54 protein-coding genes (1 of these 54 running past the window's edge) are annotated in these 46,201 nt (G+C 38.9%); 14 read left to right on the forward strand and 40 right to left on the reverse strand.

Going from position 1 to position 46,201, the window contains the following annotated elements:
• A protein-coding gene (locus SOS22_RS08060; protein ID WP_320596884.1) for an acyl-CoA dehydratase activase crosses the window boundary here: on the forward strand, positions 1-1,193 show its 3' portion. Its footprint begins 454 nt before the window's first position; 1,193 of the gene's 1,647 nt are visible here — the last part of the coding sequence; the start codon falls outside the window, past its left edge; it ends in the stop codon at positions 1,191-1,193.
• 49 nt (positions 1,194-1,242) lie between these two features.
• Here SOS22_RS08060 and SOS22_RS08065 read toward each other — a convergent pair whose 3' ends face one another.
• The 4 genes from SOS22_RS08065 to SOS22_RS08080 form a co-directional block, all read right to left on the reverse strand.
• Positions 1,243-1,920, reverse strand: a complete 678-nt coding sequence (locus SOS22_RS08065; protein ID WP_320325304.1) for a transaldolase family protein — start codon at positions 1,918-1,920, stop codon at positions 1,243-1,245.
• 61 nt (positions 1,921-1,981) lie between these two features.
• Positions 1,982-2,542: a 5-formyltetrahydrofolate cyclo-ligase gene (locus tag SOS22_RS08070; protein ID WP_320596885.1), complete on the reverse strand. Its 561-nt coding sequence runs from the start codon at positions 2,540-2,542 to the stop codon at positions 1,982-1,984.
• Positions 2,535-2,801, reverse strand: a complete 267-nt coding sequence (locus SOS22_RS08075) for a hypothetical protein (protein WP_320325306.1) — start codon at positions 2,799-2,801, stop codon at positions 2,535-2,537. The genes SOS22_RS08070 and SOS22_RS08075 overlap by 8 nt, the downstream gene beginning before the upstream one ends.
• 8 nt (positions 2,802-2,809) lie before the next feature.
• Positions 2,810-3,454 (reverse strand): HAD family hydrolase, encoded by a 645-nt coding sequence (locus tag SOS22_RS08080; protein ID WP_320325307.1) that lies wholly within the window; start codon positions 3,452-3,454, stop codon positions 2,810-2,812.
• Between the two features lie 122 nt (positions 3,455-3,576).
• Here SOS22_RS08080 and SOS22_RS08085 point away from each other — a divergent pair, with 122 nt between their 5' ends.
• Entirely contained in the window at positions 3,577-4,137 is a 561-nt protein-coding gene (locus SOS22_RS08085) for a 3'-5' exonuclease (protein ID WP_320596886.1), read from the forward strand.
• A 37-nt stretch (positions 4,138-4,174) separates the two neighbouring features.
• Here SOS22_RS08085 and SOS22_RS08090 read toward each other — a convergent pair whose 3' ends face one another.
• From SOS22_RS08090 to SOS22_RS08100, 3 genes are all read right to left on the reverse strand, one after another.
• A complete protein-coding gene (locus SOS22_RS08090; protein WP_320325309.1) occupies positions 4,175-4,444 on the reverse strand; it encodes a hypothetical protein in 270 nt (89 codons plus the stop codon).
• Between the two features lie 144 nt (positions 4,445-4,588).
• The gene (locus tag SOS22_RS08095; protein WP_320325310.1) at positions 4,589-5,068 is read right to left on the reverse strand and encodes an S-ribosylhomocysteine lyase; all 480 of its coding nucleotides are present in this window, start codon (positions 5,066-5,068) and stop codon (positions 4,589-4,591) included.
• A 41-nt stretch (positions 5,069-5,109) separates the two neighbouring features.
• Positions 5,110-6,771, reverse strand: a complete 1,662-nt coding sequence (locus tag SOS22_RS08100) for a diphosphate--fructose-6-phosphate 1-phosphotransferase (protein ID WP_320596887.1) — start codon at positions 6,769-6,771, stop codon at positions 5,110-5,112.
• A 227-nt stretch (positions 6,772-6,998) separates the two neighbouring features.
• Here SOS22_RS08100 and SOS22_RS08105 point away from each other — a divergent pair, with 227 nt between their 5' ends.
• The gene (locus SOS22_RS08105) at positions 6,999-8,084 is read left to right on the forward strand and encodes a SpaA isopeptide-forming pilin-related protein (protein WP_320596888.1); all 1,086 of its coding nucleotides are present in this window, start codon (positions 6,999-7,001) and stop codon (positions 8,082-8,084) included.
• 39 nt (positions 8,085-8,123) lie between these two features.
• Here SOS22_RS08105 and feoB read toward each other — a convergent pair whose 3' ends face one another.
• The gene (feoB, locus tag SOS22_RS08110; RefSeq protein WP_320596889.1) at positions 8,124-10,475 is read right to left on the reverse strand and encodes a ferrous iron transport protein B; all 2,352 of its coding nucleotides are present in this window, start codon (positions 10,473-10,475) and stop codon (positions 8,124-8,126) included.
• Positions 10,462-11,178: a hypothetical protein gene (locus tag SOS22_RS08115; protein WP_320325314.1), complete on the reverse strand. Its 717-nt coding sequence runs from the start codon at positions 11,176-11,178 to the stop codon at positions 10,462-10,464. The genes feoB and SOS22_RS08115 overlap by 14 nt, the downstream gene beginning before the upstream one ends.
• Positions 11,179-11,240: 62 nt before the next feature.
• On the opposite strand from SOS22_RS08115, the gene SOS22_RS08120 reads away from it, so the two are divergent.
• Genes SOS22_RS08120 through SOS22_RS08130 form a run of 3 tightly spaced genes read left to right on the forward strand, consistent with a single transcriptional unit; the run spans position 11,241 to position 13,750 of the window.
• A complete protein-coding gene (locus SOS22_RS08120; protein ID WP_320596890.1) occupies positions 11,241-11,390 on the forward strand; it encodes an FAD-dependent oxidoreductase in 150 nt (49 codons plus the stop codon).
• Positions 11,387-12,415: an aminoacetone oxidase family FAD-binding enzyme gene (locus SOS22_RS08125; RefSeq protein ID WP_320596891.1), complete on the forward strand. Its 1,029-nt coding sequence runs from the start codon at positions 11,387-11,389 to the stop codon at positions 12,413-12,415. The genes SOS22_RS08120 and SOS22_RS08125 overlap by 4 nt, the downstream gene beginning before the upstream one ends.
• Positions 12,416-12,472: 57 nt before the next feature.
• Positions 12,473-13,750 carry an O-acetylhomoserine aminocarboxypropyltransferase/cysteine synthase family protein gene (locus SOS22_RS08130; RefSeq protein WP_320325316.1) on the forward strand — a complete coding sequence of 426 codons (1,278 nt, stop codon included), beginning with the start codon at positions 12,473-12,475 and terminating at the stop codon, positions 13,748-13,750.
• Between the two features lie 65 nt (positions 13,751-13,815).
• Here the strand turns inward: SOS22_RS08130 and SOS22_RS08135 are convergent, their stop codons facing one another.
• From SOS22_RS08135 to SOS22_RS08150, 4 genes are read right to left on the reverse strand one after another with little or no spacing between them, the layout of a single operon-like run.
• Positions 13,816-14,997, reverse strand: a complete 1,182-nt coding sequence (locus tag SOS22_RS08135; protein ID WP_320325317.1) for a CobW family GTP-binding protein — start codon at positions 14,995-14,997, stop codon at positions 13,816-13,818.
• A gap of 11 nt (positions 14,998-15,008) precedes the next feature.
• On the reverse strand, positions 15,009-15,533 hold the full coding sequence (locus SOS22_RS08140; RefSeq protein ID WP_320596892.1) for an SOS response-associated peptidase: 525 nt from the start codon (positions 15,531-15,533) through the stop codon (positions 15,009-15,011).
• On the reverse strand, positions 15,512-16,165 hold the full coding sequence (locus SOS22_RS08145) for a B3/4 domain-containing protein (RefSeq protein ID WP_320596893.1): 654 nt from the start codon (positions 16,163-16,165) through the stop codon (positions 15,512-15,514). The genes SOS22_RS08140 and SOS22_RS08145 overlap by 22 nt, the downstream gene beginning before the upstream one ends.
• Complete coding sequence (locus SOS22_RS08150) at positions 16,162-16,842, reverse strand: Crp/Fnr family transcriptional regulator (protein WP_320325320.1); 681 nt, start codon at positions 16,840-16,842, stop codon at positions 16,162-16,164. The genes SOS22_RS08145 and SOS22_RS08150 overlap by 4 nt, the downstream gene beginning before the upstream one ends.
• A gap of 122 nt (positions 16,843-16,964) precedes the next feature.
• Here SOS22_RS08150 and asrA point away from each other — a divergent pair, with 122 nt between their 5' ends.
• The 4 genes from asrA to SOS22_RS08170 are packed head-to-tail and all read left to right on the forward strand — an operon-like array spanning position 16,965 to position 20,459.
• Positions 16,965-17,984, forward strand: coding sequence for an anaerobic sulfite reductase subunit AsrA (asrA, locus tag SOS22_RS08155; RefSeq protein WP_320325321.1), 1,020 nt, complete (start codon positions 16,965-16,967; stop codon positions 17,982-17,984).
• The gene (asrB, locus tag SOS22_RS08160) at positions 17,977-18,765 is read left to right on the forward strand and encodes an anaerobic sulfite reductase subunit AsrB (protein ID WP_320325322.1); all 789 of its coding nucleotides are present in this window, start codon (positions 17,977-17,979) and stop codon (positions 18,763-18,765) included. The genes asrA and asrB overlap by 8 nt, the downstream gene beginning before the upstream one ends.
• A gap of 8 nt (positions 18,766-18,773) precedes the next feature.
• A complete protein-coding gene (gene asrC / locus SOS22_RS08165; RefSeq protein WP_320596894.1) occupies positions 18,774-19,784 on the forward strand; it encodes a sulfite reductase subunit C in 1,011 nt (336 codons plus the stop codon).
• Positions 19,785-19,823: 39 nt separating this feature from the next.
• Positions 19,824-20,459, forward strand: coding sequence for a Crp/Fnr family transcriptional regulator (locus SOS22_RS08170; protein ID WP_320325324.1), 636 nt, complete (start codon positions 19,824-19,826; stop codon positions 20,457-20,459).
• Here the strand turns inward: SOS22_RS08170 and SOS22_RS08175 are convergent, their stop codons facing one another.
• Together SOS22_RS08175 and SOS22_RS08180 are read right to left on the reverse strand one after the other, a co-directional pair.
• Positions 20,460-21,734, reverse strand: coding sequence for a hypothetical protein (locus tag SOS22_RS08175; RefSeq protein ID WP_320325325.1), 1,275 nt, complete (start codon positions 21,732-21,734; stop codon positions 20,460-20,462).
• A 64-nt stretch (positions 21,735-21,798) separates the two neighbouring features.
• A complete protein-coding gene (locus tag SOS22_RS08180; protein WP_320325326.1) occupies positions 21,799-22,368 on the reverse strand; it encodes a xanthine phosphoribosyltransferase in 570 nt (189 codons plus the stop codon).
• A gap of 97 nt (positions 22,369-22,465) precedes the next feature.
• On the opposite strand from SOS22_RS08180, the gene SOS22_RS08185 reads away from it, so the two are divergent.
• Positions 22,466-23,512 (forward strand): hypothetical protein, encoded by a 1,047-nt coding sequence (locus SOS22_RS08185; protein WP_320596895.1) that lies wholly within the window; start codon positions 22,466-22,468, stop codon positions 23,510-23,512.
• Between the two features lie 100 nt (positions 23,513-23,612).
• Here SOS22_RS08185 and SOS22_RS08190 read toward each other — a convergent pair whose 3' ends face one another.
• The 12 genes from SOS22_RS08190 to SOS22_RS08245 form a co-directional block, all read right to left on the reverse strand.
• A complete protein-coding gene (locus tag SOS22_RS08190) occupies positions 23,613-24,728 on the reverse strand; it encodes an iron-containing alcohol dehydrogenase (RefSeq protein ID WP_320596896.1) in 1,116 nt (371 codons plus the stop codon).
• Positions 24,728-26,260, reverse strand: a complete 1,533-nt coding sequence (locus tag SOS22_RS08195; RefSeq protein WP_320596897.1) for an APC family permease — start codon at positions 26,258-26,260, stop codon at positions 24,728-24,730. Before SOS22_RS08195 ends, SOS22_RS08190 begins: the two co-directional genes overlap by 1 nt.
• A 1-nt stretch (position 26,261) precedes the next feature.
• The gene (locus SOS22_RS08200; RefSeq protein ID WP_320325330.1) at positions 26,262-26,876 is read right to left on the reverse strand and encodes an AAA family ATPase; all 615 of its coding nucleotides are present in this window, start codon (positions 26,874-26,876) and stop codon (positions 26,262-26,264) included.
• A gap of 45 nt (positions 26,877-26,921) precedes the next feature.
• Positions 26,922-28,151: an aspartate aminotransferase family protein gene (locus SOS22_RS08205; protein WP_320325331.1), complete on the reverse strand. Its 1,230-nt coding sequence runs from the start codon at positions 28,149-28,151 to the stop codon at positions 26,922-26,924.
• Positions 28,152-28,397: 246 nt separating this feature from the next.
• A complete protein-coding gene (locus SOS22_RS08210; RefSeq protein WP_320325332.1) occupies positions 28,398-28,952 on the reverse strand; it encodes a helix-turn-helix domain-containing protein in 555 nt (184 codons plus the stop codon).
• Positions 28,933-30,288: an aspartate aminotransferase family protein gene (locus SOS22_RS08215; RefSeq protein ID WP_320596898.1), complete on the reverse strand. Its 1,356-nt coding sequence runs from the start codon at positions 30,286-30,288 to the stop codon at positions 28,933-28,935. The genes SOS22_RS08210 and SOS22_RS08215 overlap by 20 nt, the downstream gene beginning before the upstream one ends.
• 106 nt (positions 30,289-30,394) lie before the next feature.
• Positions 30,395-31,294, reverse strand: coding sequence for a hypothetical protein (locus SOS22_RS08220; protein ID WP_320596899.1), 900 nt, complete (start codon positions 31,292-31,294; stop codon positions 30,395-30,397).
• A complete protein-coding gene (locus SOS22_RS08225; RefSeq protein WP_320325335.1) occupies positions 31,294-31,791 on the reverse strand; it encodes a phosphohydrolase in 498 nt (165 codons plus the stop codon). Before SOS22_RS08225 ends, SOS22_RS08220 begins: the two co-directional genes overlap by 1 nt.
• Positions 31,792-31,842: 51 nt before the next feature.
• Complete coding sequence (locus SOS22_RS08230) at positions 31,843-32,286, reverse strand: Rrf2 family transcriptional regulator (protein WP_320596900.1); 444 nt, start codon at positions 32,284-32,286, stop codon at positions 31,843-31,845.
• Between the two features lie 13 nt (positions 32,287-32,299).
• Positions 32,300-33,061, reverse strand: coding sequence for an ABC transporter ATP-binding protein (locus SOS22_RS08235; RefSeq protein ID WP_320325337.1), 762 nt, complete (start codon positions 33,059-33,061; stop codon positions 32,300-32,302).
• Positions 33,058-34,563 (reverse strand): glycine betaine ABC transporter substrate-binding protein, encoded by a 1,506-nt coding sequence (locus SOS22_RS08240; RefSeq protein WP_320596901.1) that lies wholly within the window; start codon positions 34,561-34,563, stop codon positions 33,058-33,060. Before SOS22_RS08240 ends, SOS22_RS08235 begins: the two co-directional genes overlap by 4 nt.
• 2 nt (positions 34,564-34,565) lie before the next feature.
• Positions 34,566-35,174, reverse strand: coding sequence for a 4Fe-4S binding protein (locus SOS22_RS08245; RefSeq protein WP_320325339.1), 609 nt, complete (start codon positions 35,172-35,174; stop codon positions 34,566-34,568).
• 126 nt (positions 35,175-35,300) lie between these two features.
• Between SOS22_RS08245 and SOS22_RS08250 the strand changes: the two genes are divergently transcribed.
• A complete protein-coding gene (locus SOS22_RS08250) occupies positions 35,301-35,738 on the forward strand; it encodes a hypothetical protein (protein WP_320325340.1) in 438 nt (145 codons plus the stop codon).
• On the opposite strand, the gene SOS22_RS08255 is transcribed toward SOS22_RS08250, so the two are convergent.
• From SOS22_RS08255 to SOS22_RS08295, 9 genes are read right to left on the reverse strand one after another with little or no spacing between them, the layout of a single operon-like run.
• Positions 35,727-36,842: a diaminopropionate ammonia-lyase gene (locus SOS22_RS08255; protein WP_320596902.1), complete on the reverse strand. Its 1,116-nt coding sequence runs from the start codon at positions 36,840-36,842 to the stop codon at positions 35,727-35,729. The two genes, SOS22_RS08250 and SOS22_RS08255, sit on opposite strands and share 12 nt — an antisense overlap.
• Before the next feature lies 1 nt (position 36,843).
• A complete protein-coding gene (locus SOS22_RS08260; RefSeq protein WP_320325342.1) occupies positions 36,844-37,617 on the reverse strand; it encodes a DUF2971 domain-containing protein in 774 nt (257 codons plus the stop codon).
• Positions 37,618-37,645: 28 nt separating this feature from the next.
• Positions 37,646-38,209 (reverse strand): hypothetical protein, encoded by a 564-nt coding sequence (locus tag SOS22_RS08265; RefSeq protein ID WP_320325343.1) that lies wholly within the window; start codon positions 38,207-38,209, stop codon positions 37,646-37,648.
• Positions 38,210-38,226: 17 nt separating this feature from the next.
• Positions 38,227-38,976, reverse strand: coding sequence for a 2,3-diphosphoglycerate-dependent phosphoglycerate mutase (gpmA, locus tag SOS22_RS08270; RefSeq protein ID WP_414144428.1), 750 nt, complete (start codon positions 38,974-38,976; stop codon positions 38,227-38,229).
• 39 nt (positions 38,977-39,015) lie between these two features.
• The gene (locus SOS22_RS08275; RefSeq protein ID WP_320596904.1) at positions 39,016-39,507 is read right to left on the reverse strand and encodes a GNAT family N-acetyltransferase; all 492 of its coding nucleotides are present in this window, start codon (positions 39,505-39,507) and stop codon (positions 39,016-39,018) included.
• The gene (locus tag SOS22_RS08280; RefSeq protein WP_320596905.1) at positions 39,504-39,893 is read right to left on the reverse strand and encodes a flavodoxin family protein; all 390 of its coding nucleotides are present in this window, start codon (positions 39,891-39,893) and stop codon (positions 39,504-39,506) included. Before SOS22_RS08280 ends, SOS22_RS08275 begins: the two co-directional genes overlap by 4 nt.
• Before the next feature lie 14 nt (positions 39,894-39,907).
• Positions 39,908-41,020 carry a cation diffusion facilitator family transporter gene (locus SOS22_RS08285; RefSeq protein WP_320596906.1) on the reverse strand — a complete coding sequence of 371 codons (1,113 nt, stop codon included), beginning with the start codon at positions 41,018-41,020 and terminating at the stop codon, positions 39,908-39,910.
• Positions 41,007-41,441: a MarR family transcriptional regulator gene (locus SOS22_RS08290; protein ID WP_320596907.1), complete on the reverse strand. Its 435-nt coding sequence runs from the start codon at positions 41,439-41,441 to the stop codon at positions 41,007-41,009. Before SOS22_RS08290 ends, SOS22_RS08285 begins: the two co-directional genes overlap by 14 nt.
• The gene (locus SOS22_RS08295) at positions 41,442-41,987 is read right to left on the reverse strand and encodes a glutathione peroxidase (RefSeq protein WP_320325349.1); all 546 of its coding nucleotides are present in this window, start codon (positions 41,985-41,987) and stop codon (positions 41,442-41,444) included.
• A 192-nt stretch (positions 41,988-42,179) separates the two neighbouring features.
• Between SOS22_RS08295 and SOS22_RS08300 the strand changes: the two genes are divergently transcribed.
• A complete protein-coding gene (locus tag SOS22_RS08300) occupies positions 42,180-42,680 on the forward strand; it encodes a hypothetical protein (protein ID WP_320596908.1) in 501 nt (166 codons plus the stop codon).
• A 24-nt stretch (positions 42,681-42,704) separates the two neighbouring features.
• Here the strand turns inward: SOS22_RS08300 and SOS22_RS08305 are convergent, their stop codons facing one another.
• Entirely contained in the window at positions 42,705-43,295 is a 591-nt protein-coding gene (locus SOS22_RS08305) for an HD domain-containing protein (protein WP_320325351.1), read from the reverse strand.
• A gap of 103 nt (positions 43,296-43,398) precedes the next feature.
• On the opposite strand from SOS22_RS08305, the gene SOS22_RS08310 reads away from it, so the two are divergent.
• Entirely contained in the window at positions 43,399-44,667 is a 1,269-nt protein-coding gene (locus SOS22_RS08310; protein ID WP_320596909.1) for a methionine gamma-lyase family protein, read from the forward strand.
• A 14-nt stretch (positions 44,668-44,681) separates the two neighbouring features.
• Here SOS22_RS08310 and SOS22_RS08315 read toward each other — a convergent pair whose 3' ends face one another.
• From SOS22_RS08315 to SOS22_RS08325, 3 genes are all read right to left on the reverse strand, one after another.
• Entirely contained in the window at positions 44,682-45,428 is a 747-nt protein-coding gene (locus SOS22_RS08315) for an SDR family NAD(P)-dependent oxidoreductase (RefSeq protein ID WP_320325353.1), read from the reverse strand.
• 20 nt (positions 45,429-45,448) lie between these two features.
• Positions 45,449-46,006, reverse strand: a complete 558-nt coding sequence (gene efp / locus SOS22_RS08320) for an elongation factor P (protein ID WP_320325354.1) — start codon at positions 46,004-46,006, stop codon at positions 45,449-45,451.
• Positions 46,007-46,078: 72 nt separating this feature from the next.
• On the reverse strand, positions 46,079-46,192 hold the full coding sequence (locus SOS22_RS08325; protein ID WP_320596911.1) for a peptide deformylase: 114 nt from the start codon (positions 46,190-46,192) through the stop codon (positions 46,079-46,081).
• Positions 46,193-46,201: the final 9 nt, after the last annotated feature.

Genomic DNA, 46,201 nt, shown 5'->3' on the forward strand with positions numbered 1-46,201 from the left:
GTGGTCATTTGCTGCTCGAAAAAATCAAAGATACATTTCCCAACGTGAATGTCATGGATGATACTTGCAGTGGTAATCGATATGTAGAAAAAGAAGAAGTCGATGCCGATCACTTTATCCATGTGTATGCCAATCATGTTCTTAATCAAAGAAAGCCTTGTATGCGCATGCTTCATACGGAAAATCGAAACAAAGACGAACATCCTATCGGTACTATTTACCATACCATGAAATTCTGTGACTATTATGGATTCGAATATATGAATATGAAAGAAGATGTGAATATGCCTTTATTAAAAATTGAAACCGATGCCACACCACAAAGTAGTGGGCAATTAAAAACGCGTTTGGATGCATTTGCTGAAACCTTAGGCGTGAAAAAACAACAAAGCCGAAAAGTTCATACGGATCAGCCCATCTATATTGCAGGCATCGATTCTGGATCCACCAGTACCGATGCGATCATCATGGATGAAAATGCCAAGATCATTGGTCGATCGATCGTAGCAACGGGAATTGGGGCCACCCAAAGTGCAGATAAAGCCTTACAAATTGCTTTAGAAGATGCGCATCTTTCCAAAGATCAATTAACGAATGTGGTCACAACGGGATATGGTCGAGAAAATATTGGTAATCATGCCGATTCGGTCACCGAAATCACATGCCACGCTAAAGGAGCTCATTATTTACATCCAGAAACCAAGACGATCATTGATATTGGTGGCCAAGATTCAAAAGTCATTCGAATCGATGCGCAAGGAAATGTTGAAAACTTTGTCATGAATGATAAGTGTGCAGCAGGAACTGGACGTTTCTTAGATGCCCAGGCACGGGCTTTAAATATGTCATTGGCAGAATTATCCGAAACTGGTCTTCATTGGAAAAATGATATTACGATTTCCAGTATGTGTACGGTTTTTGCAGAAAGTGAAGTCATTTCCTTAGTGGCAGACAATGTCGCCATCAGTGATATCATTCATGGACTGAATAAATCCGTTGCTTCCAAAACCGCATCGCTTGTCCATCGAATCAAAGGGGAGCCAGAATTTATCATGACAGGTGGTGTCGCTCAAAATGCCGGTGTTGTCCAATGCTTAGAACAAGCCCTAGATGCAAAGATCTATATTGATGATCGCGCTCAATTATGTGGGGCCATCGGTGCTGCTCTCATTGGTTTAGAAGAAATCAGATAGAAAAAGATCAGAGAAAATGGATTCTCTGATCTTTTTTATAGAATTTGAATTAGTCTAGATCTGTCATGGCTTTTTTGCCAGTTAACTTTTCAAAATCACGGACAAAATCTTGAACGGCTCCATCTATGGCCAAATTTTTTACAAACGAATCAATGACGCTTGGTGCTGCCGTCGCACTGCCTACGCCATATTGCGCCAATTCCATAACTTGTTGAGAATTTTTGAAAGAAGCCGCCAATACTTCGCAATCAAATGCACTATTATCTAAAATATCTTGGATCTCTTTGACCACTTCGACCCCATCATATCCCATATTGTCAATACGATTGACATAAGGGGCTACATAACTGGCTCCTGCTTTGGCAGCTAAATACGCTTGCATAGGTGTATAAACAACGGTTCCACAAGTTGGGATCCCTTCTTTTGTCAATTGTTTAATGGCTTTGAACCCCTCTGGAATTGAAGGGATTTTTACTACGGTATTTTTTCCTAACAAATCAACGATCATATGTGCATCCGCCACAATACCATCTGCATCCAACGCAACCGCTTGCGCAAAAAGAATATCGTCTTCCCCAATAAATTCACGAATCTCTTTTAATGTTTTTCGTGGATCCTGATCAACCTTGGAAAGAATCGAAGGATTTGTGGTCACTCCATCAACAGGATAATATTCATATAAACGTTTAATTTCATCCAAATGTGCATCATCAATAAATAATTTCATGTGTATGTCCTCCATCTGTCATAGATATAATATCACTTCATTATCATTATGCAATACCTTTTTATTGTTTTTTATTATTTATTCCTATTTCAGACACAATAATATCCATGACCACATCCTGTTCATTCACCGGGATGGCTTCCGTCATTAATTGATGAAAACAAATCATCATTTTTATCATGGATTGATGTTCTAAATAACGATCATAGTAGCCGCCACCAAATCCCAAACGCTGCCCCTTTTCATTACAGGTACAACACGGCACGATCGCAAGATCAATTTGCTTGGCAGGTATAGGGTCGATCGTATCGATAGGCTCTAAGATCCCCCATGTTCTTGGTTTGACATCCTCCCAACTCTGAATAGGATAGGCATGCATGATCCCTCCCGACTCACAACGAGGAACCACTACGGTTTTTCCATCTTGCCATGCTTGTTCGATCAAAGGATGCGTATTGACCTCACCATCCATGCTCACAAAAGTAAAAAGAGTTTGGGCTTTTTTATAGGCATCCGATTGCAGGATCAACGATAGAATTTTTTGACTCGCTTCTTTTTGATAGCCTTCGCTTAATTTTTTTCGCTTTTCATAGATGCTTTTGCGCAATTCTTTTTTATTCATAACGTGGATCTGGTTCATCTCCTTGTTTTTCGATATGATCTTCGATCATGCGCAACAAACCCATTTTGATATCCATCAAAGCTTGTTGCTGGGCTGCATCAGCCTGTTCATCCATCACAATAGACAAAATCAATTGACTCACGACCGATGGCTTTTCCTGATCGAATGATGCTTTGGTATATCCATGCAAATCAAGAAATAAATCCACCATTTCCTGGGTAAAACATCCTTGTAGTAATTCTGTATTTGTATATCCCATGATACCTCCTATAGTATATCGAATAGTTCATGAATCGATTCGATGCGGGGAATATCCAACGAACAAGGCCAATCCTTACGAATGACCCAAATGGTTGGAATCCCTAAACGATGTGCCCCAATGATATCGGTAGAGAAAGTATCGCCAACAAAAACCACCTCATTGGTTTCTAATCCTAGTTGTTTGCAAGCTTCCAGATACACTTCTGGAGCTGGCTTTTTACATCCCATTTCACCACTTGTGACAATGGCATCGAAATAACCTTCCAAATGTGCTCTTTGTACCTTATCACGTTGCGCTTCATTGGTACCATTGGTACAAAGTGCCAATTGATATTTTTGATGCAACTTAGCCAGATCCTCTTCGATTCCCTCAAAAGTAATCGTGTGTTTGCTTTGATGGTCATTCCACCAACGATTTAGATCCGAAATAGGTAATGGCAAATGATATTTTTTCTTCAAATTTTCCAAAATAAAACTTTTACGATAATTGCCTTTCATATCCCACAACATCAAATCTTGTAAGACAGTTTCGCGTTGATAGGGATCCGCAAACGTACAATACGTATCTAATAATTCTTCAAATGTTTGATATGTATATAAACAACGATTGCCAATCGTATCATCAAAATCAAATAATATTCCCTTGATCATAGTTCACCTCAAACTTATTTAATCATTTCAATGAAAATAGCGCAAATTTCATTTTACAATACCTAATTCTAACTGGTTTTCCTACTCTTGAAAAGTCAGGATCTTTATTTATACTAAATAGTATGATGGATACATATGTTGCGTTTGATGTTGAAACGCCAAATACACGAAATGATCGAATGAGTGCCATTGGCATTGCCCTGATCAAGAAAAATCAAATTGTCGATACCTTTTATACTTTGATCGATCCCGAAACATATTTTAATTCTTTTCATATGGAATTGACTCATATTGGCCCACAAACGGTGAAGAATGCCCCGAATTTTAAACAAATATGGCCCACTCTAGAAACCTATTTGGATCAAGGAATCCTTCTTGCTCACAATGCAACATTTGATTTACACGTCTTATTGGCATGTCTAAAAACCTATCATATTCCTTGGAAATCCTATATTGATTATGCCGACACGGTCCGCATTGGCAAGGCTTGTTATCCAGAACTCGATAATCATCGTTTGAATACAATGTGTGATGCATTGAATATTCCTTTAGAACATCACAATGCGCTCAGTGATGCCAAAGCCTGTGCTTCTTTATTTACCGACTTTTATGAACGAATCAATACGGATCTTTATATCCGTACCTTTGATGTGGCACACAACAAAACATTAAAACCCTATTAAAAAAGACGGCATTGCCGTCTTTTGTCATTATTGGGTATTATCCCTGGATGGATCGACTTGTAGGATGGGTATTCTGCGATACATGGTTGAAGTCCAAACTACGTAAGTGATCGATCAAGTCGCCAACAGTTTGGTTGGAGGATGTTGTCGGAATGGCCATAACTTCATCGATGGAATTACATTTATACGTTTTATCTGGTGCTATCACTGTTAAGTCCTTAAACACCGTATATTCATTTCCATTATCGTCTTCCAATACCCAGGCACTATTTTGTTTCAATCCATCAAAAAACAAGTCTCGAAACATAAATCTCACCTTCTAAATTATTTGGCTCTGCCATCCTCTACAGAGCCATGTTTGTATCATCTGTGATTATCATATCACAGAATTGCAAAATTTCCACTCTTTTACATAAAATTTTATTTTTTTTCATGAAGGTGAAACTTTTTTCTATTGTGGATATATTAAATGTGTTTCATCAATCCCTTTTAATGTATTTTCTAAAAATCGTTTCGCAACAATTTTTGTCAACGGCAAATTCATATCCAAATAATTTCCACAATCGCGCGGTGCTGCTCCCGGTACATCTCCTTCATATTCAGCCATGAAAGTAAACATTTCCGTAACAAGACCCACTACATCTTTGGATTCTAGATCACCAATCAAGATCATATAAAAACCAGTTCGACACCCCATCGGTCCAAAGTAGATGACTTTCTCTTTCCACACAGGATGATTTCGTAAAAACGTTGCACCTAAATGTTCCATCGTATGGATTTCCGCTGTGTTGATCACCGGCTCACGATTTGGAGCTGTCATACGAATATCAAAGGTAGTCACCATTTCTTGTCCTACATGATCTTTTCTAGATACATAAATGCCTGGTAATAATTTTAAATGATTGACGGTAAAACTTGCGATTTTTTCCATATTGTCTCCTTTAAAAAAGGGCATCGATGATGCCCTTGGAATTATTCACCTTTTTCTAAAGCTAAGGTACGTGTTGTCAAATCACAAACATCGCTTGGTCCATAGTACTGGATTGCACCTGGATATGTATAAGCCGTTTCAACAGCCCATGCATCACGATGCGCCGCAAAGTAAGTGAATGGCTTACCATCTAATTCAACTAAAGCCTTACGAATAACTGGTTTGTCTTTACCATTACGACGTTCCATATTCATCATCTTCGTGATTGGCATACCACCAGCAACCCATTCTTCAGCTGGTTTTGATAAATTAGAAATCTTTGATAAATAACCATTATATCCATATTGGATCAACATGCAAGCATTATATCCCAATGAATAGCAATAGTCTGCATCAAAGTTTGATGGGAAAGCACAACGACCTTCATATCCAAAGAAATGATGTTGGGTCTTGAAGCTTCCATTGTATGTTCCTGCTTTTCTTCTTTCTTCCAATTTGTCTTTGACTAATTCCGCAAACAATTGTTCCGATTCAATCAATGATACTTGTACGTTACCATGCGGATCACGTTCCAAGAATAATTGTTTTTGAATGCCTTCTGGAAGAATATCAAATACACCAAACGATTCGGCTGTTAAACCATTCTTGATAAATTCATATTTTTCAGTCCAAGTTCCTAAAGCATTGAACGCATCTGCTTTGTCACCAGCTAATAATTCATTAATTTCAGCAATCAAAACTGAGAATTCAGGAACGAATTCAACAATACCTTCTGGAATGATCGCCACACCAAAATTATCACCATTTGCCGCACGAGCCGCTACAGAATCCGCAATCTGATCAGCAATTTGAGAAAGTGACATCTTCTTAGCCGCTACTTCTTCACCAATTAAACAAATATTTGGTTGCGTTTCCAATGCGCATTCCAAAGCAACATGAGAAGCCGAACGACCCATGACTTTGATGAAGTGCCAATATTTCTTGGCTGAATTCGCATCACGTTCGATGTTTCCAATTAATTCACTATATGTCTTTGTAGCTGTATCAAATCCAAAAGAACATTCGATATCTTCGTTTTTCAAGTCACCATCAATCGTTTTCGGACAACCAACAACTTGAACACCGGTATTATGGGCCGCAAAGTATTCCGCCAATACGGCAGCGTTTGTATTTGAATCATCGCCACCAATCATAACGATTGCATTGATTCCATGTTTCTTACAAACTTCAGCAGCTTGTGCAAATTGTTCTTCCGTTTCTAATTTTGTACGACCAGAACCAATGATATCAAATCCACCCGTATTACGGAATTGATCGATGTATTCATCATCAAATACGATATATTTGTCATCCGTCAATCCACTAGGACCACCCTTAAATCCATACAATACATTTTCTTTATTGGTTGCTTTCAAGGCATCATATAAACCACAAACAACATTATGTCCACCAGGTGCTTGACCACCCGATAAGATGACACCAACAACCTGTTTCTTTACAGGTGCTGTATTTGTACCCTTTTCAAAAGTGATTTCTTTTTTACCATACGTGTTTGGGAATAAAGCAGCAATCTTGTCTTGATCAGCTACACTTTGCGTAGGATTTCCTTCTTTCACTGAAATCTCAGCAATTCCATTACGAAGCATACCTGGTAGTTTAGGTTGATACTTCAATCGTTCCATTTGAAGTGGTGAAATTTTCATAGTATATCTCCTTTTTTATTTCGCCATTATTCTATCATATTCCCTAACATTTGTGCACAAGAGGATTTGTTTTTCCTATATTCATTATGAACTATTCTAAATAGATAAATGAAATATATATTTAATGAATGTAAACATAATTATTATAAATATTTTGCTCTTACTTAAAAAAACCATTACACTTTTATATGTATACATACAGTGTAATAGGAAGGAGAGAGAGAAAAATGAAGATAAGCAACAAATGGAAAATTTGGCTATTTCTTGTTTGTAGTATTGTTCTATTCAAAGGATATACGTACACGATCCAAGCGGCTGAAGCTTCCCCCGATGATTCCTATACAGAAACCACTGGTGTGAACATTCAAAAGCAGGATGAAAACAACCAACCCATACAGGGTGCCCAACTACAAATCATCGATCAAAACAATCAAGTGAAAGAAACATGGACAACCGATGGAACGTATCATGAAACCAGTTTGGAACCTGGCACTTATACGCTCCATGAACAACAAGCACCAACTGGTTATGAAACCAGTAAGGATATTGTCTTTACGGTCACAAAACCGACAACCGATAATCAAAGCGATTTGATTGGTTATCACTATTGGGGCCTTCATACTGATTATTCATATCGCGTTCGAACCAAAGATCACTCACCGGAAGATGGAAAAATCGTTTATTGTCTGAATGAACACCGTACGTATCCATCCAACAATACATATAACGAAAACGATGGCATAGGCGCAGATCTTAAACGATCCGTGGCAATTGATATCACCGATATACAGGCTTTTCAAACCAATATAAAAAGAGTTTTGTATTATGGTTACGGCTCCGATGTACTAGGACTCCAAGCACAATACAAAATGACAAGTAATGCTTTCCGAAAAGTCACCCAAGCTGCGATTTGGTATTATTCCGATGGACAACTCGTCAATATCCCGGATACACCTGGATCACATGGTAGCTATATGATCTATCATTTATTAGTAGAAAGTGATCTTCCTGTACCAAATAACATCCAGTTGAAACTCTATCATCCAGATGATCCACATTATCAAAATCTAGTTGGTTTTGTCCTTTATGAACCTTTGACCATTACAATGATAGATAAAACAAAGACGGTTCCCGTTACCCCAGAAGTACCTCCTACACCAACCAGATCGTACCCTTCACACCCAAAAGTAACCGATGTACGATCGACCCATGGTGTACAAACGGGCGTATCTCGATCGGTTGGATCTTATTTATTTGTATCCATGATCGCATTGTTTGGTTTTGTAGCCATCCTAAAAAAACAAATACGATAAAAGAAAGAGAATCTTGCATGAAAATAAGATTCTCCTTTTTTAAAACAATAAACCAATATGATAAACAAGGAAGGCCATGATCCATGCGATCACACATTGAAAGAGCACCATATTTACCGCACTTTTGGTTCCGGATTCATTTTTGACCGTCGCAATCGAAGCAATGCATGGTGTATACAACAAACAAAAGACCAAGAAAGACAAGGCCGCTAAACCCGAAATGGATCGTTGGATCAACTGGGTGGAGCCATACAAGACCGTCAACATCGAGACAACGCTTTCTTTTGCTAAGAAACCGGAAATCAAAGCTGTGACCATGCGCCAATTACCAAAACCTAACGGCACAAATACAGGGGCGATCAATCCAGCCACAGCCGCTAAAATGCTCTGACTCGAATCTTCGACCATATGTAAAGAAAAGTTGAAATTCTGCAAGAACCAAACAACGATCGTACCCACAAAAATCACAGTAAAGGCTCTTTGAAGGAAATCCTTCGCTTTATCCCACATCAACATCAATACGCTTTTAGCGCCTGGCATACGATAATTTGGAAATTCCATCACAAACGGAACCGCTTCCCCTTGAAAAACATGATTCTTTGTGAAAAAAGCAATCAATATGGCCATCACGATTCCCAATACATACAATCCAACCATGACCAAAGCGCCATAAGTTGGAAAGAATAAATGTACAAACAAGGCATAGATGGGCATCTTAGCCGAACAAGACATAAAAGGAATCAACATCTGCGTCATCTTTCGATCTCGATCGGATGGCAAGGTACGAACCGAAAGAATAGCGGGTACACTACAACCAAAACCAATCAACATAGGAACGATGCTTCGTCCGGAAAGACCAAAGTTTCGTAAGATCTTATCCATCACAAAAGCAACACGAGCCATATAGCCACTATCTTCCAATAAAGATAAAAAGAAATATAAGACCACAATGATGGGCACAAAACTGATGACCGTGCCTACACCGTTACAAATCGCATCCACGATCAATGAATGTACGGGAGCAGAAACCTGATTGATCGTTAACCAATGATCGATCCCTTGCGTGAGATAACCAATACCTGCTGCTAAGAGATTTTGAAAAAACAAACCAATCACATTGAATGTCAACCAAAATACCAATCCCATCACACCAATAAAAGCTGGAATTGCCGTCCACTTTCCAGTAAAGAATCGATCCAATACCGTCGAGCGTTGATGTTCCTTGCTTTCGCTTGGCGTAATGACCGTTTCTTGACAAAGTTTATCAATAAACGCAAACCGCATATCGGCCATGGCCGCTCCGCGATCCATACCGCGCTCTCTTTCCATTTGCACGATGATCTTTTCGATGATCTCTTTTTCATTTTCTGTCAAATCTAGCGCTTCTTCAACACGCTGATCATTTTCAATTAACTTACTGGCTGCAAAGCGTATAGGAATGCCTGCATGCTGGGCATGATCTTCAATCAAAGACATGATTCCATGAATAGCACGATGAACCGCCCCATCGTGATCGTTTGGATCACAAAAATCTTTACGAGCTGGTTTTTCATCGTGTCGAGCAATATGAATGGCATGATCGATCAATTCTTCAATTCCTTGATTTTTAGCAGCTGAAATCGGAACGACCGGTATTTGCAGCCACCGCTCCATTTCATTGATGCGAATGGCACCACCATTCCCAGTCATTTCATCCATCATATTGAGAGCTAAGATCACCGGAATATCCAATTCCAATAACTGCATGGTCAAATATAAATTTCGTTCAATATTGGTCGCATCGACAATATTGATGATAGCGGTTGGCTTTTGTTCCAACACAAAACGACGTGAAACAATTTCTTCATTGGTATAAGGAGATAAAGAATAAATGCCGGGAAGATCGACTACTTCCGTATCTGGATGTCCTTTGATCGCACCACTCTTTCTTTCAACTGTGACACCAGGAAAATTACCCACATGTTGATTGGAACCGGTCAATTGATTGAATAAAGTGGTTTTCCCACAATTTTGATTTCCCACTAACGCAAAGGTCAATTTTCCCTTATTTACTTCATGCCCTTTATGCTCCACCTTATAATCATGTGTATCATATTGTTCACCCAAACGAGGATGAGGAATATCCTTTTCCACTTTTTGTTGGCGATACACACTGAGCTTTGCCGGACGAGGATCTTTGATCTCGATATTTTCTGCATCCGCCAAACGAATGGTTAACGTATATGTAGAGATGCGCAACTCCATTGGATCGCCCATGGGCGCAAATTTAACCAAAGATACATCCACCCCAGGAATCAATCCCATATCTAAAAAATGTTGACGTAAGGCCCCTTGGCCACCAACATTCATAATGGTCGCCATTTGACCGATTGATAACTCAGTTAGTTTCATGGAAATCTCCCTTCGCTATTCGTTGTTTGAGCGCACCATAGAAATTTGGATAGGTCGCATGTACAAAAAAGGAATTCTTCACCCAATTTTTCAACAATAAACGAAACATTTTCTCAATGTCTGAATTATAATGGGTAATATCTGCTTCCGTTAATTGATCGTATACACCACGTAAACGAAATTCATCCAATAAATGAAACAAACCCCAAAGCAATTGTGTAAAACACTCTTGCTCCAGCAACAAAGGATTGCTGGCCAATTCGATCAATTCCATTTTTTCAGCTTGGATCAACTGCTCGATTTGTTCAAACACTTCCTTGTTGATTTGGATCTGGATGGATTCTTCATCGATGCGTTTTAATTGTTCCGGTATCTTTTTTTCATCTTCACACAATAAATCATTCGGTGATATATCCATCGTTGCAACTTTACTGATTTCCTCAAACAACTGGGATCCCAAACCCGTAAAAAACGTACTCGTCAACATCCGTGTTTTCTGTGCAGATTCAGCTTTTTGTCGATCATCCATGATTTGCCCAACCACAATGGTCGTTATCGCAAAACTAATGGGCACAAAAGCCAGATCTTGTAAGATATAGAATCCCGTCGTGTGTAAGTCATGAAATACCAAAATTTGAATACCATAAATCAAAATCGATAATAAAACTAGGCTCACCACAATTCCTATCGTTCTTTTCTTCATTTCCTTCCCTCATTTCTGCTTTTCATATTGTACTACATTCCCAAAATCAGTACACTAAAATCATGGCGACTGTACTTATCATTGGAGGCGGACCAGCCGGCATGATGGCTGCCTATGCCGCCCAGAAAAATCATCATACCGTTCATCTATTTGAAAAAAATGAACAACTCGGAAAAAACTCTTATGCACTGGACATGGACGATGCAACGTGACCAATCGTTCAGCTGATTTTCTGTCCCACATTGTTTCCAATCCAAAGTTTTTATATAGTGCCCTTCACACGTTTTCCAATCAAGATATGATGCGATTTTTAGAACAGCATCATTGTCCATGGATAGAAGAATATCAAGGACGAATCTTTCCAAAAAGCCAAAAGGCACGATCCATTCTTGATGTCATGACAAGTGTACTTTCTACCGTTTCGATTCATTATAACGAACCCGTCCGTCATTTGATCGTAGAAAAAGATACCTGCATAGGCATTGCAACAACGAAACAAAACTACTACGGCGATTGCGTCATTCTGGCAACCGGAGGACTCACTTTTCGCCAAACCGGATCCACGGGTGACGGCTTTCGCATGGCCCAAGAAATTGGTATTCCCATCATTCCTTGTCGTGGCGGTCTAGTCAGCTTAGAAACCAAAGAACACTATGATCTACAAGGTATTTCGTTACCTGTTTCTTTTGCGATTGCCCAAAAGAAGAGAACCTATAAAGATACTGGAGAAATTCTTTTTACCCATTTTGGTTTAAGTGGCCCTGCGATCATCAATGCTTCCAGTTCGATCCAATTCCCCGCTACCCTAACGATGCAACTGCTACCTAACCGAGAAGCTCATGAAATTGATCATCTATTAACCAATCGTGCAAGGAATAAAGATGTTTTGTCTGCCATTGATTTTCTTCCAAAACGACTCGGTAAAGTCATTTGTATGCAAGCGAAGATCGATCCGAAAAAAAAGATGCATGATCTCACAAAGAAAGAACGACATCACCTTGTGGAACAAATTCAATCTTTCTCATTTACACTGATCCAACCAAGGCCCATCAACCAAGCCATGATCACGCAGGGTGGCATTTCGACAAAAGCCATCGATGCGAAGACCATGACTAGTAAAACCATCAAACATTTGAAATTTGCGGGTGAAGTGATCGATGTGGATGGGCAAACAGGTGGCTACAATCTACAAATTGCTTGGACAACCGGTTTTGTTGCCGGATCCACCATTGACTAAGTCTTTATTTCTTTCTTTTCATACGCTACAATGATTTTTAATAGGGAGATTTTCAAGATGAAAAAAGAAACAAAATGCATTCAATCTGGATATCAACCAAAAAATGGTGAATCCAGAATGATCCCCATCATTCAAAGTACCACTTTTAAATACGATACCAGTGAAGACATGGGAAAATTATTTGATCTACAAGCAGAGGGCTATTTCTATACACGCCTTCAAAATCCAACCAACGATATGGTAGCCGCAAAGATCTGTGATCTGGAAGGTGGATCTGCCGCTATGTTGACTTCCAGTGGCCAAGCCGCCACTTTCCTGGCTGTATTCAATATTGCGACGGCCGGTGATCATGTCATCGCAAGTTCAGCCATCTATGGTGGATCCTTCAATTTATTTAATGTGACCATGCGTAAAATGGGCATTGATTTTACCTTTGTGGATCCCGACTGTTCCGATGAGGAATTAGAAGCAGCTTTTCAACCCAATACAAAATGTGTATTTGGTGAAACCATTGCCAACCCATCTTTGGTTGTCTTCGACATTGAACGTTTTGCGAAAGCAGCTCATGCCCATGGTGTACCATTGATCATAGACAATACGTTTGCGACCCCCATCAATTGTCGTCCCTTCGAATGGGGTGCCGATATCGTGACCCATTCCACGACAAAATATATGGATGGGCATGATGTGGCCGTTGGCGGTTGTATCGTTGATTCCGGTCATTTTGATTGGATGGCACATGCCGATACTTTCCCTGGCTTGACAACACCAGACGAAAGTTATCATGGTATCACCTATGCCGAACAATTTGGTCAGGCCGGTGCCTATATCACCAAAGCAACCGCTCAATTGATGCGTGATCTCGGCCCGATTCAATCTCCACAAAATGCCTTCTATTTAAATTTAGGATTGGAATCATTAGCTGTCCGTATGCCTCGTCATTGTCAAAATGCTCAAACGGTTGCTGAATTCTTAGAAAAGCATCCTATGGTGGCTTGGGTCAATTATCCTGGCTTAAAGTCAAACAAATATTATGAACGCGCCAAAAAATATATGCCCGATGGTTCTTGTGGAGTCATTAGCTTTGGCGTCAAAGGTGGTCGTCAAGCAGCAGAAGAATTTATGAAGCATTTAAAAGTAGCCATGATTGCTACCCATGTAGCGGATGCCCATACTTGTGTTTTGCATCCAGCCAGCTCGACCCATCGTCAATTAAGTGATGAGGAATTGATTGCTTGTGGCGTTACCCCCGATCTAATTCGTTTGAGTTGTGGTATTGAAAATGTCGATGATATTATCGATGATCTCCATCAAGCGCTTGCTAAAATTCAATAATTCTATCCCTAAAAGTTTTCTTTTAGAGATTTTTTCAAAATAAAAACAAGGCCTCAACCTTGTTTTTATTGTGGATCAAATTCATCCGTCAGACAAGCATCCATCGCATCAATGATAGCTTGTTTATCCATATCTTTACCAATGAATACGATCTTATTTTCACGATCTCCATATTTTTCATCCCAAACTTCTTTCAAGCTTGGATCGCGTTCAAATTCGCGTTGTTGGATTTCTGGCTCACAAGCAGCGATCCACATAGAATCGCGACCCGTCGAAACTTGGTTACCTGCTTGTTCAAAGACATACAAATAATTCGGATCCATATTGTACCATAGATAGCCTTTGGCACGAATGATAGAGTCCGGCCAAGATTGCGTATAACGCTCCAAGGCATCCATCATAAATGGTTTTCGACTTGTGTAGACAAACGTTTCGATACCATATTCCAAAAGTTCCCCTTCATCATGGTGATGATGATGTTCATCTTCTTCATCGTCCTCTTGCATTGCTTTGACCCAACCTTCGTTATAGTACGCATCTTCAAAATTAAAGTTATGTGTATCCAACATTTCATTCACATCCACTTTTCCATAAGAAGCTTCAATGATCTTAGCGCCTGGATTCAAAGCAAGGATCATTGCTTTGATCTGCGCTTTTTGTTCTTCATTGACCAATTCTACTTTATTTAAGACGATAATATTCGCAAATTCCATTTGTTGGATCAATAACGAACGAATGTCCTCTTCTTCTTCATATTGGTCTTTGTTTTCGACAAAGTCGGTACCACAATCAAATTCATACGCTAAGCGATTGGCATCCACGACCGAAATCAAATTATCCAGATGACAAACTTCAGGAATTCCACGTGTTGCCGCTGTTTCTTCCATCATGGTGATCGTTTGCGCAATAGGAATCGGTTCACAAATGCCACTTGCTTCAATAATGATATAGTCAAATCGATCCATCTTGGCTAAGTTGACCAATTGATCCATCAAATCGTTTTTCAATGTGCAACAAATACAACCATTTGATAAAGGAACCAAACTATCATCTACCTGTTGGACCGTACCCCCTTTTTCAATCAATCCAGCATCGATATTGACTTCCCCAATATCATTGACAATAACAGCTACTTTATGTCCTTTCGGATCTTCAAGAATATGATTTAATAATGTTGTTTTTCCGGCACCTAGATACCCTGTAATCAAAGCAACCGGTAAAGATTCAAAACCTTCTGGCATCAACATAGACATTCCTCCTAAAATAATCGTTCTTGATAATACGCCTGATGCGATTGTAATGCAACTGATTGGCTTGAAAAAATCGTTCGAAAATCATCGGAAAACCAAATGGATAAATCGTTCACCAAAACTGGCATCCGATCATGAATGGGTGAAACCACTTCATTGGCATCTTGGGTAATGATCACAAAATCATCATGTATACAAATACCAGCAAGATACAACATCTTATCACTATCAAATTTCACTTTTTGTTTCAAAGCATCCCATTCATAAAATGCATCCGCAGGAATCACACATCGATTTTTTAAAATGGCTTCTTTAAACGTAGGCTTGGTAAAAATTGTTTCCATACGGGCATTGATGATACGATCCTTTCCCCAATGCCATGGTACACAAATCAATTGTTTTCCCTGTGGTTTGATTATTAATGCATCTTGTCCAGGAAAAATGTCACCCGTTTTGGTATGCAAACCAATAAAGGAAAAACGACGCTCCAGATTGGCCTTTCCTTCTTTGCTTAAATAGTAACATCCGCACATGCAACTAGCTCCTTTGTTTCAATCCCCGTTGCTCCACAATATGTATGTAACGCATCTACATAAGAATCAAGTGGTAAAATCGTATCTCCAAAACCATATAAGACCGTTAAGATTCGATGATGTCCTTCTGTAACCATGGCTTTTTGACTATCACTGGTCGGATTCCCAAAGGGACCCATGGCATCATGCAAACAAGGTAAAGAACCAATATGAATTTGGTCTTTGCCAATGCCTGCATAGTATGCATCGGCATCCGCTTGTTTATAGATAATATCACCTTCAATCGAATCCAAAATATACGATCCAATCGAAATACCAGAATCAATCGACATGAGGTTGTTCAAATCCACGACATTATTGATTTGATACAAACCTTGTTTTTTTACGATGCGACGAATCATGGCCTCGGCAGCATTACGATAACGAGAAGGACTCTTTCCTAATGTCGAATACGCTTTTCGTGTAGCCGCTATAGCAGGCATCTTAGCTACATCACTTGTTTGCATATTCGCATATTTTGTCATGACTGCATGCATGGCTTCTTGCAATCTTTTTGAGCTTTCTTTTACATCTACATCATAGACTAAAATACCCAAATGATTGGGTATCGTTAATGCATTGGTAATCTTCATTGTTTTCTCTCCTTAATCAAATGAAACGTATTCTTATCAAAATCAATCAAGCCTTTTTCTTTCATATGTTTTAATTCTCGAGTCAGAGCGGATCGATTGGCACATAAATAATCGGCCAACTCGTTTCGGTTCAATGGAATCTCAAAATAGGTCTTTTGTTGATGTTCGGCTTCTAAATTTAAATACGTCCAGATCTTATCTTGTAAGGTAGGTTTGGATACAATAGCGGATTTTTCAATCAATTGTTGATTTTTCAAGGATAAAGTATAAAACATATTCTGGATCAACCGATGGTGGAAAGGACAAGAATTGGAACAAATATGCAACACACGTTGTAAAGGAATATATAGAACGGTACAGGGCTCGATTGACAAAAATGAGACCGTTGATCGTTTGGAATCGGACAAGGCAAAGCTTTCACCAAACAGTTCACGGGGGCCCATACGTACTAAAGTTGTTCGATGTCCATAAATATCTTCACTGACCATATCAATGTGGCCCAGTAAAATAACACCGACATCTTCAATGATGTCTTCTTCATCCCGAATATAGATCTTTGGCGCATACGATACGACACGAGCGCCAATACAAGTCAACATTTGCGTTAGATCTTCGGTCGCTATATGATCAAATAAAGGACATTGCCGAATCGGGTCGATATAGGATTCGAAATGCATGTTGGTCACCTCTTGCGAAAATTTTATCAAACTAAGATAAACGTTGCAACGGCAACACTCATTTTCTATTGGCTCCATTAAAATGAAGATAGAAAAGACTGAAAAGGTCATGGAGGGTGAACATGGGCTATATTATGAGTCAGGAAAGCTTTGATGCGATCCTTGATGAATTATCATCAACCTATCGCATATGGGCGCCTGTCAACAAGGTAGGTGAAGGCCGCCATACCGATACAGATATCGTACGTTACGATTTTGTATCTTCGGTAAAAGAAATCGAATGGAAGAAAAAATCCGATTATGCCTTCAAAGAAATTTTAACGCCTCTTTCACAAACCTTGTTTTTCTTTACTGAAGATCAAGTGAAAGAAGCCAATCGTGAGTATAAAGATGTATTAGTTTTCTTACGAAGTTGTGATATGCACGCTTTGAAACGACAAGACGATATCTATCTACACAACGGACAAGAAAGCGACTATTTTTATGAACAGATGCGTCAACATGTCCATTTTGTTTTAATGGGTTGTTCCCATAGCTATGACGAATGTTTCTGTGTGGATATGGGATCCAATCAAACAAAAGATGGATATGTCTTCTCTTTTGATATGATCGATGGCAATGTCCATTCGGATGTCAAAGAGGCTTCCATGGTTGCTGTGTTTGATAAATATGCCAGTCAAAAAACCGCAATCACGCCACAATATGTAACCGAAAATGATGTGCGTGTCACAGTGCCGACCGAAATTCCACTATCGATCTATAAATCCGATATGTGGGATGAATATAAAACCCGTTGTATCGGCTGTGGTCGATGTAATTTTGTATGTCCAACTTGTACATGTTTTACCATGCAAGATATTTACTACACCGACAATGGAAAAGTGGGTGAACGTCGTCGTGTATGTGCCAGCTGCATGGTTGATGGATACACCAATGTAGCCGGTGGTGGACAATACCGCAAAGACCAAGGCGAACGTATGCGTTTTAAAGTCTTACATAAGGTTTATGACCATCGTCAACGATTTGGCCATGATATGTGTGTAGGTTGTGGCCGATGCACCGATGTTTGTCCAGAATATATTTCAATGGCTGCTGCCATCAATAAACTAAATAAGACAGTGGAGGAACTTAAAAATGAATAATCCCTATTTACCATTTCCTTCGGAAATCTTAGCTGTGATCAAACATACCGAAAAAGAATATACCTTTCGCATGGCCTTTACGGGTCCGGTAAAACCCGGTCAATTCTTTGAAGTTTCGATTCCTAAATATGGAGAAGCACCGATCTCCGTATCAGGAATTGGCGAAAACTTCGTTGATCTGACCATTCGTAAAGTAGGACGTGTCACCAATGAGTTATTTGAACGCTATGTTGGCCAACATTTCTTTATGCGCGGGCCTTATGGCAATGGGTTTGACACAGACTTATTCAGCCAAGGGGAAACCTTGGTCGTAGCTGGTGGTACCGGTGTATCTCCCGTTCGAGGTGTCATTGATGCGCTTGCCAATAGTAAAGATGCGAAAGACAAACATGTGATCGTTGGTTTCAAAAGCCCAGATGATATGTTATTTCGCTCAGATCTAAAAAGATGGAATGAAAAATTGGATCTTTGTTTAACAGTAGATGGTGCACCTGATGGGTATACAGGCAATATTGGTTTAGTCACAAAATTCATTCCCGAAGTGCCTTTAAAGGATGTATCCACAGCCAAAGCCATCGTTGTGGGTCCCCCACCGATGATGCGCTTTTCCATCATGGGATTTTTGGATAAAGGCTTCAAAGAAGAAAACATCTGGGTATCCAATGAGCGAAAAATGTGTTGTGGTTTAGGTAAGTGCGGCCATTGTCGCATTGGCAGTACATATGTATGTTTAGATGGTCCCGTATTTAATTATACGGAAAGTAAAAATCTGATCGATTAGGAGGTACCATGACAACACTTGATATCAATGTAAAAAAACTAAAAAAGAACAATTATCGTGTCTCCAAAGTACGTGGTGAAGCCGCTTGTCGTGTACGTTGTCCTGGTGGCATGTTAGATACGGAATCCTTACATCGTGTCATTGAAATTGCGAATACGTATGGCAATGGTACGATCAACTTTACCAATCGACAAGGTATCGAGATTCCTGCCATTTCAATGCGTGACATGGAAAAAGTAAATAAAGAACTCCAATTGATCATCGATAATACCAAAGTCAATCAAACGCAAAGAGATGCCGGTTATGATGCATCCGGTACACGAAACATTGTTGCTTGTCCAGGATCGCGTCTCTGCCCTTTTGGTTGTTACGACACCAAAGGGCTAGCCCAAAAAGTCGATCGCATGATCTTCCCAAATGATCTGCACACCAAGATTGCTTTTACTGGTTGTTCCAACGATTGTGCACATGTTCGTTTGAACGATTGGGGCATCATGGGACAAACGGAACCGCAATACAATAAAGATCGTTGTGTTTCTTGTAAACAATGCGTCAAATATTGTGAAAAACGTTCGGTAGGTGCCTTAAAAATGGTTAACGGCAAAGTCGTTCGCGATCCAGATAAATGTATTGGTTGTGGTGTTTGTGTCCATTATTGTCCAACTCGAGCTTGGACACGCAGCAAAGAACACTATTTCCGCGTTGTCTTGTTGGGACGTACCGGAAAGAAAAATCCACGATTAGCGGAAGATTTTATTAAATGGTGCGATGAAGAATCCTTGTTGCAGATGATCCAAAATGCGTATGCATATGTGGAAGAATATATCGATCCACATGCCGTAGAAGGAAAAGAACATTATGGATATATCGTCGATCGCACGGGATTTGATGAATTCTATAAATGGATCATGAAAGATGTCAACTTGAATCCAAAAGCAGAAGTCAATACACGTCCATATTGGGGTGGCAAACACTACAATCTTTCGAACAATTTAAAAAGCCATAATTTGGAAGACTAAAACTGGATACCCATCCAGTTTTTTCTTATAATAAGAACTATGAGTGATGTAGCTGTATTGAAACGTTGCTATATCTTTCACGATATAGCTGATATTGAAAAAACATTGCAGGAAGTCCATGCCTTTAAGAAACATTATGATAAAGGCGAAACCATCGTGATGGAAGGTGATGATGCCAACACGATGGGAATCATCCTGCAAGGACGAGTACGTGTCCTTCGCAACGATATTAATGGGAATCGAACCATTGTCAATCAAATGGGCCCCGCACAGATTTTTGGTGAAACTTTTGCCTGTGCCAACATCAAAACCTATCCGGTTTCGGTAGAAGCGGTAAGTGCATCCGACATTATGTTTATCCAACCCCAAGAAATCTTGGCCAATCAAACCGATACCCAATTGATTTCTAATTTGTTGAGTTCTCTGGCCTCTAAAAATCTTGTATTAAATAATAAATTAACGATCATGTCAAAACGTTCCACCAAGGAAAAATTGATGACGTACTTGTATTCTCGTGCAAAATATCATCAGACCAATACATTTGATATTCCTTTCAATCGGCAAGAACTCGCTGATTATCTAGGTGTGGATCGTAGTGCTTTATCCGCAGAATTAAGCAAGTTAAAACAAGCGGGCGTACTGGACTATAAAAAAAATCACTTCGTTTTGAAGTGATCATTGAAAGATGGTAATAAAATCTTCGATCGATCTGGAATGATTGATGATTTCTAGGGCAGGACTGGTTGCGGTATCAAATCGGAAAGAAACAAGCTCTAATAATTTTTCTTCGTTGTATCCGCGTTGACATAGACCTTCATAGGCTACGACATAGAGGTGTTTGCAATCCTTGATCAATTTATCCTGATTCAAGGATTGGACACCACCTTTTTTATTGACAAGTGATCGTGAAAAAGACAAAGAAGGTTGCCAATGAATGAGAGCTTCTTTATTGGCTTCGATGCCAACGAGAAAAGCCAATGCACCAAATACTTCTTGAATGGGTTGCATACATAAACTTCGATGTTCAATCGTTCCTCGATAGGTCAGATCATCCAATTTGAACGTACGAAGATAGGCAATATCGTCTAAGGTTGGTTGGATGATAACTTCTTTTCCCTTCGAATCACGCGCCTTGATTTGTTTTTGCTGGACATACGCTTGAAAAGGAATGGGGTCAAAATGCAGATATATGCCATCTCTTATCACACAATACATGCTTTGGGAAGCAATATAATCAATCATCCCATCAATGGTTGAGGGAACCGTATCAAAATCGCCTACATTCTTAAGATTCTTACCATGCATACTTTCTTCCCAGAACCAATCGCGAGCCAATACATACTCATCCAATATCGAATTCGCAAACAATACACTTAAATACGGCTCAATCGTATGAAAGATCTGAAGACTGATCAAAAAATCGTCAATATTGGCATCCAATTGCACTTGGGCAGCACACGCAAAGAAACCATAGTTGGGATATGGAAAATCATTTTCTTGTAAATAGGTATACAACATGCGATATCTTTCGGTAGGAATGGGAATGTTATGATTTAATGCATGATGCGGATTGATCCCCATTCCTGTAAGTACATGTTCATTCTTTTTGAATTGATCTTGAAACCAGTGATAATACGTTTCAAATCGATCTTTGATCCGATACATGCTGTTTTCAGGTGCAAAAGAAAACTCGAGCGTATTATAACTACAATCAAACGAAAGGATATCGCCATTTTCCATCTCGATATTCGCAATTTGTCCCTCATCATCCCTATGTACGATTGGTGGATGAAAGGCATGGACAAATTGTTGGGTTATCGAATGAACAACGGAAAAATCAACTGGTTCTTGTTTCAAATTGACGATAGGCAATTCTAATTCAATGCCTACTTTATCTGTTTTTGGTCGTCTTAATGGTTCCATATATTTTTGGATAATATGTTCTTTCATAATTTAACTTTTCCTATCTGTTTTATATGTTTTAACATATTATTCCATGGGTTGCAACCTCATTCTAGCGAAAAACGATATGTCCTGGTTCCATCGATTCAACAATGGCAAGGCTTTCCAATCGATATCCTTTCTTGCGTAATCGATCACCACCCCCTTGAAAGCCTTTTTCGATACAAATGCCAATACCAACAACTTGCGCATGAGCTTGGTGACAAATATCAATTAGACCATCCATGGCTTTGCCATTGGCCATGAAATCATCAATGATCAAGATCCGATCATCAGGTTGGATGAATTTTTTTGAAACCGTAATATCATAATCTCGATCATACGTAAAAGAATGTACTTTGGATGTATACAATTCCCCATCCAAATTTAGACTTTTGGCTTTTTTGGCAAAGACAACCGGCACATGAAAGTGTCGAGCAGCCATGCAGGCAATCGCAATGCCACTTGCCTCGATCGTTAAGATCTTGGTAATGTTTTCATCCGCAAATAAACGTTGAAATTCGGCACCAATTTCATCCAAAAGACCAATATCCATTTGATGATTTAGAAAACTATCCACTTTTAATACATCACCATTCCGTACTTGACCATCTTTACGAATACGTTGTTTTAACTGTTCCATTGATTTCCTCCCTACATGTAGATATAGGATAAATTATACTAGCGTTTGTATCGAACACAAAATGTTTTTTTGGATATGCCTATGCTATAATTTCAGTATGAGTACAGAAGAACAAATTAAACAAAATATTGAATCGGCAATGAATCAACTCAACCAATTTTTGAAGAGTGATACCATGCAGTCGGTCAAAAAAGCAACAACCAATACGATCCAATCCGTATCCAATTCGATTTCCAAAGCATTGGCACCAGAACCCCCACATCCAGTGTATTCGCCAAGAAAAATCAAAAAAATTAAAAAGAAAGCAATCGATACCCGAAATTTTGGTATTTTCATCGCCGCCATTGGTGTGATCCTTGCATTAGGTAGCATCGGTGATCTCGAAGCCATGATGGTTGGGATGGCCTTCTTTATCATTGGTGGTTTGACATGGTGGAACCAGAAACAAAAATTAAATCGCATCGATCGTTTCTATTTGTATGCCAATGCTCTAAAAAATAATGAAGCCATCCCCATTGAACAACTTTCGCAATTGGCTGCTCAAAGTGAAGAATCAACGGAAAATGATATTCGTTCGATGATCAGTCATGGTTTGTTTGAACAAGTTTACTTTGATGCATCTCATCATATTGTCTATAAAAATTATACTGCCTATCAGAAATCAAGCTTGCCACCAACTCCTAAAGAAGAAAAGGCGGAAAATGCATATCCTGAAGAAATCCAAGATTTCCTGGAACAAATGAATGCATATCGAAATACGATTCTTTCTTTATCGAATCAAATTAAAGATACGGACATTGATCAAGAATTTAAAAAAATGCTCATCATCTTAGCAAATATAGAAAAATATATCACGAATCATTTTGAGGTTTTACCTAAAACCAATCGAATGATGAAATATTATTTACCAACCGCGATCAAACTACTAGGTAACTATCAAGAACTCGAAGCCGGGCATATCCATTTGGGCACAAATGATACGACCATTCAAGATATCGAACGCGCCTTGAATCAACTCAATGAAGGTCTTATCAATATTTATACAGATATGTGTCAAGATGCTTCCATGGATATTCATGCCGATATATCCGTCTTACAATCGATGTTGCAACAAGATGGTCTAAAAGATAAAATTCCATACTAAAAAGAGTGCCAATGATACGACCCCTGTCAAGTAGAAAGTACAAATACAAAAATGTGCTTCCCTATTTTTTAGGAGATCCTATCAAAGACACTCTTTTATTTTACATTGCTTTTTGATATAAAGATCGAACCAGATCGATATCGACTTTGACTGGTGTATTGACTAAATTACCCGCTGAAACTTTCATACAGTTTTCGCTCATCCATTCGATATCTTTTTCTTCCAATCCTAGATTGGACAATTTCGATGGCAATTCCAATTGAGCAATCAAGTCTTTGATGGCTTGTACTAAATCATTGGTGCCAAAGATTTTCGCAATATCATCATATTTTGGACACATTGTGGCTTCAATCACAACGGGTGTCAAACAAGCCAATCCTTGTCCATGGACAATATCTTTTAAACCACTGGCTGGGTGTTCCATGCCATGGGCTAAAGTGACACCAGCCTGACCAATGACCATACCACCAATCGTTGCTGCTAATGTCATTTTATCCCATAGATCTTCATCTTTGCATCCTTCATACAATGGCACTAGACTTTCTTTGATATAGCGAATTCCCATTAAGGATAGAGCATCCGTAAAAGGCTGTGCATTCTTTGCCGTATAAGCTTCCATACAATGACATAAAGCATCAAAACCAACCGATGCCAAGACCCGCTTTGGCATGGTCATCATACATTGTGGATCTACGATTGACACTTTCGCAATGATGGCTGACGTTCGTAAACTTTTCTTGTCTCCCGTATCTGGATTTGTCAAAACCGCAAATCCATTTCCTTCACTACCCGTACCACATGTTGTAGGTACTAAGATCATTGGTAAGGCTTCATCACTGACTTTTCGACCAAATATATAATCATTAATGTCTCCCTCATTAACAGCTAGAAACGCAATGGATTTTGCACAATCCATGATGGATCCTCCACCCAAAGCAATCACCATGTCACAACCATTTTCTTTCGCAAGATCCGCACCTTTTTGTGCTGTGGTGGTGAGGGGATTTTGTCGTACTTCATCAAATAGTACGGAAGAGATTCCTTCGGCTACCAAAGCATTCTTTACGCGATCATAAAGACCCGACTTTTTGGCGGAACTACGTCCTGTTACGATCAAAGCTTTTGTCCCATACTTTTTTGCATAGTCTCCAATCGAATTAACTTTTCCTGCGCCAAATACAATATGGACAGGTTCATAAAAATCAAAATTCATCATTATAATTTCACCGCCTTATCATTTAATACACTTGCGACGGCTGCTTCAATCGCAAGATCCAATTTTTCATCCAATTCTTCTGTTGGTTCTTGTAATGTAGCTGCATCCGAATCCGAGATGATCTCAATCAAAGAACCAAATTTTTCACCATATTTCATTTTCGAATGAATATAGAAAACACCACCTAAAGCTACCCAACTACCAGCCATCAACCATTCTTGCAAACCTAAGGTAGCACCGGTACCTGGAATCAAATAACAAGCCACCATGAAACCTGACATGATACAAGCCATGATGCCAACGAATTTATAGTGTTTGACTTTATATGGACGTGACATATTCGGTTGCGTCTTACGGAGGATCAAGAAGGAAGCTGAAACCATACAATAAGCTAAACAGCATCCAAAGTTTCCGGCATTCACGATCCACACCAACATTTGACGACCCGCAAAAGGTGCCAATACCGTTAATAAGCCAATTAAATATAAAGCATTTACTGGTGTTTTATATTTCGGGTGTAATTTAGCGAAACTCTTAGGAATCATATAGGATTCAGCCATTGAATACATGGCACGAGAACCACCCATCAAAAAGGAATTCCAGCTGGTGACAATACCACACATTCCACCTACGATCAGTACTTTAGCCATGATCGCACTATGGAAAGCTTTGGACATGGCATCGGCTGTCACCAAGCCATTTCCAGCCATGGATCGTAAAATCTCATTATGATTTAATTCATAACCAACGGCTAAAACAACAAAGCCATAGAAAAGGACAGCTAAGACAATCGATAAGATCAAGATCTTACCAATTTTTTTCAGATCTACATTGATTTCTTCGGCGGCTTGTGGAATTACATCAAAACCGATAAAAAAGAATGGGGTAACTAAAGCAACACGAAATACCGATTGCACAATACCAATATCATTATTAAAGAAATGTTCTTGCAGGTTGGAAGAATGCCCCGTAAAGACAGAGGCAACGATCAATAAGATACCACAAACACCAATGATAACTGTTAAAATCGTTTGTAAATTCGCAGCTGCCTTTACACCACGAATATTGATCCACATAATGAACAATGCAACAACAATCGCGACGATCAACCAAGAGGCATAGACATCAAATCCAGCTACTGTATATAAATAGCCTTGCAAGAATGGAGGATAAATATATGTAATAATGGTTGGTAATGCACAAGCTTCAAAACAAGCTACACTAACATAGCCTAAGACAATGGCCCATGTACAAATGAACGATCCTGTGGGTCCCATCGCTTTATGACTAAAAACATGTTCACCACCACATTGTGGCATAGCAGCAGTTAATTCAGCATAGGTCAATCCAACAAAGAAGATCATGATGCCGCCAATGACAAATCCAAGTGCAGCACCAAGAACACCACCTGTATTGATCCAATCACCGGTGGAAACAACCCAGCCCCAACCAATCATGGCACCAAAGGCAATTACTAATATATCCCAGGCACCTAATACTTTATCAAAATCCGATGTTTTCTGGTTCGGCATATCAATCCCTCTTTTCTAACACTCGATTGGCAAATTCTTCAATAAATTTTGCCGTCTCTTCAATACCAAGTACGGAACTGTCAATCAATAAATGTCGATTGTGACGATCCCCACGATAGGTTCCCGTCATTTGTTCATAGCGTGCATGTAATTGTTTACCTTGTGTTTTTACACGATATTCGGCGGCTTCTTGGGATATATGCAATGTATCGATCACTTTTTTCAAACGGACATCATAAGGTGCATATACAAATACATTTAATACATTTTCACGATCTTTTAAGACATAGTCAGCACATCGACCGACAAATACACAAGGCCCACGATCGGCAAGTTTCTTGATGATCTGCGTTTGAATATAAACCACACGATCTGTCAGAACTTGATACTTTGTAGGACTGGCTGAAGATTCTAATTCTCGACTTCGACCTTTTACTTCTTGTCCAGTTTCGGCCGCCTCTACTAATGTAGTAGACATCCCGGTTTCTTCAATGATCTTATCGATGATTGATCGATCATAATAAGCAATCCCAAAATCCTTACTGATTATTTCACCGATTTCCGGTCCGCCAGAGCCATACTCACAACCAACCGTAATAATGATATTTTTTTCCATAGAATTCCACCTTTCTTAAAAAAAAGACGCAAAGGAACGCTGAAATTAATCAGCGGCTCCTTTGCCTAAAGCGATAACACTCTCTTTGATGATCTCGACAGCTTTGTCGCAATCTTTTTCATCGATGATTAGTGGTGGAATCAATCGAAGAATATGTTGGCCAATGGCCGTTGTCAATAAATGACGATGTAAACATTCATGTTTCAAATCCGTACTATTGATGGTTTCATCAAATTCAACACCAATCAATAGTCCTTGATGTCTAACTTCTACGACATGTGGTAATTTTTCTAATTTAGCACAGATATAATCTCCCATCTTCTTAGCATTACCTGCTAAGTCACGATCTAACAATTCATTGACTTCCGCTAAGGCTGCGGCACAACATACGGGATGTCCACCAAATGTCGTTCCATGCGAACCCATATCAAATGCAGTAGACACTTCTTCGGTAGCACAAATGGCACCAATTGGCATGCCACCACCTAAGGCTTTAGCCATCGATACGATATCGGGTTTCACACCATAATTCATATAAGACATCACGGCTCCCGTACGACACCATCCGGTTTGCACTTCATCGATCAACAACAACATGCCCTTTTCATCACAGAATTCTCGCAATCCCGTCAAGAACTCTTTGGTTGCTGGATGTACGCCACCTTCACCTTGAACCGGTTCAACCATGATGGCAATGGTATTTTCGTTGCATGCATCCTTGAATGCATCCAAATCATTATATGGAGCATAAGAGAATCCATAGGTCATTGGTCCAAATCCAACTTGACATCCATTACCAGGTTGTCCCGTCGCGGACATGGCACCAAATGTACGACCATGGAAACCATTTTTGGCGGTTACGATATGATAACGGTTCGGTCCATAATGTTCGATTCCATATTTACGAGCCATCTTGATCATGGCTTCATTGGCTTCCGTACCTGAGTTTTGGAAGAAAATCTTATCCATACCAATGGTTTCACAAACTTTTTCGGCTAATAAAGCTTGAGGAATCGTATACGGATAGTTAAATGTCTGCATGATATCTTTACATTGATCTTGAATAGCAGCCACAACTTTTTCATTACAGTTACCAGCCGAGTTTACTGCGATACCGGCATAGAAGTCTAAGTATGGTGTCCCATTTTCATCATACATGTACTGATCTTTGGCGGTTTCTGCTAAGAAATCAAAACGTTCATACGTTTCGATCATGTACTTGTTGACCTTTGCCTTAATGTCTTCAAATGTGAGTCCAGTGTCTTTCAGTTTCATTGTTTGCTCCTCCTAAGCAGCAAAAAAGCGCTATCCATCCAAATGAATAGCGCCTTTGCTTTGTCTTTTATTTTGTACAACCATACTTTAGCATAAGCTTTTTTCATTTTCAATACCCATTTTCAGTAATTTTTTTACAATTTTTCATTCATTTTCAAACAATATATTGTACACAAAAATTAGCGTATACTGGATCATTTTAAAGATCCGGCCATAAAAAAACAGGAAATATAACATTTCCTGCATTTATGAATAGTCTGCAAAGAACGACATAAATACACATGTATCTTTGCCTATGTTCGTATAGATATGAAACTGATCCGATTCAAAACGGAATACGTCACCCTTACACATTTGATACGCCTTCCCACCTACCTTGATTTCCAGATTACCTTCCAACATTGTAATATATTCTCTGGTATGTGTGCCATGACTACCCGCTTCATAACAATTCCCTGGTAAGATTTCGATTCGATATATTTCCATCTGATGATTATCCTGAAATGGAAAACACGTCCAAACTTTGTATTGTCCATCAACGTCCTTGGTTGGCACTGTATCTTTCACATGCACGAGGAAGGTATCATAAGCGGGTGTACGAATCAAATCCTCAAATTCAATGCGCATGCCACTGGTAATTTTAGCTAAGACACCAATCGAGGGATTGGCACTGCCCCGTTCAATCTGCGAAAGCATGCTCTTGCTTACACCGGTTTGTTCGGCAATCACATCTAGGCTCAAATTTCGTGCTTGTCGAATGCGCTTTAAATTGGTTGATATATTATGACTGATGTAATCCATAGACAATGGCTTGCTCCATAATATCGAGTCCGGCTTCCAGTTGCGCATCAGTCATGACCAATGGCGCCAAGAAACGAATGACATTATTATACGTGCCTGCTCCGTCCACTAACAAGCCATGATAGGCACAATACTGAATGATTGTTTTTGTCAATTCCGGATCTGGCTCTTTTCCATCTTTCACAAATTCAATCCCAACCATTCCACCAAGACCACGCACATCACCCACGCAAGGATATTTTTTCTGCATTTGATGATAACGATCCACTACTTTTTGACCTATTTTCAGAGAACGATCCGCTAAATGATCACGTTCCATTACTTCGATAACTTTTAGAGCAGCGGCACAAGCCAACGCATTTCCACAAAAAGTTCCACCAATTGTGCCTGGGGCTGGTGCATCCATAATTTCTTTTCGAGCAATAATGGCTGAAAGGGGTACCCCACCCGCAATTGATTTTGAACTCGCAATAATATCCGGTTGTACACCGACTTCTTGCCAATATTCACTCGCAAACATCTTTCCCGTACGGCAAAAACCAGATTGAACTTCGTCCGCTACCAATAAGATACCATTTTCATCACAAATGCGACGAACAGCTTGGATCCATTCCAATGGCGCTGGAATAAAGCCACCCTCTCCTTGCAGGGGTTCAACGACCATGGCCGCAATCGTATTGGCTGCTCCGCATTCTTCAAACACTTCTTTGATCGAATCAATATAATAATCTAATAAATCTTCTTCCGGCATACCTTCAGGACAACGATAATAATAAGGGAATTTGGCACGATATACCCCATCTGGGAAAGGGCCCATATCAACCGCATAGGCTTTTTTTGATGTCATGGCCATGGTCATCAAAGTACGACCATGAAAAGCCCCAGAAAAGACGATCACATTGGGACGTTTGGTGAATGCCTTCGCAATTTTAACCGCATTTTCATCGGCCTCCGCTCCTGAATTCGCAAAGAATGCTTTTTTTTCTTTCCCTTTGACAGGGGCAATTTCACATAGTTTTTCAGCTAAAGATATATAGCCTTCATGCGTGGTGACATTCATCATCGAGTGAAAATATTGATCGGCTTGATTTTTTACGGCTTCTACGACTTCAGGTTGGGAATAACCTATATTTAAAACACCAACACCACCAACCCAATCTAAGAAGCGATTGCCATCTACATCTTCGATCATAGCACCTTGCCCGCGAGAAATAACACATGGATACACACACCCAATCGCATTTGGAACTATTTTATGACGACGATTCAGGATAGCTTGTGCTTTGGGACCAGGCAATGTCTCTGTTTTGATTTCTGGTAAAGCATCTTTTAACATATACTACCTCCTCAAACGCAAAAAAGAGCATATGGAAAAACCATATACCCTCTTTGGCATGCATTTATTTGTTTACTATTATATACAAAACTGACATTTTTACAAGTTAATTTAGCGGGGAATCATCGACTTTCGCCAAACATTGATTCATAAAAAGAATCAATGGCTCATTTTCCAAAACATTAATAAATGGCATCATGTTGAACATCACTTCTTCGATTGTTCCGGGTTGATACATCCCACTCTGTAGATCGATGTCGTCTTCCTCCAAATCACCCGACACAAAATTTTCAAACTCAGGAATCTTATCATCCAATTCTAAGATGTATTTACGTGCTTGATGGTAATTGCCAACACGATATGCCGTAATCGCTTCAAAAAAGAGCATAGCTACATTTTCGGATGCATCATACAGATCAATCAAATGGTCTAAATCTTCCGTATCTTCCATCATCATATAACATCCAGCCAGATCAAATCGAGCACCTAGATGATCGTTTTCATCCAGTTCTATCAAATCTTGTAAAATACCAATCGCCATCGTATACGAATGCATATCTAAATATTGTCTTGCCAACGTATATAAAGTACGCATATATGGACGTGTTTCAAAAATCATCCAAAATTCGTCCTGATTTTCTTCATCAAAATAACCATTGGCTTTCAACTTTTCTTTTTCTTCATTTAAGAGATTGGTCCATTGATGAATCCGGTCAATGGGATCATCATACTGAAGCGAAACCAATTCGGTTTTCGCATCTAATAAATCAGGATTCAATTCGATGGCTTGTTGAAGCAGTTTTTTTGCTTCTTGAGCGTTTTCCTGTTCCATGGCTTGATCAAATAGATCATAGGCTTGGTCCTTATCTTGTTCATATTCGCCCGCATTATATTCTTCCAAAAATTGTTGTAACAATTCATCTACATCGTCATCTTTGATTTCATCTTCGTGCTGGTCTAACCATGCATTCAGTGCGCGTATTGCTGCCTCCGTATCTCTTGACATCATTGATCCTCGATTTCATACATATCCTTGAATAATTGCTTTCCCGCTCTTGTTCGGAAAACCTTTTGATAAAAAGCTTTACGAGTCTGCGCATCATAGTGGCTCTCATCCGCATTCACCAAAAAATCAGCTTCGACAAGAATCTGATAATCCAAGCCATCAATATGTGTAAATGTATGATGATGTCCAACTAAATATACAATACGCTCTACTTGTTCCTTAGTGCAGCCCGTATCTTGTAAAAATTCATAGGTGAGTGGCATACCTTCTTTTTCTTGATACGTACCGGCTGTATTCCCATATTTCTCACGACATAGAGGACAAGCAATATCGTGGACGATGGACGCTACTTCTACAATAAATTGTGTATCTTCATCCAAATTTTCCAATTCTCCAATGGTTTTGGCATAGGCCCAAACCTTTGTCAAATGGGCAATATCATGTAAATTATGATCCGAATAATTGATCATTTTTTCAAAAATTTCTGCTACATTCATATATTTATTATACCTGTATCGATCTATTTCAACAACACTGGATTGAAAGGGCTATGCTTGTTTTTCTTGATCTAAAACCTGATGTAAATTTTGAATCACATCCGATACTTTATAGGATCTTAACTCCTTCTCAAAATCTTTTTGTATTTGTATCAATTGTCCATCTAAGACCTTATGGATATTTCGTCCTACCAGACATTCTGGATTGGGATTTTCATGGAAATGAAAGATTTCTTTTTCACCGGCATTTACAGCTGTATAAATATCAAAAAAAGTCACTTGATCCAGCGGTTTTTCAATGGTGACATCATTCTTGCCACGATGGCTCATGATGATACCCGCTTTTTTCAGATTGGACATCACACCACGCACGATCACAGGATTAGCCCCGATACTTTTGGCTAAAAAGCTACTATTTACAGGTACACTTCCATGAAATGTATCAATAGCCGCTAAAATATGTATCGCAATCGTAAACTTACTTGTGATTTGCATGTTTGTTCTCCTTTTATATGTTTTGATCTGAATGCAACATAGGATATCGCTGTCGATCAACCAAAGTAGCCACAAAATCATTTGCTGGATGATCGATCAATTCCTGGGGACGATCAAATTGAATGATTTTTCCATGATCCATGACCAACACTTTTGTGCCCAATAGCAATGCTTCCTCAATATCATGGGTCACAAATAAAATCGTGATCCCCGTCTTCTGATGGATTTGTTTGATTTCCTTTTGTAGTTGTGAACGCGTGATCGCATCCACAGCGCCAAATGGTTCATCCATCAATAGAATATCTGGACTCGCTGCCAGGGCTCGGGCAATGCCGACACGCTGTTGCTGACCACCCGATAATTCATAGGGATAACGATCCATCATCGATTTATCCAACCCCACGATATCCATCGATTTTTGTACAGCATCTTTGGTTGCTTGTTTATTCCTTTTATTTTTCAGGCTCGGTACATACGCAATATTTTCTCGCACCGTCATATGTGGAAATAAAACACTCCCTTGGATCGCATATCCAATATGACGACGTAATTGAATCAAATCAACATCTTTAATATTTTTTCCATTCACAAAAATATCACCAGAAGTAGGCAAAATCAAGCCATTGACCATTTTTAACAGCGTTGTTTTACCACATCCTGATAAACCGACGATGGTCACAAATTCACTTTGATTGATCGATACATTTAAATCATCAATGATCCGATTTTGATCATACATTTTTTTGACATGCTTCATTTCAATTACTGGATTCATTGGATATGTTCCCTTTCTAGAAATGCCTTGGCTACTGCTTTCGGTTCTTTCTTTTGTGTTTCTACTTGATCATTCATTTTTGCCATGTCAGTATCACTGATCGTGTTATTTAATTTTTTCAGAACATGACGCAATTCAGGGTGTTTCCGTAAAACTTCATTGCGGACAACATTTCCGCATTGATAGGAAGGATAAAAATGTTTATCGTCTTTTAATACGACCACATCAGCTTTTGAAAGCTGCCCATCCGTTGTAAAAATATTCATCACATCGATTTGTTTGTCATTGATAGCTTGATACTTTAAGCCAATATCCATATCTTTTGTAGAAGCAAAATGGAAACCATAGGTCTTACACAATGCATCATAGCCATCTTCACGTTCAAAGAAATCATATTCAGCACCAAAGATCAATTGATCCGATACCTTCGCTAGATCAGAATATGTATGCAGACCATATTGTTTGGCAATCTCTTTTCGAACAACCAAACCAAAGGTATTATTAAACCCATACATACCAACCCAAGACATATCATATTTTTTGTCATAGGCCTGTTCCAATTGGTAGAATAACTTCTCTGAATACGTTCCCTTCCTTTTTAGCACCATATTCCAAGCGGTACCGGTATATTCTGGATACAAATCAAAGTCGCCTTTTTCCATACCGGGTTGGATATTGGATGTTCCGCCACCTACTCCCTGTGTGATTTCCACTTTCAAATTTGTATCTTCTTCAATCAAGATTTTCAACATTTCACCGATGATATATTCTTCCGTCATTGGTTTTGTCGCAATATGAATGGTGTCTTGTTGAAAAGGAACAAACAAATTGGTAATAAATATACCACAAACTACGAAAACCGTGATCCACATCGGTTTATTTTTCTTATGTTGTTTCCATCGTTTTTCAACGATGGATAAAATACCATCCGCCAACAAGGCCAATCCGGCAATCAACAAGCTCCCTGCTAAGGTCATTGCTGCGTTATTTGTGGTAATACCTCGATAAATGGCAACTCCCAATCCTCCAGCACCAATAAAAGAAGCAATACCTCCCAGAGCAATGGTCATCGTGACCATATTTCGAATACCTGATAAAATGACTGGCATCGCTAAGGGAAGCTTTACTTTCCATAAGGTTTGAAACCGTGTCGAACCCATACCGGTGGCGGCTTGGATAAGAATCGGATCAATGGTTGTAAGACCTGTATAGGTATTGCGAACCATGGGCAACAAAGCATAAATTGTCAAAGCGATGATAGCGGTAGCATTGCCAATACCTGAAAATGGAATCAAAAAACCCAACATCGAAATGGATGGAATCGTATAAAGAAAATTGATCGTATTCAATGTCGGTTTGGCACTCTTTTGAAATTCACTGATCAAGATACCTACTAGACCACCAAAAACAATCGCAATCAAGATCGCAATCAAAGAAATTTCAATGTGTTCCATCAATAATCCGGAAAAGAAATCCCATCGATTAATCAATAAGGAAATCATGATCAACCTCTACGATCGATGGCATGTACTGGACAATTTTCATAGCACAAACCACAATGCAGACAGTGATCTTGTTCAATGAAATAGGGAGTTCCCGATTGAATGCATTGTTGCGGACAATTTCGCATGCATGTCCTACAACCAATACAAGCATCGGAAATCAGAAAACCATGTTGTTGGACAACTTCTTGATCCAAACGAAAACTTTGACGATCAATTGGATGTTTTCCGAGATCAAAAAATTCGATTTGGCCATTATCCACCACAAAAGGTTCCAAAATATAACGAGAATCTCCTGGATAGACATCATTCATGACTGGATTGGCTTCAAAAATACGATCGATCCAAACTTTCGGATTGTTTAATTGTTTGACTTTTCCATGTAAGCGAATCATTTGAAAATCAGTATTCAAACCGGTTATCGCAATATGTGGATTCTGGGTAATTTGATCATAAAAATCCTTTCCGCGTGCTGTACAAAAATACAACTTTTTATCTTCAATTAACATCACATCAATCATACGATTATGCGGCATTCCTTCTTTATCAACCGATGCAAAAGATACATCTTTGATCATTCTTAACATTTGTAGACATGCTTGTGCATTCATATGGTTTCCTCCTGATTTCTACATTTGTAATATATATTATTTCATTTATATCGTCAATATTATTATTACATTTAAAATCTTTGTAAAGAAACCCGATTTTCTTGGAATGGATGATATAGTAAAGCCATGAAAACAAAGAGAGAGATCGAGACCTATATTGCCTACTATAAGTCGGCTATCAAACAAAAAAAGAAATTGATTCAAGACTATCAAAAAAAATTGAATAAGTTGATTGAAAAAGAAAAATTTAAAGATATCCCTTTCTATGCCACATTGATTTCTTGGAATACCTATGAGATGGAAGCGCAAGAATTATGTTTAAAGGGATTAAAGAAAATTGACAAAAAAGAACAAATTGATCAATTGATCGATGACTACTCCAAAAAAATTGACAAACAAAAAACCAAGATCCACGGTGTGGATCCGGACTTAAATGAATCAACCATTGAGATGTGGTATGAAACCATCGCCAATAGTGATTTGATGCACCATCTCGTGAAATACCAAGGATGGTCGATGTTTGTAGAAGACTTAAAAGCCATTCAAGAAAAACTATATAATTAGACACCGATCTTCCCCGACCATGCTTTGATACAAGAAAGGGTCGGTATCCCCTTCCGTATTGATTAAAAGGATCGAAGCATCTTGTTGAATTTGAAATTGATTTCGCAATGCATCACTTTTTACGATTTGATCCACCAATCCCATGGTCAAAGCGCCGGATGGACCCGAAATGATATCATTGGTTTTCAACACATGCATGCCCCGAATGGCTGCATCATCTTCACATATACAAATACAATTTACTTGTTTTTGGATGATGGGCCACGTGATCAAACAAGGGATACCTCGATTGAGATGCGTCATGATCGTCGGTTGACATACTACCGATGATCTTTTTGTTTGTTCCATAGAAACATATAAACAAGGTGAGCTTATGGGCTGTACAATAATCAATTGGGCCTTAGGATACATGTGATGAAAAGCATCGATCATGCCACCGGCCATGGCACCGGTTCCCGCTTGTAAGAAAATATGTGTAGGTGTCGTAGAAATTTGTTGTTGGATCTCTTTGGCCATGGTCAGATATCCTTCAATGATCCAAGTTGGAATTTTGGTGTACCCATCCCAAGCTATATCTTGTAGCAAGATCCCATCGTTATCTTTGGCCCATGCCCTTGCTTTTTGGATGGCTTGATCATAGGAACCATCGGTTATCACCACTTGTACATTCTTTCTTTTTATCTGGTTTTGATAGATCTTGCTGGATCCTTTTGGCATCAAAAGATAGGACGAACAGCCAAATAATGAAGTTGCCCAAGCGATGGCAACTCCTTGATTTCCATGGCTTGCACACACAAAGGTCACCTTCGAATGATCCATTGTCCGCAGTTTTGCCAATGATGTAGTTTGTGGATCCAAATGATTTCGTTCGCATAAAATACGAAACATCGCATAACTAGCGCCCAATCCCTTAAAGCTTTTTAAGCCCAATCGTTGGGATTCATCTTTAATAAAGAGATTTTTCAAATGATGTTGACTTGCATAAACTTGCCAATCCACCAATGGTGTAGGGATGTAATTGGGTAGTTGTCGATGAAAGAAAATGGCATCTTGAGAAAATGTTGGTGGAATTTCTTTTCTATTTGTATTGATAAATTGCTGCATGTTAATACCTCAATTTTAATTTGGATAAATCAACATCCACGTCATAGCCCAGTGATTCTAAATATTGAGCCATGCCTTTTTTTGCGAGGTCCACATGATTTTTGGGAGCCACGGTCACACAATCAATCGGTAAAGTATCTAACTGAATCTCGATATAAGGCAATAAAAAGCCTTCTTTTTCACGAAATAATATTTTTTGTTTATGCGGATTTCGGAAAACGATTCGATATTCTTTTTCTGCCGCAAATTCTTCTTGTTTAAAGAAAAGTGCATACGTATTTAATTTTCGTTTCAACAAAGTAAAATCGTCGTCTTTTTTTACATTGGCAAACAATTCTTCAATCAAATGTTTTTGCACTTCTCGCGTATAAATGACGTGGCCATGATAAAATATGTCTTGTTTCTTTTGGATCTGGCTCAGCAATTCATCGGCTCGAAAAGCGACATTATAACCGGTATTGTCACCGAATTCGGACCAAAGCGTAATACTATCTTTATCGGTAGAAAAAGAACAAACAAATGTATCATGTCGTTTGGATTCTTCAATCGTATTCACGACTTCGGATAATAACAATTCTTGTAGACTCGAATCGGGTAATTCATCAATGACTTCTTTGGTCACATGTGTAATATAATCCATTTCATTGGTGTCATTGAGAAAACTACTTTTGGTTGCATATAGAATTTTGGTTGCCAAAATGCTCTTTAAGCTGCTGCATTTTGTGTAATGATATAAATTGTCTTTCTTTGGGATGTGTTTAATTTTAAGTTCCATAACACTATTATAATAAAAAATGGATAAATCATCGCTGATTTACCCAAATCTTTACAATATTTTGCATATGCTCATCGATTGCTTGACGGGCTTTACCGTGTATACCCAAATGATAGCCAATTGGCAACATCGATCGTGGTAGAAGTTGATTCTTTTTTTGATCATATTGAAATGGCATATATACACACGTACTCGCTTTTTGTATTTGTTGTAAAACAAGATCATCCATTGTCCCAAAACACATCAAGAATCCTCGAATCGATGAGATATCTACCTTGGTGATATCGGGATTGGTCACGATGGTCAATGTGACTTGTGGATAGGTTGCCGCTACCGCCAAAGCGATGTGTGAACGTTCGCCCAGTTCGAGTAGGCCAATCTTACGAATGCCTTGGGAATGTAAAAAGCTAATGATTCGACCAAAAGCGGTGATATCCGCATGGGCAGGGGCGACAAAAACATGACAGTGATTACGATGAGCCCACCGAATCGCAGCGGATGTCCATTTTCCTTTGTCAATCAGGATCAACGTATGCACTTTTGCGAGAGTCGTCTGGTAGAACGTTCCCTCTTTGATTTGAATTTCTTCCATAGCGACTCCTTTCGTTTCTATTTTGCTTTTCCTTGATTTGCGACCGCCTTCATTTTGGCTTGGATCGTTTCAGCATCACCTAAATAGTAGTGATCTTTCACTTGAAATGCTTCGTCAAATTCATACACCAAAGGGATACCCGTTGGAATGTTGACACCAACGATGGCTTCCTTATCCATCTTTTCAAAATATTTGACCAAAGCCCGGATCGAATTGCCATGGGCGGCAATCAACACGCGTTTTCCGGCTTCCATATCTTTTTTTATGTTGGCTTCAAAATAAGGAATGACACGATCGATCGTGGTTTCTAAGCTTTCTGCCAAAGGCAATGCTTTGGCATCCACATTGCGATACATCGCTTGATTGGCAGGATTCCGATCATCTTCAACTTCCAATAGGGGTGGCTTTACATCAAAAGAACGACGCCAGCTCTTTACTTGATCTTCCCCATATTTAGCAGCTGTATCGGCTTTATTTAAGCCTTGTAGCGCTCCATAATGACGTTCATTTAAATGCCAGCTCTTATAAACAGGCAACCAATTGCGATCCATTTCATCCAAAATGTGATTCAACGTATGGATGGCTCGTTTTAGATAGGATGTATAACATACATCAAAATCATAACCTTCTTGTTTCAATGTCTGGCCAGCTTGAATGGCTTCTTGATGTCCTTTTTCACTCAAATCGACATCAGTCCATCCCGTAAAAAGATTGGCTTTGTTCCATTCACTTTCGCCATGACGTACTAATACTAATTTCATATTCATATATCTCCTAGTTAGCATAAACTAACTTCAGTATATCCTTTATTCTCTAAATGTCAATCGCATTTGATGCCAACATACACCACCATGGACACTCTTATCACTGATTCCTTCATCCCTGAAACCAAATTTCGCATAATAAGATACCAATGCATCTTTACAAGTTAATACAAGTCCTTTTCTATTTTGACTTTTGGCATCACGAATCACTTGTTCCATTAAATGTGTAGCACACCCTTTGTTTCGATAGGAAGGCAATGTATTCAAACCAAAGATCATTTGCCATAGTCCGGCTTCATCATGCATACTGGCTACTTCATACATGACATCACATAGATCTTTTTGGTTGGTCACAAACCCATCCACAAAGGAAACAATTTGATTTTCATCGATCAACAACCAGAAATGATTCCCATAATATTGAATTCGTTTCACAAATTCGTCTTTGGTTGCTGCTTCTGCTTGAGGAAAACAAGCCGATTCTATTGATGCAATCGCATCTAGATCGGCCATCGTTACATGTCGAATGCTCATAGACATTGTTTCGCAAATTCCTTTGCTTGTTCCAATTGAGCTTGGCTGGCTTTATTTTTAACATAGAACGTCTCTGGTACCACTTTAATTCCTTTTTCTTCTAGTTGTTTGCGCATCAGATCCAAGCTATGTTTCGAGATCCAAGAAGTTGAAAATAAAACGGCTTTCTTCACGTTTTTTGCATCGAGCTCATTTAAATATTTTTTTAAATGTTTATCTGATCCATAGGCATATAATGCCCCACCCACAAATAACGTATCAATGGATTGGGTGATTTTGGCATCGGCCTGATCAACCGAAATGGCGGTCGTACCAATCGCTTGTGCTATGGCATCAGCCACTAATTTCGTGTTACCGGAACGAGAATAATATCGAACTGCATTCATATCTAAATCCTCCTTTAATCGGAAATATCGGCATCCAATTGTACATAGAAAGAGTAAATCGGATACTTTCTTTTTACTTCATTCACAATTTCTTGATAAAGTGCATGACGATCTTCGACATCAAAATCAATAATGATATCAAAACGAATTTGTCGTTTGCCATTATCCAAATAAAAACCGTGCATTTGCAGAACATGTGGATGGCTCATGACCATCTTACGGATATCCGCTTCAATGATCGCGGATGATTCATCATTGACATTTTGCGCATAAATCGAGATACCAGTCAAGGTGACACCTGTATCTTTGTATGTTTTTTCGGCAATATGACGCTCTAATGTATCGAGTTCTTTGGCCGTCATATTGGATGGTACTTCAATATGTACCGAACCTATCAAACGATCGGGTCCATAATTATGAATGATCAAATCATAGGCACCTTGCACTCGATCAAAGGTCTCAATGCTGGCTTTCACTTTTTGCGTAATATCTGCATCGATTCGTTCTCCTAATATTTCACTGATCGTATCTCGCAACATTTCAAAACCGGACTTAATGATCACAAACGCAATGATCAGACCCAACCAGGCTTCGATACTGATATGGCAGAAAAGATATAGGATAGCTGCAACCAAGGTAGAAGTAGAAACGATGGAATCATTCAAAGCATCCTGACCAGAAGCAACCAAAGCATCGGAATCTTCGGTTTGACCAACCTTTTTAACATACGATCCCAAAACAATCTTTACAATGATGGCCACAAAAATAATGAGCAAAGTCACAATGGAATAGGTCGCGGTTTCCGGATGCACAATTTTTTTGATGGATTCTTGTAGAGAAGTAATGCCAGCATATAAAACGATAACAGAGATAATCGAAGCACTTAAGTATTCAATGCGTCCATATCCCAAGGGATGTTTTTTATCCGGTTCCTTACCTGCTAACTTTGTGCCAATGATCGTGATCAAACTGCTCAAGGCATCACTTAAGTTATTGACCGCATCCAATGTGATAGCGATGGATCCGGAAATCAATCCAACAATGGCTTTAAAAATGGCCAACGCAATATTTGTGATAATCCCGATGATACTGGTTTGAATAATCTTTTTTTGTCTACTTTGATTCATAAAGATCCCCTTCTAGTATTGTATATAATAAATCATAAAGTTCTTTGGCTTGCTTTCTTTCTAATGGAATACAAGAACCAATTTTCAAAGGAACTTCTTTGACTTGGTCTTTCATTGCTTTTCCTTTATCGGTTAGATAGATCAAAACTTGTCGCTCATCTTGGGGATTGCGTTTTCGTTCGATCCATCCTTGTTTTTCCATTTTCTTTAATAATGGCGTCAATGTGCCATTGTCTAAAAATAAACGATCACCAATATCGCCTACCGGAATGCCGTCTTGTTCCCATAGAACCATAAAAGTAATATATTGCGTATACGTAATACCCAATGGTTTTAAATACGGGGTATATGCGCCTACGACTTTACGAGCTGCTGCATACAATGGAAAACACAATTGATTTTCTAATTTTAATGCATCCATTTAAATCAATTCCTGAACAGCTTGTTTCACTGTTTCCATATTTTCTGTTGGTTCAAAACGTGCAACTACATTTCCCATTCGATCAACCAAAAATTTCGTAAAATTCCATTTAATATCTGGATTGTTTTTATAATCTTTATCGATCTTTTTTAACATGGCTGACATGGCCAATGCTTTCGGACCTTTGCCAAATCCTTTAAAGCCTTGTTGTGCTTTTAAATAGGTATACAATGGCAATTCGTTTTCACCATTCACATCGCTTTTGGTCATTTGATCAAATTGGGTATTGTATTTCAATGTACAAAATTGATGAACTTCATCATCCGTTCCTGGTGTTTGCCCTGCAAATTGGTTACATGGAATATCGATAATTTCAAATCCTTGATCATGAAATTGTTCATACATGGATTCTAAATCTTTATATTGTGGAGTAAAACCACAACCAGTTGCGGTATTAACAACTAAAACAACTTTCCCTTGATAGTCTTTCATCGAAATTTCTTCATGGTTACGATTGGTTACGCTATAATCATAAAAATTAGTCATACGCCTTCTCCTTTTTATATTTTATACAATTGTATTTTATACAATATTTTTATTTTGTCAAATCTCTTTGAAATAAATTTTTAATTTTTATAAAATGCAACTCGGACAGAAAAATAGTTTGATCCAGCGGGTAGCATGGATGTTGGTAGACATCTCCATGTTGCCTTTTTTATTTTAAGGAGGGAGAATCGTATGCCAAAAACAAAGAAACAAGGAATCATTTTTGGTTTGATCATGTCCTATGCCATGGCTTATGGTATGGAAGTCTACAACACCGCCATCAAAGACGGATTTACCCTACGTCTTGGTGGATTTAGTACCATGACAAACCACGTTTTTCTACAAGCATTATTGGAAGCCCTTTATATGGGCGTCTTTGTCTTTATCATTTCCAATTTATGGGGAAATCGCTTTGGTGCCAACTTTGCCCAAAAAGTTGTGGATTCACAAAAGGATAATCCTTATTTTTGTCAATTGATGCGACAAGCTGGAACCGTAGCGATCATGTGCCCAAGCATGAGCATGGTTGCTTCGATCCTATTCAATGTGATCTTAGCCCATCAAGCCATCTATAACTTACCTGCTATCTGGGTCGGAACGGTACTCAAAAACTTTCCTATGGCTTTTTTCTGGAACATGTTTGCGGCCGCTCCATTTACACATTGGTTTTTCAACAAGATCTATTCCCATTAAAAAAATATGCACTCGCATATTTTTTTAATCTTTGATCAAATTTCCTTTTTTGATATTATCTTGTAAGATATCATCAATCACTTCATACAGTCTTTCGGATCCCATTTTGGTTTTTACTTGTCTGCCATAAACTTGGCTAGCATGCACATGGTGTTCTTTCCAATCTCCACCATGATTGCTGTTGTTCAAAAGCAGCGGTTGCAAATTATCCATGGCATGTGCAAATCGTGCTTCTGCCGTTTCATTGGCTTCGAATTCATCAAAGATGGCGATCATCTCTTCTTTTTGATCCTTGGGCAATAACGCATAAATACGCTCTTTGGCAGCATTTTCTCGTGCTTTTTGAGTGGCAAGACCCGCTTTGTCATAGGCATAGGTATCACCCGCATCGATTTCTACAATATCATGGATCAAGCTCATGATCATGACTTTACAAATATCAATCGGTTCATTCGCATATTCTTTCAAGATATAGGCCATGATTGCCATATGCCAAGCATGTTCTGCATCGTTTTCACGTCGTCCATGATTGGTTAAATGCGTTTGTCGAAAGATATTTTTTTCTTTATCAATTTCTAAGGCAAACGCAAGTTGTTTCTGAAGTCGTTCTTCCATTTTTTCACATCCTTTGCTTGTATTATAGTGCATTATCGAAAAACTGCTCGAATTTTTAGAGCAGATAGTCCATAATAAGTAAGCATGACAAAAGGAGATATTTATGATCATTCAACAAATTGATCCTAATTTATTAGAACTTGGTAAACAAGCAGAGATAGATTGTAAGGAAATATATGCACAAATGGATGAGATCTGTTTAAAAAACTCAGATCGTGTTTTATCGGCTTTTATCGAAAATCAGGTATCCTATACCGATTTTGCGGAAATGAATGGATATGGTGAATTTGATGAAGGTAGAAACAAACTAGAACGAATTTTTGCGAATGTATTAGGATGTGAAGATAGCTTGGTCCGTCCTCAGATCATGAGCGGCACCAATGCCTTATATTTAACGTTTTCGGCTTTACTAAAACATGGCGAAACCATGATTTCCTTATCGGGAAAACCCTATGATTCGTTGCAAGAAATGGTTGGTTTGATTGGGGATTCTACACAATCTCTAAAAGCCTATGGGGTAAAATATGAACAAATTGATCTGGTCAATAATACTTTTGATGAAGAAAAAATCGTCCATCGCCTGCAAAAAAAAGATGTAAAATTAGTAGAAATCCAACGTTCTCGCGGTTATTCTTCTCGACATTCTTTATCGATCGATCAAATGGCTCATGTGATCCAAGCCATTCGCCGTGTCAATCAAGATGTGATCATCATGATTGATAATTGCTACGGTGAATTAGTAGAAACCCTGGAACCCGGTCATATCGGGGCTGATGTTGTCGTTGGTTCTTTAATGAAAAATCTAGGTGGTGGTGTTGCTTCGAGCGGTGGTTATATTGCTGGAAGAAAAGATTTGATCCAAATGGTTGCCGATCGACTCACGGCTCCTGGTATTGGCAAAAATCTAGGTGCCAATTTCAATCAAAACAACGCTTTTTTCAAAGGCATCTTTATGGCACCGACAGCCGTTCGAAATGCTTTAAAAACTCAAGTCTTTGCTGCATATATGTTGGAAAAATTAGGCTATACAAATGTTTCACCAACATGGCAGGAGAAGCGTACGGACATCATTCAAACGGTTGAATTGGGGAGTGTTGATGATTTGGTGCAATTTACTCAAGGTATTCAATCGGCTTCACCCATCGATTCTTATGTTCGGATCATGCCCGCCCCTATGGCTGGATATCCTTTTGATGAGGTCATGGCTAGTGGTAGCTTTACCAATGGTTCCACCATTGAATTAAGTGCCGATGCCCCTGTCGTTCCGCCTTACACTTTATATATGCAAGGTGGATTATCCTTTGAATATGGAAAATTATCCATTCTCCTTGCCCTAACGAATATTCAAAAAACAAAATCCAGTGGAAACTGATATCCACTGGATTTTTATATACTTCCCATTTGTCCACCATCGATGCGAAGGATGGAATTGTTGATATAATCAGCTTGGTCACTGATCAAAAACTTGACAAGATGGGCAACTTCTTCTGGTTTTCCATAGCGTTTGACCAAAATCTTTTCGCATTCCGATTGAAGAAAATCAGCATCATATCCCTCCAATTCGCTTTCTGTACCTATGAATCCAGGTGCAATCGCATTCACATGAACATAGGGTGCAAATTGAACGGCTAGATCATGAGTCAGAGCATTTAATGCAGCTTTGGATGTATCATAATCAATGCTCATTGGATAATACGTATTCATTCCATTCGTAGAAGAAATATTGATGATACGTCCATATTCTTGTTTCAACATATGAGGATAGACTCGTTTCGCACAATTATAAGCTCCAACTACATTGACGTCTAACGTTTTGCGAAATTCATCGGCTGTTTTTAAATGAAAGAGATTGGATAAATCAATCCCTGCATTATTGATGAGAACATCTACACCGCCTAGTTTCGATTCGATCAACGTCACCATTTGGTCAACTTCGTCTTCTTTGGATACATCCGCTTGTATACACAAACAAGGAACACCATACAAATCTTGGATTTGATCTTGTACTTCTTTTGCTTCTGTTTGAGAAGAACGATAATTGATCACGATCGCATATCCAGCTTGAGCCAATTCAAACGCAATCGCTTTGCCAATACCCTTGGATGATCCCGTAATTAGTACAACTTGATTCATATTGAAAAAAGAGCTTATCTCTAAGCTCTTCCTGCATACTTGCCATCTTCGGTATTCACCAAAACTTTTTCGCCTTGCGCAATAAATTGAGGAACGCGAATTGTTAAACCTGTGTCTGTCACTGCATCTTTCGATTGCGTCGATGGAGCACCTTTGATAGCTGGTGTTGTTTCCACAATGGTCACTTCTACTTTGCCAGGAAGGGACAGAGTCAAGCATTCTCCTTCAAAGAAAACTAAACCAACATTCATGCCTTCGGTCAAGAAGTTTTTATTGAAACCAACTTGTGCTTCATCCAATTCATACATATCGTATGTTTCATTATCCATGAAATAATAAACACCACCCGATTCATAAGAATATTGGGCTTCTTTTTTCTCAATGATTGCTGCTTCGAATTTTGTATTCGCGTTGAAATTTCTTTCTTGCGTAGAACCCGTTTTTAAGTTCTTCATCTTTGTTTTTAAAATGGCAGCTCCTTTACCTGGCTTTACATGCATAAAATCTAATACTTGCCAAGGATCGCCATCTACCATAACTGTTAATCCTGTTTTAAAATCTCCAGCTTCAATTGCCATACTTACTCACCTTTACCTTTTACCAAACTATTTTACCAAGGAAGTCATGGATATTCAATGAGAAGATGGAAATCAAATCAAAATGCCATCCAAATGATCGATTTCATGCTGAATAATTTGAGCGGTCCATCCATGAAATACTTGTCTCTTTTTATGAAAAGAAAAATCTTGATACTCTACTTCAATCGTTTGGTA

Origin of the sequence: Absicoccus sp. (assembly GCF_034090965.1) — a bacterium.
GTDB lineage: Bacteria > Bacillota_I > Bacilli_A > Erysipelotrichales > Erysipelotrichaceae > Absicoccus > Absicoccus intestinalis.

Bases quoted from the DNA above. Each gene is read 5' to 3' on its own strand.
- SOS22_RS08095 (WP_320325310.1), bottom strand. From the start codon at position 5,068: ATGGAAAAAATCGCAAGTTTTACCGTCAATCATTTAAAATTATTACCA.
- SOS22_RS08100 (WP_320596887.1), bottom strand. From the start codon at position 6,771: ATGAAAATTTCACCACTTCAAATGGAACGATTGAAGTATCAACCTAAA.
- SOS22_RS08245 (WP_320325339.1), bottom strand. From the start codon at position 35,174: ATGAATGCACAAGCATGTCTACAAATGTTAAGAATGATCAAAGATGTA.
- efp (WP_320325354.1), bottom strand. From the start codon at position 46,006: ATGGCAATTGAAGCTGGAGATTTTAAAACAGGATTAACAGTTATGGTA.
- SOS22_RS08140 (WP_320596892.1), bottom strand. From the start codon at position 15,533: ATGTGCGGATGTTACTATTTAAGCAAAGAAGGAAAGGCCAATCTGGAG.
- SOS22_RS08185 (WP_320596895.1), top strand. From the start codon at position 22,466: ATGAGTACAGAAGAACAAATTAAACAAAATATTGAATCGGCAATGAAT.
- feoB (WP_320596889.1), bottom strand. From the start codon at position 10,475: ATGAAACTAACTGAGTTATCAATCGGTCAAATGGCGACCATTATGAAT.
- SOS22_RS08070 (WP_320596885.1), bottom strand. From the start codon at position 2,542: ATGAATAAAAAAGAATTGCGCAAAAGCATCTATGAAAAGCGAAAAAAA.
- SOS22_RS08215 (WP_320596898.1), bottom strand. From the start codon at position 30,288: ATGTTAAAAGATGCTTTACCAGAAATCAAAACAGAGACATTGCCTGGT.
- SOS22_RS08190 (WP_320596896.1), bottom strand. From the start codon at position 24,728: ATGATGAATTTTGATTTTTATGAACCTGTCCATATTGTATTTGGCGCA.
- SOS22_RS08310 (WP_320596909.1), top strand. From the start codon at position 43,399: ATGATCATTCAACAAATTGATCCTAATTTATTAGAACTTGGTAAACAA.
- SOS22_RS08225 (WP_320325335.1), bottom strand. From the start codon at position 31,791: ATGAATGTAGCAGAAATTTTTGAAAAAATGATCAATTATTCGGATCAT.
- SOS22_RS08315 (WP_320325353.1), bottom strand. From the start codon at position 45,428: ATGAATCAAGTTGTACTAATTACGGGATCATCCAAGGGTATTGGCAAA.
- SOS22_RS08285 (WP_320596906.1), bottom strand. From the start codon at position 41,020: ATGAATCAAAGTAGACAAAAAAAGATTATTCAAACCAGTATCATCGGG.
- SOS22_RS08220 (WP_320596899.1), bottom strand. From the start codon at position 31,294: ATGTCAAGAGATACGGAGGCAGCAATACGCGCACTGAATGCATGGTTA.
- SOS22_RS08235 (WP_320325337.1), bottom strand. From the start codon at position 33,061: ATGAATCCAGTAATTGAAATGAAGCATGTCAAAAAAATGTATGATCAA.
- SOS22_RS08275 (WP_320596904.1), bottom strand. From the start codon at position 39,507: ATGAGCATTCGACATGTAACGATGGCCGATCTAGATGCGATTGCATCA.
- SOS22_RS08265 (WP_320325343.1), bottom strand. From the start codon at position 38,209: ATGGAAGAAATTCAAATCAAAGAGGGAACGTTCTACCAGACGACTCTC.
- SOS22_RS08075 (WP_320325306.1), bottom strand. From the start codon at position 2,801: ATGGGATATACAAATACAGAATTACTACAAGGATGTTTTACCCAGGAA.
- SOS22_RS08120 (WP_320596890.1), top strand. From the start codon at position 11,241: ATGGCGACTGTACTTATCATTGGAGGCGGACCAGCCGGCATGATGGCT.
- SOS22_RS08240 (WP_320596901.1), bottom strand. From the start codon at position 34,563: ATGATTTCCTTATTGATTAATCGATGGGATTTCTTTTCCGGATTATTG.
- SOS22_RS08175 (WP_320325325.1), bottom strand. From the start codon at position 21,734: ATGAAAGAACATATTATCCAAAAATATATGGAACCATTAAGACGACCA.
- SOS22_RS08200 (WP_320325330.1), bottom strand. From the start codon at position 26,876: ATGGAAAAAAATATCATTATTACGGTTGGTTGTGAGTATGGCTCTGGC.
- SOS22_RS08135 (WP_320325317.1), bottom strand. From the start codon at position 14,997: ATGTTGATGCCAGAAGGTTTTGAATCTTTACCGGTTGCTTTGATTACA.
- SOS22_RS08105 (WP_320596888.1), top strand. From the start codon at position 6,999: ATGAAGATAAGCAACAAATGGAAAATTTGGCTATTTCTTGTTTGTAGT.
- SOS22_RS08210 (WP_320325332.1), bottom strand. From the start codon at position 28,952: ATGGATTACATCAGTCATAATATATCAACCAATTTAAAGCGCATTCGA.
- SOS22_RS08085 (WP_320596886.1), top strand. From the start codon at position 3,577: ATGATGGATACATATGTTGCGTTTGATGTTGAAACGCCAAATACACGA.
- SOS22_RS08290 (WP_320596907.1), bottom strand. From the start codon at position 41,441: ATGGATGCATTAAAATTAGAAAATCAATTGTGTTTTCCATTGTATGCA.
- SOS22_RS08295 (WP_320325349.1), bottom strand. From the start codon at position 41,987: ATGACTAATTTTTATGATTATAGCGTAACCAATCGTAACCATGAAGAA.
- SOS22_RS08180 (WP_320325326.1), bottom strand. From the start codon at position 22,368: ATGGAACAGTTAAAACAACGTATTCGTAAAGATGGTCAAGTACGGAAT.
- SOS22_RS08090 (WP_320325309.1), bottom strand. From the start codon at position 4,444: ATGTTTCGAGACTTGTTTTTTGATGGATTGAAACAAAATAGTGCCTGG.
- SOS22_RS08145 (WP_320596893.1), bottom strand. From the start codon at position 16,165: ATGAAGATTACCAATGCATTAACGATACCCAATCATTTGGGTATTTTA.
- SOS22_RS08080 (WP_320325307.1), bottom strand. From the start codon at position 3,454: ATGATCAAGGGAATATTATTTGATTTTGATGATACGATTGGCAATCGT.
- SOS22_RS08300 (WP_320596908.1), top strand. From the start codon at position 42,180: ATGCCAAAAACAAAGAAACAAGGAATCATTTTTGGTTTGATCATGTCC.
- SOS22_RS08260 (WP_320325342.1), bottom strand. From the start codon at position 37,617: ATGGAACTTAAAATTAAACACATCCCAAAGAAAGACAATTTATATCAT.
- SOS22_RS08150 (WP_320325320.1), bottom strand. From the start codon at position 16,842: ATGCATTTCGAATCCTATATCGACCCGATTCGGCAATGTCCTTTATTT.
- asrC (WP_320596894.1), top strand. From the start codon at position 18,774: ATGACAACACTTGATATCAATGTAAAAAAACTAAAAAAGAACAATTAT.
- SOS22_RS08115 (WP_320325314.1), bottom strand. From the start codon at position 11,178: ATGAAGAAAAGAACGATAGGAATTGTGGTGAGCCTAGTTTTATTATCG.
- SOS22_RS08170 (WP_320325324.1), top strand. From the start codon at position 19,824: ATGAGTGATGTAGCTGTATTGAAACGTTGCTATATCTTTCACGATATA.
- gpmA (WP_414144428.1), bottom strand. From the start codon at position 38,976: ATGAATATGAAATTAGTATTAGTACGTCATGGCGAAAGTGAATGGAAC.
- SOS22_RS08250 (WP_320325340.1), top strand. From the start codon at position 35,301: ATGAAAACAAAGAGAGAGATCGAGACCTATATTGCCTACTATAAGTCG.
- SOS22_RS08305 (WP_320325351.1), bottom strand. From the start codon at position 43,295: ATGGAAGAACGACTTCAGAAACAACTTGCGTTTGCCTTAGAAATTGAT.
- SOS22_RS08255 (WP_320596902.1), bottom strand. From the start codon at position 36,842: ATGCAGCAATTTATCAATACAAATAGAAAAGAAATTCCACCAACATTT.
- SOS22_RS08230 (WP_320596900.1), bottom strand. From the start codon at position 32,286: ATGCAAATCACAAGTAAGTTTACGATTGCGATACATATTTTAGCGGCT.
- asrA (WP_320325321.1), top strand. From the start codon at position 16,965: ATGGGCTATATTATGAGTCAGGAAAGCTTTGATGCGATCCTTGATGAA.
- SOS22_RS08205 (WP_320325331.1), bottom strand. From the start codon at position 28,151: ATGAAACTGAAAGACACTGGACTCACATTTGAAGACATTAAGGCAAAG.
- SOS22_RS08130 (WP_320325316.1), top strand. From the start codon at position 12,473: ATGAAAAAAGAAACAAAATGCATTCAATCTGGATATCAACCAAAAAAT.
- SOS22_RS08280 (WP_320596905.1), bottom strand. From the start codon at position 39,893: ATGAATGCAGTTCGATATTATTCTCGTTCCGGTAACACGAAATTAGTG.
- asrB (WP_320325322.1), top strand. From the start codon at position 17,977: ATGAATAATCCCTATTTACCATTTCCTTCGGAAATCTTAGCTGTGATC.
- SOS22_RS08195 (WP_320596897.1), bottom strand. From the start codon at position 26,260: ATGCCGAACCAGAAAACATCGGATTTTGATAAAGTATTAGGTGCCTGG.
- SOS22_RS08065 (WP_320325304.1), bottom strand. From the start codon at position 1,920: ATGAAATTATTTATTGATGATGCACATTTGGATGAAATTAAACGTTTA.